The 57671-nt window shown below is 69.6% G+C and carries 50 protein-coding genes and 1 pseudogene (2 of these 51 only partly in view); 21 read left to right on the top strand and 30 right to left on the bottom strand.

Annotation, left to right across the window (positions count from 1 at the left end; genetic code table 11):
* Together ACSYGN_RS28920 and ACSYGN_RS28915 are read left to right on the top strand one after the other, a co-directional pair.
* Positions 1-1151: the 3' portion of a hypothetical protein gene (locus tag ACSYGN_RS28920; protein WP_460403803.1), read on the top strand. It extends 136 nt beyond the left edge of the window; 1151 of the gene's 1287 nt are visible here — the last part of the coding sequence; its start codon lies off the left edge, out of view; the stop codon is at positions 1149-1151.
* A 287-nt stretch (positions 1152-1438) separates the two neighbouring features.
* Entirely contained in the window at positions 1439-2041 is a 603-nt protein-coding gene (locus ACSYGN_RS28915) for a DUF4383 domain-containing protein (protein ID WP_460400674.1), read from the top strand.
* A gap of 15 nt (positions 2042-2056) precedes the next feature.
* On the opposite strand, the gene ACSYGN_RS28910 is transcribed toward ACSYGN_RS28915, so the two are convergent.
* Both ACSYGN_RS28910 and ACSYGN_RS28905 read right to left on the bottom strand, forming a co-directional pair.
* Positions 2057-3331 carry a polysaccharide deacetylase family protein gene (locus tag ACSYGN_RS28910; RefSeq protein WP_460400672.1) on the bottom strand — a complete coding sequence of 425 codons (1275 nt, stop codon included), beginning with the start codon at positions 3329-3331 and terminating at the stop codon, positions 2057-2059.
* A 66-nt stretch (positions 3332-3397) separates the two neighbouring features.
* Positions 3398-5659: a transglycosylase domain-containing protein gene (locus ACSYGN_RS28905; RefSeq protein WP_460403801.1), complete on the bottom strand. Its 2262-nt coding sequence runs from the start codon at positions 5657-5659 to the stop codon at positions 3398-3400.
* Positions 5660-6462: 803 nt separating this feature from the next.
* On the opposite strand from ACSYGN_RS28905, the gene ACSYGN_RS28900 reads away from it, so the two are divergent.
* Entirely contained in the window at positions 6463-6696 is a 234-nt protein-coding gene (locus ACSYGN_RS28900) for an FmdB family zinc ribbon protein (RefSeq protein ID WP_460400670.1), read from the top strand.
* 20 nt (positions 6697-6716) lie between these two features.
* On the opposite strand, the gene ACSYGN_RS28895 is transcribed toward ACSYGN_RS28900, so the two are convergent.
* The 3 genes from ACSYGN_RS28895 to ACSYGN_RS28885 are packed head-to-tail and all read right to left on the bottom strand — an operon-like array spanning position 6717 to position 11201.
* Positions 6717-7532 (bottom strand): HAD family hydrolase, encoded by an 816-nt coding sequence (locus ACSYGN_RS28895; RefSeq protein WP_460400668.1) that lies wholly within the window; start codon positions 7530-7532, stop codon positions 6717-6719.
* Positions 7532-10021 carry a phosphoribosyltransferase gene (locus ACSYGN_RS28890; RefSeq protein ID WP_460403799.1) on the bottom strand — a complete coding sequence of 830 codons (2490 nt, stop codon included), beginning with the start codon at positions 10019-10021 and terminating at the stop codon, positions 7532-7534. Before ACSYGN_RS28890 ends, ACSYGN_RS28895 begins: the two co-directional genes overlap by 1 nt.
* A 13-nt stretch (positions 10022-10034) precedes the next feature.
* Positions 10035-11201, bottom strand: a complete 1167-nt coding sequence (locus ACSYGN_RS28885) for an HpcH/HpaI aldolase/citrate lyase family protein (RefSeq protein ID WP_460400666.1) — start codon at positions 11199-11201, stop codon at positions 10035-10037.
* 196 nt (positions 11202-11397) lie between these two features.
* Here ACSYGN_RS28885 and ACSYGN_RS28880 point away from each other — a divergent pair, with 196 nt between their 5' ends.
* Positions 11398-12252: a TerD family protein gene (locus ACSYGN_RS28880; RefSeq protein ID WP_460400664.1), complete on the top strand. Its 855-nt coding sequence runs from the start codon at positions 11398-11400 to the stop codon at positions 12250-12252.
* Between the two features lie 116 nt (positions 12253-12368).
* Here ACSYGN_RS28880 and ACSYGN_RS28875 read toward each other — a convergent pair whose 3' ends face one another.
* The 6 genes from ACSYGN_RS28875 to ACSYGN_RS28850 form a co-directional block, all read right to left on the bottom strand.
* Positions 12369-13112 carry a TerD family protein gene (locus tag ACSYGN_RS28875; RefSeq protein ID WP_460400662.1) on the bottom strand — a complete coding sequence of 248 codons (744 nt, stop codon included), beginning with the start codon at positions 13110-13112 and terminating at the stop codon, positions 12369-12371.
* 103 nt (positions 13113-13215) lie between these two features.
* Positions 13216-14364: a DUF475 domain-containing protein gene (locus tag ACSYGN_RS28870; RefSeq protein WP_460400660.1), complete on the bottom strand. Its 1149-nt coding sequence runs from the start codon at positions 14362-14364 to the stop codon at positions 13216-13218.
* Between the two features lie 86 nt (positions 14365-14450).
* A complete protein-coding gene (locus tag ACSYGN_RS28865) occupies positions 14451-15026 on the bottom strand; it encodes a TerD family protein (RefSeq protein ID WP_460400658.1) in 576 nt (191 codons plus the stop codon).
* Positions 15027-15171: 145 nt separating this feature from the next.
* Positions 15172-15747, bottom strand: a complete 576-nt coding sequence (locus tag ACSYGN_RS28860; RefSeq protein WP_460400656.1) for a TerD family protein — start codon at positions 15745-15747, stop codon at positions 15172-15174.
* 113 nt (positions 15748-15860) lie between these two features.
* Positions 15861-16319 carry a peroxiredoxin gene (locus tag ACSYGN_RS28855; protein WP_460400654.1) on the bottom strand — a complete coding sequence of 153 codons (459 nt, stop codon included), beginning with the start codon at positions 16317-16319 and terminating at the stop codon, positions 15861-15863.
* Positions 16320-16791: 472 nt separating this feature from the next.
* The gene (locus ACSYGN_RS28850) at positions 16792-17229 is read right to left on the bottom strand and encodes a DUF3052 domain-containing protein (protein ID WP_460400652.1); all 438 of its coding nucleotides are present in this window, start codon (positions 17227-17229) and stop codon (positions 16792-16794) included.
* A 456-nt stretch (positions 17230-17685) separates the two neighbouring features.
* Here ACSYGN_RS28850 and aceE point away from each other — a divergent pair, with 456 nt between their 5' ends.
* Positions 17686-20433 (top strand): pyruvate dehydrogenase (acetyl-transferring), homodimeric type, encoded by a 2748-nt coding sequence (gene aceE, locus ACSYGN_RS28845; RefSeq protein WP_460400650.1) that lies wholly within the window; start codon positions 17686-17688, stop codon positions 20431-20433.
* A 103-nt stretch (positions 20434-20536) separates the two neighbouring features.
* Positions 20537-21313, top strand: coding sequence for a potassium channel family protein (locus ACSYGN_RS28840; protein ID WP_460400648.1), 777 nt, complete (start codon positions 20537-20539; stop codon positions 21311-21313).
* A 678-nt stretch (positions 21314-21991) separates the two neighbouring features.
* Here ACSYGN_RS28840 and ACSYGN_RS28835 read toward each other — a convergent pair.
* Positions 21992-23479 (bottom strand): MFS transporter, encoded by a 1488-nt coding sequence (locus ACSYGN_RS28835; protein ID WP_460403797.1) that lies wholly within the window; start codon positions 23477-23479, stop codon positions 21992-21994.
* Positions 23480-23737: 258 nt separating this feature from the next.
* Here ACSYGN_RS28835 and ACSYGN_RS28830 point away from each other — a divergent pair, with 258 nt between their 5' ends.
* The 3 genes from ACSYGN_RS28830 (at position 23738) to ACSYGN_RS28820 (ending at position 26793) form a co-directional block, all read left to right on the top strand.
* Positions 23738-24460 carry a TetR family transcriptional regulator gene (locus ACSYGN_RS28830; RefSeq protein ID WP_460400646.1) on the top strand — a complete coding sequence of 241 codons (723 nt, stop codon included), beginning with the start codon at positions 23738-23740 and terminating at the stop codon, positions 24458-24460.
* Between the two features lie 167 nt (positions 24461-24627).
* Positions 24628-25848, top strand: coding sequence for an alpha/beta hydrolase (locus ACSYGN_RS28825; RefSeq protein WP_460400644.1), 1221 nt, complete (start codon positions 24628-24630; stop codon positions 25846-25848).
* A 66-nt stretch (positions 25849-25914) separates the two neighbouring features.
* A complete protein-coding gene (locus ACSYGN_RS28820) occupies positions 25915-26793 on the top strand; it encodes a DUF4429 domain-containing protein (protein WP_460400642.1) in 879 nt (292 codons plus the stop codon).
* Positions 26794-26858: 65 nt separating this feature from the next.
* Here the strand turns inward: ACSYGN_RS28820 and ACSYGN_RS28815 are convergent, their stop codons facing one another.
* On the bottom strand, positions 26859-27365 hold the full coding sequence (locus tag ACSYGN_RS28815; RefSeq protein ID WP_460400640.1) for a MerR family transcriptional regulator: 507 nt from the start codon (positions 27363-27365) through the stop codon (positions 26859-26861).
* A 150-nt stretch (positions 27366-27515) separates the two neighbouring features.
* On the opposite strand from ACSYGN_RS28815, the pseudogene ACSYGN_RS28810 reads away from it, so the two are divergent.
* From ACSYGN_RS28810 to ACSYGN_RS28790, 5 genes and pseudogenes are all read left to right on the top strand, one after another.
* Positions 27516-27812: pseudogene (locus ACSYGN_RS28810) on the top strand (GNAT family N-acetyltransferase); the annotation flags it as partial.
* A 178-nt stretch (positions 27813-27990) separates the two neighbouring features.
* A complete protein-coding gene (locus ACSYGN_RS28805; protein ID WP_460400638.1) occupies positions 27991-28683 on the top strand; it encodes an IS607 family transposase in 693 nt (230 codons plus the stop codon).
* A 448-nt stretch (positions 28684-29131) separates the two neighbouring features.
* On the top strand, positions 29132-30934 hold the full coding sequence (locus ACSYGN_RS28800; protein WP_460400636.1) for a zinc ribbon domain-containing protein: 1803 nt from the start codon (positions 29132-29134) through the stop codon (positions 30932-30934).
* Between the two features lie 70 nt (positions 30935-31004).
* The gene (locus tag ACSYGN_RS28795) at positions 31005-31850 is read left to right on the top strand and encodes a serine hydrolase domain-containing protein (protein ID WP_460400634.1); all 846 of its coding nucleotides are present in this window, start codon (positions 31005-31007) and stop codon (positions 31848-31850) included.
* Between the two features lie 62 nt (positions 31851-31912).
* Positions 31913-32044 carry a hypothetical protein gene (locus tag ACSYGN_RS28790; RefSeq protein WP_460400632.1) on the top strand — a complete coding sequence of 44 codons (132 nt, stop codon included), beginning with the start codon at positions 31913-31915 and terminating at the stop codon, positions 32042-32044.
* 194 nt (positions 32045-32238) lie between these two features.
* On the opposite strand, the gene ACSYGN_RS28785 is transcribed toward ACSYGN_RS28790, so the two are convergent.
* The 5 genes from ACSYGN_RS28785 to ACSYGN_RS28765 form a co-directional block, all read right to left on the bottom strand.
* Positions 32239-33147, bottom strand: coding sequence for a hypothetical protein (locus ACSYGN_RS28785; RefSeq protein WP_460400630.1), 909 nt, complete (start codon positions 33145-33147; stop codon positions 32239-32241).
* The gene (locus ACSYGN_RS28780; protein WP_460400628.1) at positions 33141-34391 is read right to left on the bottom strand and encodes a hypothetical protein; all 1251 of its coding nucleotides are present in this window, start codon (positions 34389-34391) and stop codon (positions 33141-33143) included. The genes ACSYGN_RS28785 and ACSYGN_RS28780 overlap by 7 nt, the downstream gene beginning before the upstream one ends.
* The gene (locus tag ACSYGN_RS28775; protein ID WP_460400626.1) at positions 34388-35074 is read right to left on the bottom strand and encodes an ABC transporter ATP-binding protein; all 687 of its coding nucleotides are present in this window, start codon (positions 35072-35074) and stop codon (positions 34388-34390) included. Before ACSYGN_RS28775 ends, ACSYGN_RS28780 begins: the two co-directional genes overlap by 4 nt.
* A gap of 579 nt (positions 35075-35653) precedes the next feature.
* On the bottom strand, positions 35654-36286 hold the full coding sequence (locus tag ACSYGN_RS28770) for an RloB family protein (RefSeq protein ID WP_460400624.1): 633 nt from the start codon (positions 36284-36286) through the stop codon (positions 35654-35656).
* The gene (locus ACSYGN_RS28765) at positions 36240-37577 is read right to left on the bottom strand and encodes an AAA family ATPase (protein ID WP_460400622.1); all 1338 of its coding nucleotides are present in this window, start codon (positions 37575-37577) and stop codon (positions 36240-36242) included. Before ACSYGN_RS28765 ends, ACSYGN_RS28770 begins: the two co-directional genes overlap by 47 nt.
* A gap of 346 nt (positions 37578-37923) precedes the next feature.
* On the opposite strand from ACSYGN_RS28765, the gene ACSYGN_RS28760 reads away from it, so the two are divergent.
* The 4 genes from ACSYGN_RS28760 (at position 37924) to ACSYGN_RS28745 (ending at position 42824) form a co-directional block, all read left to right on the top strand.
* Entirely contained in the window at positions 37924-39477 is a 1554-nt protein-coding gene (locus tag ACSYGN_RS28760) for an endo-1,4-beta-xylanase (RefSeq protein ID WP_460400620.1), read from the top strand.
* A 158-nt stretch (positions 39478-39635) separates the two neighbouring features.
* Positions 39636-40514, top strand: coding sequence for a class I SAM-dependent methyltransferase (locus ACSYGN_RS28755; protein WP_460400618.1), 879 nt, complete (start codon positions 39636-39638; stop codon positions 40512-40514).
* 72 nt (positions 40515-40586) lie between these two features.
* Positions 40587-41450 carry an LLM class flavin-dependent oxidoreductase gene (locus ACSYGN_RS28750; protein ID WP_460400616.1) on the top strand — a complete coding sequence of 288 codons (864 nt, stop codon included), beginning with the start codon at positions 40587-40589 and terminating at the stop codon, positions 41448-41450.
* 264 nt (positions 41451-41714) lie between these two features.
* The gene (locus tag ACSYGN_RS28745; protein WP_460400614.1) at positions 41715-42824 is read left to right on the top strand and encodes a hypothetical protein; all 1110 of its coding nucleotides are present in this window, start codon (positions 41715-41717) and stop codon (positions 42822-42824) included.
* Between the two features lie 200 nt (positions 42825-43024).
* Here the strand turns inward: ACSYGN_RS28745 and ACSYGN_RS28740 are convergent, their stop codons facing one another.
* From ACSYGN_RS28740 to ACSYGN_RS28730, 3 genes are all read right to left on the bottom strand, one after another.
* Positions 43025-43438 carry a hypothetical protein gene (locus ACSYGN_RS28740; protein ID WP_460400612.1) on the bottom strand — a complete coding sequence of 138 codons (414 nt, stop codon included), beginning with the start codon at positions 43436-43438 and terminating at the stop codon, positions 43025-43027.
* A 15-nt stretch (positions 43439-43453) separates the two neighbouring features.
* Positions 43454-43972, bottom strand: a complete 519-nt coding sequence (locus ACSYGN_RS28735) for a hypothetical protein (RefSeq protein WP_460400610.1) — start codon at positions 43970-43972, stop codon at positions 43454-43456.
* A 320-nt stretch (positions 43973-44292) separates the two neighbouring features.
* A complete protein-coding gene (locus ACSYGN_RS28730) occupies positions 44293-44958 on the bottom strand; it encodes a pirin family protein (RefSeq protein WP_460400608.1) in 666 nt (221 codons plus the stop codon).
* 52 nt (positions 44959-45010) lie between these two features.
* Here ACSYGN_RS28730 and ACSYGN_RS28725 point away from each other — a divergent pair, with 52 nt between their 5' ends.
* Entirely contained in the window at positions 45011-45832 is an 822-nt protein-coding gene (locus ACSYGN_RS28725) for an EI24 domain-containing protein (RefSeq protein WP_460400606.1), read from the top strand.
* Here ACSYGN_RS28725 and ACSYGN_RS28720 read toward each other — a convergent pair.
* On the bottom strand, positions 45822-46472 hold the full coding sequence (locus tag ACSYGN_RS28720) for a TetR/AcrR family transcriptional regulator (RefSeq protein WP_460400604.1): 651 nt from the start codon (positions 46470-46472) through the stop codon (positions 45822-45824). The genes ACSYGN_RS28725 and ACSYGN_RS28720 overlap by 11 nt on opposite strands.
* Positions 46473-46592: 120 nt before the next feature.
* Here ACSYGN_RS28720 and ACSYGN_RS28715 point away from each other — a divergent pair, with 120 nt between their 5' ends.
* Positions 46593-49076 (top strand): glycoside hydrolase family 3 protein, encoded by a 2484-nt coding sequence (locus ACSYGN_RS28715; RefSeq protein WP_460400602.1) that lies wholly within the window; start codon positions 46593-46595, stop codon positions 49074-49076.
* A 240-nt stretch (positions 49077-49316) separates the two neighbouring features.
* Here ACSYGN_RS28715 and ACSYGN_RS28710 read toward each other — a convergent pair whose 3' ends face one another.
* Both ACSYGN_RS28710 and ACSYGN_RS28705 read right to left on the bottom strand, forming a co-directional pair.
* Positions 49317-50294: an aldose epimerase family protein gene (locus ACSYGN_RS28710; protein ID WP_460400600.1), complete on the bottom strand. Its 978-nt coding sequence runs from the start codon at positions 50292-50294 to the stop codon at positions 49317-49319.
* 29 nt (positions 50295-50323) lie between these two features.
* Complete coding sequence (locus ACSYGN_RS28705; protein ID WP_460400598.1) at positions 50324-51223, bottom strand: SGNH/GDSL hydrolase family protein; 900 nt, start codon at positions 51221-51223, stop codon at positions 50324-50326.
* A 476-nt stretch (positions 51224-51699) separates the two neighbouring features.
* Here ACSYGN_RS28705 and ACSYGN_RS28700 point away from each other — a divergent pair, with 476 nt between their 5' ends.
* Positions 51700-52194, top strand: a complete 495-nt coding sequence (locus ACSYGN_RS28700; RefSeq protein WP_460400596.1) for a DUF3145 domain-containing protein — start codon at positions 51700-51702, stop codon at positions 52192-52194.
* 209 nt (positions 52195-52403) lie between these two features.
* On the opposite strand, the gene fabF is transcribed toward ACSYGN_RS28700, so the two are convergent.
* From fabF to ACSYGN_RS28670, 6 genes are all read right to left on the bottom strand, one after another.
* Complete coding sequence (fabF, locus tag ACSYGN_RS28695; protein WP_460400594.1) at positions 52404-53675, bottom strand: beta-ketoacyl-ACP synthase II; 1272 nt, start codon at positions 53673-53675, stop codon at positions 52404-52406.
* A 139-nt stretch (positions 53676-53814) separates the two neighbouring features.
* The gene (locus ACSYGN_RS28690; RefSeq protein ID WP_460400592.1) at positions 53815-54063 is read right to left on the bottom strand and encodes an acyl carrier protein; all 249 of its coding nucleotides are present in this window, start codon (positions 54061-54063) and stop codon (positions 53815-53817) included.
* A gap of 81 nt (positions 54064-54144) precedes the next feature.
* Positions 54145-55146 (bottom strand): beta-ketoacyl-ACP synthase 3, encoded by a 1002-nt coding sequence (locus ACSYGN_RS28685; RefSeq protein ID WP_460400590.1) that lies wholly within the window; start codon positions 55144-55146, stop codon positions 54145-54147.
* Between the two features lie 25 nt (positions 55147-55171).
* Positions 55172-56083 (bottom strand): ACP S-malonyltransferase, encoded by a 912-nt coding sequence (locus ACSYGN_RS28680; RefSeq protein WP_460400588.1) that lies wholly within the window; start codon positions 56081-56083, stop codon positions 55172-55174.
* A 100-nt stretch (positions 56084-56183) separates the two neighbouring features.
* Positions 56184-57389 carry a PucR family transcriptional regulator gene (locus ACSYGN_RS28675; protein WP_460400586.1) on the bottom strand — a complete coding sequence of 402 codons (1206 nt, stop codon included), beginning with the start codon at positions 57387-57389 and terminating at the stop codon, positions 56184-56186.
* 159 nt (positions 57390-57548) lie between these two features.
* On the bottom strand, positions 57549-57671 hold the 3' end of the coding sequence (locus ACSYGN_RS28670; RefSeq protein WP_460400584.1) for an NADP-dependent oxidoreductase. 876 nt of this gene lie beyond the right edge of the window; the window shows 123 of its 999 coding nt (coding positions 877-999); the start codon falls outside the window, past its right edge; it ends in the stop codon at positions 57549-57551.

Below are 57671 nucleotides of genomic sequence, written 5' to 3'. Positions count from 1 at the left end.
ACGAACTCGACACCGCCCAGCGCGATCTGCGGATCTCGATAGAGACGATCACCGCCGTCGACGACACCCCGGCCGCCCGCCGGGCGGTCTCCGACTTCGCCGCGCTGGGCCGCCGTATCGACGACGTGAGCAACCGCTACATCGAGGCCATCGACGCGCACGACCTCGACCGCGACGACCTGGAGGCCTCGGCCGCCTCCCGCGCACGCGGCGAACTGACCGCCGCCAAGGACGAACTGATCCGCGTCAAGGGGGAGCTGGACCGTTTCGGCAGCGGCCTCGGCCCGCTGCTCGGCAAGGCCGAGACCCAGCTCGCCCGGGTCGCCCCCGCCGTGGAGCGGGCCCGCCAAGCCCTGCTGGCCGCCACGACCGCCCTGGACACGGTACGGAAGACCGGGCTGACGGCCGGCGAGCTCGCCGCCCGGCTCGCCGCCCTCGGCCCCGAGCTGACCCGGCTGAACCAGGGCGCCGGACAGCACGGTGTGCAGGCCACCCTGGAGCGTGCCGAGCGGGTCGCCCGGGAGGCCGAGGCGATCCGCGCGGAGGCCGACCGGCTGCCGGAGAAGGCCGCCGAGATCGACCACCGCCTGGTCTCCCTGCGCACCCGCGCCGAGGCCCTCACGACCCGCGCCGGACAGGTGGACCCGGTGCTCAGCGAACTGCGCCGGCGCTTCACCGCCGCCTGCTGGCAGGACCTCCAGCGTGTCCCGGAGATGGCCGCGGAGAACGTACGGCAGGCCGAGCGGAAGCTCACCGAGGCGCAGACCGCGCGGGACGCCCAGCACTTGGCGGACGCCACCAGTCTGCTGTCCACGGTGCGGGCGCTGCTGAACACCACCGACGAGGCGGTGTCGGCCGCGGGCGACCGGCTGCGGCGGCTGAACGCGGTGCAGAAGGACCCCCAGCAGGAGACCGAGCGCACCCGGTTCGCGATCCGGGACGCCCAGCGGCTGGCGATGACCGGCCGCAGCACCCCGGAACCGCGCCACGCCCGCCCACTGGACGAATCCGTGGCCCGTCTGGACCGCGCCGTCGCCTCGCTGCAGGGCCGCCACCCCGACTACTGGCACTTCCTGATGGAGACGGAAGAGGTGCGGCACACGGTGGCCGGGGTGGTCGCGCAGATCCGCGAGGAGCGCGGGCACCGCTAGCGCGGCCACCGCCAGCGCTTGGCGCGGCCGCGATATGCCGTCTGTCGTCTGCGGCATCGTCGTGGCTGGTCGCGCCCCGCGGCGGAGCCGCATGGTGACACAGCCCCGCGCCCCTTGGGGTGCTGCAGAACCGTAGTCGACTTCGCCGGGGCAGCTCAGGGCCTGCCACGATCCGCCAATGGGGCCTGTCCGAGCGCCCGGCCCGTGGGTGTTGCCCGGCCGATCAGCGGGGCGGATATTTGGACATAACGGAGCCTCCACCACATCCCAGGCAGCGGGAGGCGGACATGGCCGCGCACGCAGCTCCCCGGCGGACGACGCACCGTACGACGCACCGGACGTCCCAGCGGCTCCTCGACGAGCATCTGCCCGTCGACCACCGGCTCAGCACGTTCTACCGGTTCGGCGCGGGTGTGATGGGCCTCGCGCTGCTCGTCTTCGGCATCTTCGGCGTCATCGACGACGTCGGCTTCTTCGACACCGGCGGGGACACCGTCGCAGGCCTCAACACCAACGGCGCGCTGAGCTGGCTGTCGATCGGCGTGGGGCTGCTGCTCCTGGTCGGCATGGTGATCGGCGGGAACTTCGCCTCCACGCTCAACATGGGCCTCGGTGTGCTGTTCATCCTCAGCGGCTTCCTGAATCTGTCGCTGCTGGACACCGACAACAATTTCCTCGCGTTCAAGATCCAGAACGTGTTGTTCAGCTTCGTGGTGGGCGTCCTGCTGATGTTCTTCGGGATGTACGGCAGAGTCAGCGCGACCTTGCCGCACGACAACCCCTACTACCGCCACCGGCACCCGGGCTACACGGACGATACGGACCACACCGGCGGCACGGGCGGCGCCCCCGAGGACGCGGCCGCGCCCCGCCGCCCCGAGATCACCTGACTGCCGCCGCGCGCGTCACTTGACGACCGTCGACCAGTCCGGCGACTGCGCCGGGTCGAGGCTTCGCAGATTCTGGAGCGTCTGCGGCTTCTGCACGTCCATCCAGTCGGCGAGCTCCTTGAAGGACACGCACTTGACGCCCTTCTTGGTGCACACGTTCTTGACGACCTGGTCGACGGCCTTCATGTAGATGCCGCCGTTCCAGTTCTCGAAGTGGTTGCCGATGAACAGCGGCGCGCGGCTGCCGTAGTAGACGCGGTTGAAGCCGTTCATGTACGAGTCGACGGTCTGCTGCTCCCACTCGGCGTACTTCGACGGGTCGCCGTCGGTCTCGCCGTTGTTCTGGTTGTAGAGGAAGTTGAAGTCCATCGACAGGGCCTGGTGCTTCGACGAGAAGGGGAGCATCTGGAGCGGGAAGTCCCAGATGCCGTTCTTCTTCGTCGGCCATATCTGGAAGTCGCCCGGGGAGCTGGCGTCATAGCGCCAGCCGTAGCTCTTGATGGCCTTCAGCAGGTTGGGCTGGCCCTCCAGGCAGGGCGCGCGGCCGCCGGTGACCTCCTTCTTGAAGTCGAAGGGCAGCGCCGGGATGTCCGTGAAGCCGGTGTTGGTCTTCCACTTCTCCACGAACTCGTAGAACTGGTCGATCTCGCTCTTCCACTGGTCGACGCTCCACTCGCCGCCGCCCTTGGCCTCGCAGAAGTGGCCGTTGAAGTGCGTGCCGATCTCGTTGCCGTCGTTGTACGCCTCGCGCAGCTGCTCCAGGGTGGTGCGGATGTGCTCGTCGGTGGCGTAGTCGATCGCGGCGTCGCCCGCCGAGTGCATCGGCCCCTGGTAGAGGGCCTTCTTGCTCTTGGGCAGCAGATAGATGCCCGTGAGGAAGAAGGTCATGTGGGCGTTGTACTCCTTGGCCAGCTCCCGGTAGTGCGAGAACAGATGGTCGCTGCCCTCCAGTCCGCCGTCCCAGGAGAACACCACGAACTGGGGCGGCTTCTCGCCGGCCTTGAGCGGGACAGCCTTGAGCTGCCCCTTCTGGGGCCCGGTGTACGAGGTCGACCCGTCCCCCAGCACCTTTGTCTTGCCGTCCCACGAGGGCTCCGCGCTCGCCTTCTGCGTCGCCTTGCTCTTGTCCCCGGCGGACGCGGTCGGCGTGGTGTCGTCCTGGCGGGTCAGGACCAGGTACCCCGTCGCCGTCGACGCGAGGACGAGGAGGAGCGCCAGGGTCAGGAAGCCCGGGCGCGCGGCACGGTTACGCGGTTTGGCCCTGCGGCGGCGGCCGGAGGTCGACTTCATGCGCGGCTCACTTCGATGGGGTGGGGGGTGCGGGTGCGGGGCGGGGGCGGATGGCTCGGTCTCCGGTCAGCCGGACCGTCTCAGCGCGTGGGACCAGATGCCGTAGGGCACGCTGTCCGCGGAGGTGCCCGCGATCCCCTTGAGTTGCAGCGGTTCGAGGCTCTTGGCCAGGTCGATGCGGTAGACGACGACGGCCGTCGACACGGACGCGGCGGTGCCCACGTACCAGGAAGCCTTGTCGTCGTCGGTGGTTCCCGCCTTGCCGGCCACCGTGCCCGAGACGGGGGCGCCGGTGGGGTGGGCGAGCTGGAAGGAGTCGGTGAGGGCGGCCTCGACGTCCTGCGCGGCCTTCGCGCTGACCGCGCGGGTCGGCTGGGGCGTGTCCAGCGGGACCGCGCCGCCGTTGCGGGTGATACGGCGCACCGAGTACGGCTCGGTGTGCAGGCCCTCGGCGACGAAGGTGGCGTAGCCGTCGGCCATGCGGATGGCGCTGGGCGTGGCGCTGCCCAGGGACAGGGCGGGCACCTGCGGGCCCATGCTGGATTCCAGCAGCCCCGAGTCGATGGCGGTCCGCTTCACCTTGTCCAGCCCGGTGTCCATGCCGAGCTGCATGAACGGCGTGTTCACGGACTGGGCGAGCGCGGTGCGCAGGCTGATCTGCCCCCAGTTCTTGCCGCCGTCGTTGTGGGCGGAGACCTTGTTGCCGCTGCGGTCCCAGTAGGGGCCTTCGGGGGTGGTGACGGGCACTCCGTCGTTCCCGTTGTAGATCGTCTCGGGGGTGATCTGCTGGCGGGTCTCGTCGCGCTCCTTGGTGACGCCGTACTGGAGCCCGGCCGCGTACACGAACGGTTGGAACGCCGAACCGGCGGGCACCGTGGTGGCGTTGGACTCGTTGTAACCCTGGGTGGCGTGGTTGGGCCCGCCGTAGACGGCGAGGACCCGGCCGTCGGCGGCGACCGAGGCGGCGCCGTAGTGCGCGGTCTTCGCCTTGGCCGGGTCGCTCTTGAGGGCCGCCTTGCGGGCCTTGGTGACGGCGGCGGTGAGCGCGGACTCCCGCTTGCGGTCGAAGGTCGTGTAGATCTGGTAGCCGCCGAGGTCGAAGTCCCGGTCGGAGATGTGCGCGGACTTCTTGGCGTACTGCGTCACCAGCTCGACCAGGTAGTCGCTCTGCTGGCCGGTCTCGTAGAGCGGGTTCGTCTTCAGCGGGTCGGGGAAGGTCTTGTACTTCGCCCGCTCGGCCGGGGACAGCTTGCCGATCTTCACCATGCGGTCGAGGATCCAGTTCCAGCGGTCGACGGCACGGGCGTGGTTGGCCGTGCTGAGGGTGGGGTCGTACAGGCCCGCGCCCTTGAGCAGGGAGGCGAGCATCGCGGCCTCGCTGGCGTTGAGCTTGCTGACGTCCTTGCCGTAGTACGCCTGGGAGGCGCGCTGGATGCCGTAGGTGCCGCGGCCGAACCAGCTCGTGTTGAGATAGCCCTCGAGGATCTGGTCCTTGCTCATCCGGTTGTCGAGCTTGAGGGAGATCATCGCCTCGGTGAACTTGCGGCTGACCGTCTGGTTCTGGGTCAGATAGACGTTCTTGACGTACTGCTGGGTGATGGTGGAGCCGCCCTCGGTGTCGCCCGAGCCGATCGTGCGGTACAGCGCGCGGGTGATGCCCTTGACGCTGATCCCGGGGTCGGAGTAGAAGCTCTCGTTCTCCGCGGCCAGCACCGCCCAGCGGACGTCCTTCGGGATGTCCTTCAGCGGCATCGCCTGCCGCTGCACCCAGCCGGTACGGGCCATGGGCGTGCCGTCGGACCAGAAGAAGACGTTGTCCTGCTGGGTGGCGTACGAGTTGAGGTTCGTCGGGATGTCGGTGGCGGCGTAGGCGACGACCAGGAACATGAAGAGCAGGCCGAACGCCGAGAACGCACCGCCGAGCGACTGCCGCCAGGAGGGTATCCAGCGCTGCCAGCCGGTGCGGCCGGGGCGCGGGTACTGCGGTTTCAACCGCTGGAGGTGGGGCGTGACGCGCTCGGTGTACGGCGCCAGGCGCGCGGTGAGCGGGGCGAGCCAGGTGCCGAGCCGGGCGGTGAGCGGGGCGAGGGCCGCGGTGACGGGGGCGATGACGGGCGCGAGGCGGCCACGGAAGGCGGCGGTGAAGCGGTTGGGGGTGGCGGGGAGTCGGACCGGTTCGCCCGCTTCGTCGGCCGTCTCCCGGGTCGCGCCGTCGGCTGCTTCCGGGGGGAGGATGCGGAGCTGCATGGTCTCGTCGGGGCGGGCGCCGGGGTTCGTCCGGCGCAGCTCGTCCACGGCCTTGCGGAGGTCGTCGACCTTCAGCTGCATCGTGGCGTCAGGGGCGTTGGACGGTTCCGGCGCCTGGCGCCCTTGCGCCCACTTCGGCCCGTTCCGACCGTCCGGACCGCCCGATTTCCCCTGCCCTGCGGGCCTTTGGGGCAACTTGGGCGTCTTGGGTGACTTGCGCACCTTAGGCGCCTTGGGCGCTTTGGCCGCCTTGGCCTCGCCGGGGGCGGCGTCCGGCCTTCCCGGCCCGTCCGGCATACCGGCCGGGGGTCGCGCCTCACGGGCGTTGCGTTCGGCGCGGGTGTCCGCGGCACCGGTGGCGCCCACCGAGCGGCGAAGGTCGTCGACCTTCAACTGCATGGTGGCGTCCGGCGCTTGAGGCGCCCCGGATATCCCGGCTGTTCCGGATGTCCCGGGTATGCCAGATATCTCGGGCGTCTCGGGCGTCTCGGATATCTCGAATGTCTCGGATATCTCCCCGTCCGCATTCGCCCCGGCCGCCGGTGTCTCCCCCTCGGCGGCCGCCTCCTGGCGGTCGAACCAGGACCAGGACTTCTTCGGCGCCGCACGGCGACCGCGGGGCCGACGGCGTTCCTCGCCCGCCCCCTGTCCCGTCTCGCTCACGACTGCGTTCTCCCTCCGCACTCCGTGGTGCTCGCGCGGGTAGACGCAGCTGCCGTGGTCAACGGCAGCGAGCCCCCTCGTTTTCAGCCGCCTCGCGGCCCTCGCGGCGCTACAAAATTATCAGCGATCTTTTCAATTTCTCCTCATGGGAACTGGACAGAAACGAACACATGAGAAACGCAGAGGGCCGTGAGGATCGTCACGCCCGTTAACCTGAGCGTATGCCTCGCTATGAGTACCGCTGCCGGACCTGCGACAACACGTTCGAACTGAGCCGCCCCATGGCCGAGTCCTCGGCTCCGGCGAGCTGCCCGGCCGGACATGAGAACACGGTGAGACTTCTGTCGACGGTATCGGTATCCGTTGGGGGCACGTCAACCGCCCCCGCCACCGGGCGGGCATCGGGCGGCGGAGGCGGGGGCGGCTGCTGCGGCGGAGGATGCTGCGGCGGCTGACCCGCAAGGGGCCGTAGGGCCTATGGCCTCGGCGCCCGGGCGGCCTTCAGGAACTCCCGCAGGATCCGCTCCCCCGCGAGCACACCCCGCTCCGGCAGGGCGGTGATCGCCGGGGCGGTCCACTCGCTGTCCGCCAGTTCCCCGTGCCCCGGCCGCCAGCCGCGGTCGGCGGCCAGCAGCAGGTCGGCGTCGAGAAGGGAGTCGCCCGCGGTGAGGGTGAGTTCGGCGCCGGTGCGGCGGGCGATCTCGCGGACGGCCGCGCTCTTGGTGAGCGGCTTGGGGACGGCGTAGAGCTTGCGGCCCTGGAGCGAGACCGTCCAGCCGCGGTACTCCGCCCAGGCGGCCAGCTCCTTCACCCACTCCTCGGGCAGCAGCTCGCGCTCCACGACGAGATAGACGAACAGGTCCTCGGCGACACGCTGCTTGCGCAGCCACAGCGGGTCGGCGGTGTTCTCGACGTGCTCGCACACCTCCGCGAGCGGCGCGCACTCGTCGGCGAGCCGCTCGGTGACCTGCCGGTGCCAGTCGGGGTCGGTCACACCGTCCACGAGCAGATGACCGCCGTTGGCGCAGATCGCGTACTTGGGTTCCGGGCCCGGCAGATTGATGCGCAGGTACTGCTTGCGGGTGCGAGTGGTCGTCGGCACGAACACCGCGGCGTCACCGAGGTCCGCCAGGAGCTGGGCCGCGGTCTCCGTCATGAAGGAGAGCGGCCTGCTCTCGTGGACCTCCACGCACAGCAGCCGGGGTGCCCGGGGATCGGGCATGGTCAGACCGAGGGCCGCCGAGGAGTAGATCAGCGTGCGGTCGAGATCGCTGGCCACCAGCACCGGCATCACAGGTTCACCGCCCGGCCGTCGGCGCCGGTCGCCCCGCGCGTGTACTTGGGGTGGATCAGTCCGACGCAGGTGTACGGCAGCCCGTCGACCTCCTCGACGGGTACCCCGCGCTGCTCGGCGAGCAGCCGGACATGGGCCAGGTCGGCGCCCGCCCCGGCCCGGGCGAGGATCTTCCACGGCACCCGGCGCAGCAGGACGCGCGTCGTCTCGCCGACGCCCGGCTTGACGAGATTCATGTCGTGGATGCCGTACTCCTCACTGATCCGCTCGACGGCCGCCCAGCCCTCCCAGGTGGGGGTGCGGTCGGCGGCGAGGAGTTCCTTGACCGCCGTGTCGACGGTGTCGTCGGCCTCGGGGAAGCGGGCGCAGACCGCGTCGAGGAAGACGGCGGAGACGTCCGTCCCGGCGAGTTCGCGGTAGAACTTCGCGCCGTGGAAGTCGTCGGGACCGACCAGGTCGGCGCGCAGCACCGTACGGGAGATCAGGCCGGAGACGGTGGAGTTGAGGCAGGCGGAGGGGATGAGGTAGTCCTCCCGGGTGCCGTAGGTCCGTACGCAGGAGCCGGGGTCGGCGAGCACGGCGATCTCGGGGTTGAACCCGCTGATCCCCTCGGTCTTCCCGAACTCCTCTATGGCCTGGGTGAGTTCGCGGGTGATGGCGCCCTTGCCGGTCCAGCCGTCGACGAACACGACGTCCCGGGGGTCGTGGTGGGCGGCCAGCCAGCGCAGCGCGTTGGCGTCGATGCCCCGGCCGCGGACGATCGACACGGCGTAGTGCGGCAGGTCGAGACCGTGCCGGTACTGCGCCCAGCGCCGCATCAGCACCCCGACGGGGGTACCGGCGCGGGCCAGGGAGACCAGCACCGGGCGGGGCGAGCCCTCGGCGAGCACGGTCTCCGTCACGACGCCGACGGCGTGGGCGATCCGCCCGGCGGACTCCTCCAGCGCCGCGTGGAACAGCGCCTGGTACTGCTCGCTGGGCTGGTACTCCACCGGCAGCGACTCGGCGTAGTGCGCGCCGCCGCTCTGGATGGCCTCCTCACGCTCCTCGGTCGGGGCCTCCAGGGTCACGTCCGAGAGGTCCTGGAGCAGCCAGCCGACCTCCTCGGGCGCGTACGAGGAGAAGGCCGGTCCGCGGAGGGGCTCGGGCAGCATGGCGGCTCTTTCTGCGGTGGGGGTGCCGGCGAGGGCGGCGGGGGCGTCGGCGGGGCGCGCCGGCTCGGGGACGTACGACGGTACGACCGCGAGGAGGACATGCGGGGTGTGCTCGGCGAGCCGGGCCAGCAGGCCGCCGGGCGCGTGCAGTGCGGGGGTGTCGGCGACCGAGTCGACCACGGCGACGACGGCGTCGAAACCGGCTCCGGCGACGTTGTAGGCGTAGCGCTCGCCGGGGCCGTCGGCGGGGTCGTCGTGGGCGGGGAACACGATGCGGCTGCGTATCGCGTACCCGGGATCGTCCACGGCGAGGACGGGCGAGCGGGTGGTGGTGGAGTACCGCACCTCGGCACCCACCACATGCTCCAGCTCCCGCGCCAGCCTGAGCGGCGCGTACATCAGCTCCTCGAACCCGAGCACCAGCACCCTCCGGGCATCCCCGGGAAGCGCCTCGGCCAACCGCGCGGCCATGGCGGGCAGCGCGTTCTCCAGCCGGTCCCGGTGCCGCGGCCAGAACCCGTGCCGGCCGCCGTCGGGCAGTCCGTGGGGCCAGGCGAGCCGGACCCTGCGGATCCGCCCGCGGGCGGGCTCGTCGGCGGCGTCCGCAAGGGGCTGCTGTTCGTGCTGCGCCACCAGCCGCCGGCCCTTCTCCAGGACCCCCTCCGGGAGGGTCACCGTGCCGGAGGCCGCGGCGACGAGGTCGACGCGGGCGCCGATCTCGTGGGCGAAGGCGTCCAGGCGGCTCGCGTCGGCCGGTGAGCGCATGTCGACCAGGGCCACGACCACGTACCGCCGTCTGGGGTAGCGCTCGTGCAGGTCGCGGATGGTGTTCAGGACCGTGTTGCCGGTGGAGAACTCGTCGTCGACCAGGACCAGCGGGCCGTCGCCCCTCAGCAGGGCCGGATCCTCCGGCAGCAGCAGATGCGAGGTCGCGTGCGAGTGGGACTCCTCGAAGCCGCCCGCCCGCGCCACCCCCTCGACCGGGCGCCGGGTGGAGTGCAGACAGGGGGCGTCACCGAGGCCGTCGGCGACCGAGTGGCCGAGCCCGGTGGCGGTCTCCGCGTAGCCGAGGACGACGGCCCGCTCGTGCTCCGGGCCGAGCAGGTCGCGCACCCGGCGGCCGAGAGCGACCCCGTAGCCGTAGACGACGGACGGCGACTGGGGCACATGCTTGCCCAGCACGTTCGACACCAGCAGATGGGCCCGCTTGGGGTTGCGGCGCAGCGCGAGCCCGAGCAGGTCGGTCAGCTCGGCGTCGCCCCGGAGTTCGACACCGAGCCGCTCGGCGACCCAGGCTCCGGACCAGACCGAGTGGTTCCCGGCGTTGTTCATGAGTCCCATCGCTTCAGCCGGGTATCCCGGCGGCGAGCAGCTCGACGAAGTTGACGTCCTCGTTGGCCACGCCGAAGACCTCCGCGCGCAGCATGGTGCGCTCGGCCCAGGCGCGGTGCGGTTTCACTTCATTCATCTTGTTCGTGTATTGCGAGCGAAGCACTCCCCCGCCGCCCCGCTCGGGCCGCAGGATGTCCGCGGCGTCGCTGAACTCCTCGTGGCTGACCACGGACAGCGCGTGCACCGGGATGACATGCGAGGGGTGGATACAGGTCTTGCCGCTGAGGCCGTTGGCCTGGTCCAGGCAGATCTCCCGCAGCAGTCCGTCCATGGCGTGCTCGATCAGCCGCTCGCGCAGTTCGACGGCCTGGCCCTCCAGGAAGGGGCTGGAGCGCAGCATCGGCTTGAACACCCGCTCCGGGACCCGGAAGTACTCCCACACCGGCCCGGTCACGGTGAACCCGGTGCCGTCGGCGCGGCCCAGCATGTTGACCACGTCCGCGATCACCGAGGCGACGATGTGGACGTCGTACGCCGTCATGTCGGGCGCCCGGCGCAGCCCGTACGAGGAGCAGAAGTCGGTGACACCGAGGCGCAGCGCGAGAACCCGGTCGCGGTACTTGTCGACGGCGCGGAAGACGCCCTCCAGCGCCTCCACCCGCGACTCGCGGTACAGCAGCTCGGGCGACTCCAGCACCGGCATCGCGAACAGCCGGCGCCCACTGGCCGCCTCCGCCGCGGCCAGCGCCTCCAGGAACGGCATCCCGCGCTCCTCGGTGAACTTCGGGATCACAAAGCCGGACAGCAGCCGGACCGACGTGCCGAGCCGTTCCACCAGGTCGGGGATCTGCTCGGGGACGCGGACCCGGATGAACAGCAGCGGCAGCTCGACGCCGGGGCGGTCGGCGAGGTCGGCGAACTGGCGGACCAGGTTCTCCTCTCCCGCCGGTACGTCCTCGTCGCCGATCGAGTCCTCCAGGCACAGCACCATCGACACCACGCCCAGCGCGGCCCGCTTGACGATGTCGTCGGCGAGGTGCGGTCTGGTGGCCGGACTGTAGAGCGTGGCGCCCAGCGCGACGGCGAGCAGCCGGGCCGAGGAGTCGGCGGTGAACTCGCACGGTTCCTGATGGAAGAGGCGCCGCCGCTGATCTGCGGCGATGTGCCCGAAATGACGCATACGACTCCCCAAATGGTACTGGTAAGCCTGTGGATTAGGTAAAGGGTGGCCGGTAATAGTACGTAGAAACCCAAGTATGAGGTTCCCGCCAGGCATGAACTTCTGGTAACCCGGCCATGTCGGCAACGATTCGACGGCAACCGGGCCCGGGAACTCCGTTTTGTCGTGACCAGGACCGAGAGGGCAGGATGGCCGCATGACGCACGCGATGCTGAAGGGGTCGAACGTCCCGCTGGAAGCCACTACGGTGCGCGCCGTGCTGCGCTGGACACCGGGTCAGGGGGTTCCGGACGTCGACGCCTCGGCGCTGCTGCTCGGACCCGACGGCCGTGTGCGGTCCGACGAGGACTTCGTCTTCTACAACCAGCCACGGCACCCCTCCGGGAAGGTCTTGCGACTCGGCAAGAAGCGGGTCGCCGAGGCGCTGACCGACACGATCCAGACGGATCTGGCCGGGGTCGAACCGGCGGTCGGACGGGTCCTGCTGGTCGCCTCCGCTGACGGCTACCCCTTCGAGCAGGTCCGTGCGCTGCGCATCATGCTCTACGACACCGCGGTCGGCGAGGGGGAGCCGCTGGCGTACTTCGACATCACGCCGGAGACGGGGCGGGAGACCGCGCTGATCTGCGGTGAGCTGTACCGGCGGGGCGAAGGGTGGAAGTTCCGCGCGGTCGGGGAGGGGTACTCGGACGGGCTGCGGGGGCTGGCGACGGACTACGGGATCTCGGTGGACGAGTCGGAGGCTCCGGCCGAGCCTGTGGCTCCGGTTCCTTCGGTGCCGGTTCCTTCGGTGCCGGTTCCTTCGGTGTCCGGGCAGCCGTTGCCTCCGGAGCAGCCGCCCACTTACGGGTATCCGCAAGCTGCGCCTCCGACCACGTCGGCGTACGGGTATCCGCAGGCGGGGAGTCCGTCGGGGTACGGGTACCCTCCGGCTGCCGCCGCGGCTCCGTCGGGGTACGGGTATCCGCCGCCGGCGCCGGTTCCGGTGGCTGTGGCCCCCGACCCCGACTTTCGGATGCCGCCGCAGGGGCCTCAGTTCATAGGGCGGTGAGCGGTCGTTTTTCGGGTGCGGGTGCGTAGTGGCTGGTCGCGCCCACGCGGCGGAGCCGCATATAGACACAGCCCCGCGCCCCTGGGGAGTTGCCGTACCCCTGCTGACAAGCTGCCCTAGGGAAGCTGCTCCTGCTTCGTCTTGTAGCCCCTGCCCCACTGCAATCCCCACCCGTAGAGGCGATCAAGCTCCGCTTGGAAGCCGTAGACGAACTTGACCTCTCGGCGGACCACCAGTTCGCCCTTGACGTTCTCTATCAAGACAACGGCGCAGGAGCGGGCCTGGGGGTGGCGTTCGTCCAGGGCGATTTCTACGCGGGGGCCGTTGCTGGGGTAGAGGGTGACCATGGCCTGGGTGCGGTCGAAGGCGGGTGTCTGGTCGTAGATGTACACGAAGACCAGGAGCCGCTTGATGTTGTCGCGGTGGTCGAGATTGATGTACATCGTCTCGCCGGACGCCGAGCCGAACCGGTCGTCGCCGCTGAGCTTGACGTACGGCGGAGCGTTGACGTCGCCTAGGTAGCCGCCGAGCGGCTGGACGACGCCCTTGGTGCCGTCGGCGAGTTCGTAGAGGCAGCCCAGGTCGAGGTCGACGTTGACCATGCTCTGGCTGTGTCCCATGACCTCCGGCGGCTTCAGCGCCCTGAAGGGGTGCCGCAGCAGGCTCTCCCGCTGGATGCCGCCGATGTCGGAGGTCCGCATCCGCCAGGTCAGGTTGATGCGCAGATGGCCGGTCGCCGCGCCCTGCTTGGTCAGCGACACCTGCCCGTGCCGTTTGGTCAACTCGATCGCGTTGCTGCCCGCGCTGCCCGAGTCGAAGTCGGCGGCCCTGCTGCCCAGGAGCCCGTCGAAGAATCCCATTCCCGCCCCCACGTCCCACTGAAACGTACCGGCGGGGCGGCCGGAGGAGGACGCGTCCTCTGGTGGCCGCCCCGCACAGAGCGTTCCCTCGCCCGGAGGGTCGTCACACTCCGGAGGACACCTCAGTCTTCGAGTCCGATCCCTCGGCTTTTCCCTCTTCGGCCGCCAGTGCCCGGTTGCGCTGCACGGACGACCAGAAGGACCAGGCGATCAGGACGACGCCGACGAGACCGGTGATGACCTCGTTGATCTCGTACTGGATGGTGATCATGAGGATCACGGCCAGCGCGCCGATCGCGTAGTGGGCGCCGTGCTCCAGATAGACGTAGTCGTCGAGGGTGCCCTGGCGGACCAGGTAGACCGTGAGCGACCGGACGTACAAGGCACCGATGCCGAGGCCGAGGGCCATCAGGACGATGTCGTTGGTGATGGCGAACGCGCCGATCACACCGTCGAAGGAGAACGACGCGTCGAGGACCTCCAGGTAGAGGAACATGAAGAAGGCGGCCTGACCGGCCAGGACGACCGCCGCGCGCTTCTTGCCGGTGCGCGCGGCCTCTTCCTCCTCCTCGTGCTCCCGTTCCTCGTCTTCTTCCAGACGGTCCTCGAAGTAGCCGGAGAGTCCGCCCACGACCATGTAGGTGATCAGACCGGCGATGCCCGCGATCAGCACGGTCTCTGCCTTGTCGGCGTGCACGCCGCCGTGCTGGTGGGCCTGGGTGGCGAAGGTGAAGGACGTGATCAGCAGGACGATCAGAGCGATGCAGACCGACAGCATGTCGACCTTGCCGAGCTTGGCGAGCGGACGCTCTATCCACTGGAGCCACTGGATGTCCCGGTCCTCGAAAATGAAGTCGAGGAAGATCATCAGAAGGAACATGCCGCCGAAGGCGGCGATCGCCGGGTGGGCGTCCGTGACGAGTTGCTGGTAGCGGTCCTTGTTGTTCAGCGCGAGATTGACCGCCTCGATCGGACCCATCTTGGCGGTGACCGCGACGATCACCACCGGGAAGATCAGCCGCATGCCGAAGACGGCGATGAGAACACCGACCGTGAGGAAGATCTTCTGCCAGAAGGCGGTCATCTTCTTCAGGATTCCGGCGTTGACCACCGCGTTGTCGAACGACAGCGAGATCTCGAGGACCGAGAGGATCGCCACGATGCCGAATGCCTCCCACCCCCCGTAGAGGAGCGCAGCGGCCAGGCCGATCACGGTAATCGCGAACGACCAGCCGAAGGTTTTAAGAAGCACTGGCTACCCCAAAGTGTGTTGCGGGCACCTCCCAGACAGTCTTCCGACTGGACCTGGGGGAGTTCTCCCCCGCGCCGTACCCGGCTTTACGAAACGTTGACTCCGAAGTCTAGAGCGATTCCCCGAAGTCCCGACGCATACCCTTGTCCGACGGCCCGGAACTTCCACTCGTTCTGATACCGGTACACCTCGCCGAAGATCATCGCCGTCTCGGTGGAGGCGTCTTCGCTGAGGTCGTAGCGTGCGAGCTCCTGGCCGTCGGCCTGGTTGACGACCCGGATGAACGCGTTGCTCACCTGGCCGAAAGTCTGGCCCCGCTCGTCGGCGAGGTGGATGGAGACCGGAAAGACGATCTTGTCGCACTGGGGCGGCACCTTGGCCAGGTCCACCAGGATCGACTCGTCGTCACCCTCGCCCTCACCCGTGAGGTTGTCACCCGTGTGCTCCACGGAACCGTCGGGGCTCTTGAGCTGGTTGTAGAACACGAACCACTCGTCGCCCAGCACCCGTCCACCGCCGCACAGCAGTGCGCTGGCGTCCAGGTCGAAGTCGGCGCCGGTGGTGGAGCGCGCGTCCCAGCCGAGCCCGATCAGGACGTTCGTCAGATTGGGTGCGGCCTTGGACAGGGAGACATTTCCTCCCTTGGCGAGCGTGACGCCCATGATTGCTGGTCCTCCCCTAGGTGGTGCTTCTTCGGTTGTCCTGCACCTCCGGCGCCGCACACAAACCGTGCGGCGCCGGAGGACGGAGTTGCCGAGCCGACGGCGATTCAAGCCGACGGCTCGCTCCGCCGGCCAGGGCCGTACGTCACACGTTGACGCCGAAGTCCTGCGCGATACCGCGCAGGCCCGAGGCGTAACCCTGGCCGATGGCGCGGAACTTCCACTCCGCACCGTGCCGGTACAGCTCGCCGAAGACCATGGCCGTCTCGGTGGAGGCGTCCTCGCTCAGGTCGTAGCGGGCGATCTCCGCCTGGTTGGCCTGGTTGAGGACGCGGATGAACGCGTTGCGCACCTGGCCGAAGGACTGCTGGCGGTTCTCGGCGTCGTAGATGGAGACCGGGAAGACGATCTTGTCGACGTCGGCCGGGACGCCGGCGAGGTTGACCTTGATGACCTCGTCGTCGCCCTCGCCCTCACCCGTCAGGTTGTCACCCGTGTGCTCCACGGAACCGTCGGGGCTCTTGAGATTGTTGAAGAAGACGAAGTTGCTGTCGCTGCCGACCTTGCCCGTCGCGTTCAGCAGCAGAGCGCTGGCGTCGAGGTCGAAGTCGGTTCCGGTGGTGGTACGGACGTCCCAGCCCAGACCGACGAGGACGGCGGTCAGGCCAGGAGCCTCCTTGGTCAGTGAAACGTTGCCGCCCTTGCTGAGGCTGACTCCCACGAGTCCTCCATGTGTGTCCAGGGGCGGGGAGCCCCGTCGTGCGTCGGATACCGGATCAACGATTCGATCCTAGTAACGGGTTCCCGCCTGCCGCAGACCCTGAACGCCACAAATCACAGGGTGTCGAGCGCCCTGACGTACTGGTTCAGGTCACGGGCGTCGGGCAGGGCATTGACGACGGTCCAGCGCACGATGCCCTCCTTGTCGATCACGAAGGTGCCGCGCACCGCGCAGCCCTTGTCCTCGGCGAACACGCCGTACGCGCGCGAGACCTCGCCGTGCGGCCAGAAGTCGCTCAGCAGCGGGTACTCCAGGCCCTCCTGCTCGGCGAAGACGCGCAGGGTGTGGATGGAGTCGTTGGAGACGGCGAGCACCTCGGTCTCACGGTCGGAGAACTTCGGGAGGTTGTCGCGCACCTCGCACAGTTCGCCGGTGCAGACGCCGGTGAAGGCGAAGGGATAGAAGAGCAGCACCACATTCCGCCGACCGTGGAAATCGGCCAGCCGGACGGTGGCACCGTGGTTGTCCCTGAGCTCGAATCCGGGCGCCTTGTCTCCGACCTGGATCGCCATCGTCGTGCATCCCTTCGGTGGGGTTGAGGTCCCCCCACCCTACGGATCGACACCCCCTGCGGGCCGGTGGGGGCCGATCGCGCAGTTCCCCGCGCCGCTAGGTAAGTTGCCGAGCCCGGAGTCCGGAGCCACTGTCCCCACCCAGCCTGCGGGCAGGCGGGCCACGCCCCAGCCTGCGGGCAGTCGTGCCGCTGGGGCGGCACGGGTGGGCGCAGGCGGCCGCCCGTAAGCGCCGGGCTGCGCGACTCCCCCCACCGACGTACGCCGCCGTACAGGCTGGGGGGCAGGGCAGCGCCCGGCGGGTCCGGCAGCCCGGGGACTGCGAGGCTCCGAGTGCCAAGCCGACGGCCGGGGCCGGGTGCCGAGCCGGCGGGCCAGGGCCGGGTGACGGTGACGGTGACGTGCACGCGGCACGCGGCACGCTGTGGTGGCTGTCGCCCCCGGGCCCGGCCCGCCGGGGGCGGACAAACAGCTACTTCTTGGACTTCGCGGCCTTCGGCGTAGCCAGCCGGCTCCCGCTCCAGTCCTTGCCCACGCTGACGCCCTTGGCCGCCGACAGACCCGCCGTCGTCGCGGCTTCAGAGATGTCGCTCGGCTCCACATAGCCCGTACGCCCGGTCTTGGGCGTGAGCAGCAGGATCGCGCCGCCCTCCTCGATGTACGTGGTGGCGTCCACCAGCACATCGGTCAGGTCGCCGTCCTCATCGCGGAACCACAGCACCACGGCGTCGGCTACGTCGTCGTAGTCCTCGTCCATCAGGTCGGTGCCGATGGTCTCCTCGATGGCCTCGCGGAGCTCTTGGTCGACGTCGTCGTCGTAGCCGATCTCCTGGACCACCTGCCCGGGCTGGAACCCCAGCCTGGCGGCAGGGTTAGTCCGCTCCTCCGCGTGGTCCGCGGTCGCGCTCACGGGTTGCCTCCTGATCATGTTTTTGGGGAATGACTCAGCCACGCGCGTGCGCGAAGCATTGGCCGTAGTCCACACGGGCGGGACGGATCGCGCAAGTACCCGGCCGTTCGGACCGCCGAAACGGTGACGATCCTGGCCGTGTCGCCGCAACTTACGGCACCGGATCACGGCCACAGGTGACACACACCACACCGTTCTGCCCGGTTTGCACCTTAGGGAATCATCCCTGGATCCGGAAGTCGAACCCTTTTCCGATCATGTCGGAGGCCGCGCGTATCGTTGCGTTTTGATCCGCCCCGCCCCGAGAGTGCCTTGAGCGCGACCTGACGGACGCCTCGGTTACTCCGCGGTAGAGATGACGCGGCGCGTTGCGAGGTACACGATGGGGAACGGTGCAGACACTGCTGCAAGCAGCGGAGACAGGACATAGCAGCCCTCTGACAGGTAAGGAACAGCGTGGCTTCCGCATCCGATCGCAACCCGATCATCATTGGCGGCCTCCCGAGTCAGGTTCCTGACTTCGACCCCGAGGAGACCCAGGAGTGGCTGGACTCCCTCGACGCCGCGGTCGACGAACGCGGCCGGGAGCGGGCCCGCTACCTCATGCTCCGGCTGATCGAACGGGCGCGCGCCCGGCGCGTCGCCGTCCCGGAGATGCGCAGCTCCGACTACGTCAACACGATCGCCACCAAGGACGAGCCGTTCTTCCCCGGCAACGAGGAGATCGAGCGCAGGATCCTCAACGCGACGCGGTGGAACGCGGCCGTGATGGTCTCCCGCGCGCAGCGCCCCGGCATCGGCGTCGGCGGTCACATCGCCACCTTCGCGTCCTCCGCCTCCCTCTACGACGTCGGCTTCAACCACTTCTTCCGCGGCAAGGACGAGGGCGACGGCGGCGACCAGGTCTTCTTCCAGGGCCACGCCTCCCCCGGCATCTACGCGCGCGCGTATCTGCTCGACCGTCTCTCCGAGGCCCAGCTCGACGGTTTCCGCCAGGAGAAGTCCAAGGCCCCGTACGCACTGTCCAGCTACCCGCACCCGCGCTCCATGCCGGGCTTCTGGGAGTTCCCGACGGTCTCCATGGGCCTCGGCCCGCTCGGCGCGATCTACCAGGCCCGGATGAACCGCTACATGGAGGCGCGCGGCATCGCCGACACCTCCCGCTCGCATGTGTGGGCGTTCCTCGGCGACGGCGAGATGGACGAGGTCGAGTCGCTCGGCCAGCTGACCATCGCCGCCCGTGAGAACCTGGACAATCTGACCTTCGTGGTCAACTGCAACCTCCAGCGCCTCGACGGCCCGGTGCGCGGCAACGGCAAGATCATCCAGGAGCTGGAGTCGGTCTTCCGCGGCGCCGGCTGGAACGTGATCAAGCTCATCTGGGACCGCTCCTGGGACCCGCTGCTCGCCCAGGACCGCGACGGCATCCTCGTCAACAAGATGAACACGACGCCGGACGGCCAGTTCCAGACGTACGCCACCGAGTCCGGCGCGTACATCCGCGACCACTTCTTCGGCGACGACCACCGGCTGCGCTCGATGGTCGAGCACATGACCGACGACCAGATCCTGCACCTGGGGCGCGGCGGCCACGACCACAAAAAGATCTTCGCGGCGTTCTCGGCGGCCAAGGCGCACAAGGGCCAGCCCACGGTGATCCTCGCCAAGACGATCAAGGGCTGGACCCTGGGCCCCAACTTCGAGGGCCGCAACGCCACGCACCAGATGAAGAAGCTGACGGTCGCCGACCTCAAGGGCTTCCGCGACCGGCTGCACCTGCCGATCTCCGACGGGGAACTGGAGTCCGGCCTGCCGCCGTACTACCACCCGGGCCGCGACTCGGACGAGCTGCAGTACATGCACGACCGCCGCAAGAGCCTCGGCGGCTACGTCCCGACCCGCGTCGTACGCTCCAAGCCGCTCCCCCTGCCGGACGACAAGGCGTACGCGACGGTGAAGAAGGGCACCGGCCAGCAGTCCATCGCCACCACCATGGCCTTTGTCCGGCTGCTCAAGGACCTCATGCGGGACAAGGAGCTGGGCAAGCGGTTCGTGCTGATCGCACCGGACGAGTACCGCACGTTCGGCATGGACTCCTTCTTCCCGAGCGCGAAGATCTACAACCCGCTGGGCCAGCAGTACGAGTCGGTCGACCGTGAGCTGCTGCTCGCGTACAAGGAGTCCCCGACCGGCCAGATGCTGCACGACGGCATCTCCGAGGCGGGCTGCACGGCGTCGCTGATCGCGGCGGGCTCGGCCTACGCCACGCACGGCGAGCCGATGATCCCGGTGTACGTCTTCTACTCGATGTTCGGTTTCCAGCGCACGGGTGACCAGTTCTGGCAGATGGCCGACCAGATGGCGCGCGGTTTCGTACTGGGTGCGACCGCCGGCCGTACGACGCTGACCGGCGAGGGTCTCCAGCACGCGGACGGCCACTCGCAGCTGCTGGCCTCCACCAATCCGGCGTGCGTGGCGTACGACCCGGCGTACGGGTACGAGATCGCGCACATCGTGCAGGACGGCCTGCGTCGGATGTACGGCACCTCGGCCGAGCACCCGCACGGCGAGGACGTCTTCTACTACCTCACCGTCTACAACGAGCCGATCCAGCACCCGGCCGAGCCGGAGGGCGTGGACGTCGAGGGCATCCTCAAGGGCGTCCACCGCATCAGCGCGGGCACGGCGGGCTCCGTCCCGGCGCAGATCATGGCGTCCGGTGTCGCGGTGCCGTGGGCGATGGAGGCGCAGCGCATCCTCGCCGAGGACTGGGGTGTCCGGGCCGACGTCTGGTCGGCGACGTCCTGGAACGAGATGCGGCGCGAGGCGGTGGCGTGCGAGGAGCACAATCTGCTGCACCCCGAGGAGGAGCAGCGGGTGCCGTGGGTGACGCGCAAGCTCAGCGGGGCCGAGGGGCCGTTCGTGGCAGTGTCCGACTGGATGCGGTCGGTGCCGGACCAGATCGCACGCTGGGTGCCGGGCACCTACCAGTCCCTGGGCGCGGACGGCTTCGGCTTCGCCGACACGCGGGGCGCGGCGCGGCGGTTCTTCCACATCGACGCGCAGTCGATCGTGGTGACCGTGCTGACCGAGCTGGCGCGCGAGGGGAAGGTCGACCGGTCGGTGCTGAAGCAGGCGATCGACCGCTACCGGCTGCTGGAGGTGGCCGCGGCGGACCCGGGCGCGGCGGGCGGCGACGCGTGACTACGCACTGCGCTTGCTCTGAAGAGTGACTGAAGGGCGGCTGGGCATACGGCTCAGCCGCCCTTCAGCCGTTGCGCGGCACGGTCTCCCTACGATGCGGGGCATGAGGGAAGGCTCGGCGGATTCGGCGGATTTGGCATCTTCGGCGCAGCGGGACTGGGAACGGCTCACGGAGCGGCCTCTGCTGGCCCTCGCGGTGGCGTTCACCGTCGCCTACGCCGTGCCGATCGTCGACAGTTCGGCGAGCCGGCGGCTGATAGCGCTGTGCACGGTGGTGGAGTGGGGGGTATGGGGAGCCTTCGCGGCGGACTACGTGGTGCGTCTGGTCCTGTCCCCGGACCGCCGGAGGTTCGTCCGCACCCACTGGCCGGACCTCTGCGCGGTGATCCTGCCGATCCTTCAACCGCTGCGGCTGCTGCGGATGGTGTCGACGCTGCTGCTGGTGGGGCGGCGGGCCCGGATGGCGGCGCGGATCCGTCTGACGACGTACGTCGTGGGATCGGTCGTCGGACTGCTGATGTTCGGCTCGTTGGCGGTGCTGTCCGTCGAACGGGACTCGCCGGAGGGGAACATCCGCACGCTGGGTGACGCGGTGTGGTGGTCCTTCACGACGATGACGACGGTGGGGTACGGGGACCACGCCCCCACCACCGGTCTGGGCCGGATGATCGCGGTGGGCCTGATGCTGGCCGGCATCGCGCTGCTGGGTGTGGTGACGGCGAACATCGCGGCGTGGTTCATCGCGCGGTTCGAGTTGGACGACGTGGAGGAACGCCGCCAGACGCTGGCGATCGAACTCCTGACGGAGGAAATCCGAGCCCTACGCCAGGAGGTGTCCCTCCTGACCACCAGGGGGGAAGAGGACTTACGCCGCCGGTGACGAGCACCCGGGGTCACGGTTGCGGGGGCAGGCTGAAGACGACCCTGCGCCACGGGCACCCGGGGGCAAGTTCCCCGCCCCGGCACCGATGGGGCACCGCGGGGGCAGGTCGCGCACCCCGGCGCTAACGGGGCACCGCCCGCGCCCACCCGTGCCGCCCCAGCGGCACGACCGCCCGCAACTGGACGGGACCGACCGCCCACGGCCGGGGCTGGGCCAACTGCCCGCGGCCGGACGCGGCCGACCGCCTGCGGCCGGGCGGGGCCGACTGCCTGCGGCTGCGGCGGGGGCTGGGGCTGGGCCGACTGCCTGCGGCCGGGCGGGGCCGACTGCCTGCGGCTGCGGCGGGGGCGACTGCCCGCGGCCGGGCGGGGCCGACTGCCTGCGGCTGCGGTTGCCGCTGGGCTGGGGCCGGGCCGACGGCTGCGGTTGCGGTTGCGGCTGGGCCGGGCCGACGGCTGGGGTTGCGGCTGGGGCAGGGGGCTGGGGCTGAGGCTGGGCAAGCCACCCAGCCGACGCCGACGGCAACCCCCTCAGGGGCGCGGGGAACTGCGAGACCAGCCCCCGCGCGCGCGGACGAAGAAACAACCGGCACCCCCAAGGGGCGCGGGGAACTGCGCAAAAGGGCGGCCCGGTGGCCCGTGGCCCCCACCGTCGACGGCCCGCCCAGCGGTGGCGCTAGATGTGGCCGACCCCCGCCGACCCCCCCGCGTGAACCCCCCGCTTCGTCAGCAGCGCCACAAACACCGCCACCCCCGCAACCCCCGCCGCAACCAGCGAAGCAAGACTCATCCCAGAGATGAACGTGTCGTGAGCGACAGAAGAGATCTTCGCAGCGATCACCGCAGGCGTACCCGGGGGCACGGGGGCCGCCCCCGTCTGAACCGCTTGCGACGCGAGAGCAGACTGCGCAGACGTCAGCGGAGGCAACCCCTCCCTGGCCCAGTTACCGGCGAGGTCATGGTCGACCTTGGACGCCATCACCGCCCCCAGCACGGCAGTGCCGAGGCTGCCGCCGATCTGCATGGCCGCCTGCTGGAGACCACCGGCGACACCGGACAGCTCCATGGGCGCGTTGCCGACGATGACCTCCGTCGCCCCGACCATCACCGGCGCGAGCCCGAAGCCCAGCAGCGCGAACCACACGGACATCACCGCACCGCCCGTGTCCGCCTTCAACGTGGACATGCCGTACATGGCGACCGCCGTGGCGACCATGCCGCCCGCGAGCGGGATGCGCGGACCGAGCTTGGTGATCGCCGTACCCGCGACCGGCGAGCCGACGATCATCATGCCGGTGAGCGGAAGGAGATGGAGACCCGCGTCGACCGGGCTCATGCCGTGCACGTTCTGGAGGTAGAAGGTGACGAAGAACAGGCCGCCCATGAAGGCGATCGCCATCAGCACCATCAGCACGACGCCGGCGGACAGCGGCACCGAACGGAACAGCGTGAGCGGGATCAGCGGTTCCTTGACCTTGGTCTCCCAGAAGGAGAACAGGGCGAAGCCGACCGCGGAGGCGCCTATGAACAGCCACGTCTTGCCATCGCCCCAGCCCCAGCTCGGCGCCTTGATCAGCGCCCAGACCAGGCAGAACATCGCACCGGAGAGCAGCGCGATACCGAGCAGGTCGAAGGAGCGCGGCGCGTTCTCCGCGCGGTGGTCGAGCAGGATCAGCAGGCCCAGCAGCAGCGCCAGCGCGCCGACTGGCACGTTGATGAAGAACACGGACTGCCAGCTGACGTGCTGGACGAGCAGTCCGCCGAGGATCGGGCCGCCCGCGGTGGACGCGCCGATGACCATGCCCCAGATGCCGATGGCCATGTTGAGCCGCTCGGCGGGGAAGGTGGCCCGCAGCAGGCCGAGCGCGGCCGGCATCAGCAGTGCGCCGAACAGGCCTTGGAACACCCGGAAGGTGACCACGAAGGCGATGCTGTTCGACAGCCCGATGGCCCCGGAGGCGGCGGCGAAGCCGGTGACGCCGATGAGGAAGGTCTGGCGGTGCCCGAAGCGGTCGCCGAGTTTGCCCGCGGTGATCAGCGACACGGCGAGCGCGAGGAAGTAGGCGTTGGTTATCCACTGGACGTCGGCGAACGTCGCGTGGAGGTCCTTGGCGATGGCAGGGTTGGCGATGGCCACGATGGTGCCGTCGAGGGCGACCATCATGACCCCGACCGCGACAGTGACGAGCGTGGTCCAGGAGTGCCCGCGCAGCCCCTGGGGCGCCGACCGGTCCGAGAATGCCGACGGCGTCTTGTCCCCCGACCCCGTCGTGTCGATGGTGGTCTGACTAGTCATGCGTCGAGGCTAGTGACAGCCGCTGACACTTGACAAATGGGTTCACAAGTCGGTAACTGACACGTCACTCCCACCTCACCTGAACTGGGAAAACAGCACGGCGGACGAAAGAAAGAGCCAGCCCCGATGAACACGGCCCCTATGGCCCCGACGGCCCCCTCAGCCACTTCGAGCTCCACGGACTCAACGGACTCCCCCGTCTCCCCGGTCTCCACGGCCCCCACGGAATCGCTGCGCGAGCGGAAGAAGCGCCGCACCCGGGACGCCCTGCTGCGGGCCGCGCTCGAACTGTTCACCACCCAGGGCTACGAGCACACCACCGTCGACGAGATCGCCGAGGCCGTCGAGGTCTCGCAGCGCACCTTCTTCCGTTACTTCGCCGGCAAGGAGGACGCCGCCTTCGCCGCCCAGAGCATCGCCGAGGCGCACTTCGTCGAGGCGGTGCGCGCCCGCCCGCCGCACGAGGCCCCGATGGAGGCGCTGCGCCGGGCCGTGTCGGAGGGCTGGGACACGATGAGCGAGTCGCTGGCGGCCGTCGTCCCCGTGGAGCTGTACGTACGGATGTACCGGGAGATCGAGTCGACGCCGGTGCTGCTCGCCGCCCATCTGCGCCGTTCCGCCGACACCGAGGAGACCCTGGCGCGGCTCCTCGCCGACCGGGAGGGCGTCGATGTGGACCGCGACCCCCGGCCCCGGCTCGCGGTCGCCGTGTTCGGCGGGGTGATCAGGGTGACGGAACGGCAGTGGAGCACGGGAGCGGACTTCAGCCTGGAGGCGATCCGCGAGCTGACGGCGTCGTACCTCGACCTGGTGGGCTCCGCCCTGACGGGCCACTGGCGTACCAAGTGACGCCCAAGAGGTCGCCAAGAACCCTGAGGTCAATGGGGCCAATGAGCCCCCTGGGCACGCTTAGGGGCGATAAAAGTCACCTTGAGGCCAACGTCACGCCGTCCCAAACGTGATCCGTGCCACACGGTTAACGCGCAGCTCTCCCGTTCTCCTACTGTGTCCTTTCAGTGACTTCCTTCGACACCTCCCCGCAACTCAGCGTCTGGCGCGCAGTGCTCGCGCTGGGCGTGGTGTTCGTCATGCTGGCGACCACCGGATGGACGGCGCTCCACAGCCGCAGGGAGACAACCCCGATCGCCGCCTCCCGCGCCGCATGGGAGCACGGCAGGCTGCACGGGCTGCCGCTGCCCGACCCGACGGCCACCTCCCCCGCCCGGCTGGCCCGCTTCTTCGCCTCGCTCACCGCGCAGGAGCGCGCCCGCCTCGCCCACCGCTATCCGCTCGCCGTGGGCAATATGAACGGCGCCCCCGTCACGCTGCGCTACACCGCGAACCGCATCGCGGTGGGCCAGGCCCGCACGGTGGAACTCGGCCGTATGCACGACAGCAGGCTCTCGCCCGACGGACAGTACGAGGCGGGCCGCCGTATGCACCGCTTCACCGACCTCATGGCGAAGGACCGCCACATCCTGGCGTTCGACCCGGAGGGCTCGGGACGCGTGGCCGAGGTCTTCGGCGACCTCGACCGGGCGCGACGGATCTCGGTGGTGGTCCCCGGCGTCGACACCGATCTGCTCACCTTCCAGAAGACCAACCGCCGTTACACGGCCCCGGTCGGCATGGCACAGGCGCTGTACGCGGCCGAGCACGCCGCGGACCCGGCGTCCCGTACCGCCGTGATCGCCTGGGCCGACTACACCTCACCCAGCGGCCTCGGCATGGACGCGGCGACCGGAGTGCGCGCCGCGGAGGGCGCCGTACGGCTGAACGCGCTGCTGCGGGCGCTGCCCGGCACCGCGGGCGTCGGCCTGTTCTGCCACAGCTACGGCTCCGTGGTCTGCGGGGTCGCCGCCCACGACGTACCGGCCAGGGTGACGGACATAGCGGTGGCCGGCAGCCCCGGTATGCGCACGTCGAAGGCGTCCCACCTCGGCACCCGTGCCCAGGTGTGGGCGATGCGGGACAGCAGCGACTGGATCCAGGACGTGCCGTACCTGGAGGTCGGCGGTCTCGGCCACGGCGCCGACCCGGTGTCGCGCGCGTTCGGCGCGCGGGTGCTGTCGGCACTGGACGCCAAGGGCCACACCGGCTACTTCGAACCGGGCACCGACAGTCTGCGCAACCTCGCCGAGATCGGGGTCGGCGCATACGGCGCGGTGCGCTGCGCCGGAGACGAGAACACCTGCCGGACGGGACTGCCCACCGCCACGACAGCCGGACGCGCGTAGAGCCGCAAGAAGTGCGGTGTGCGCGGGAAGGGGACGAAAGAGCGCGTGCCGCATACGATGAGCCGCATGGGTGACGTACTGGCCGGATTTCATGCTGCCTGGGAGTTCCAGTCCGATTCCGTGCTCATCCGTTACGAGCGGGGGATCCGCACACCCAAGCTCTTCCAGGCGCTCGGCGAACGCCGGATACCGCTGAAAGCCCTCCAGGGCGTCACCCTCACCCCCGGCAAACGCGGGACCGTGGTGCTGCACGCCGAGCCCCGCCCCGGCGCCGATCCGCTGATGGACGCGGCCGACGGCCAGCTCAAGGAGGGCTCCGACCCCTACCGTCTGGTCCTGCCGGCCGAGCACGAGACCCTCGCCGGGCGCTGTGCCGACGAGTTGCGCGCCCTGCTGACCGAGAGCGGCCCGGCGGAGCGTCATCTGGTGGCGCCCCCGGACTCGCCGCGCCAGTTCAAGGCGTACGACGCGAAGGTGTCCTTCGACGGCAAGGCGGTGTCGTTCCGCTGGTTCTGGACGGGGGCGTCCTCGGCGAAGTGGAAGGCGGGCGACCAGACCTTCCGGGTCGCCGACCTCACGGGCGTGGAGTGGCGCTCGCCGGAGCTCTTCGAGGGCCATCTGCGGCTCATCCGCCGCGACGGCGGCCACGGCAACGGGAACGGCAGCGCCGAAGGGAACGGAACACGGCAGCCGGACCAGGATCCGGCCGCCGTGGTGTTCGGGCTCGGCTACGGCCCGGTGCACGAGTCGCTGCCGTTCGCGGCGGCCGTCTTGGCGGCCGTACGGTCGTCGGGCGCCCCGGCGACCGCCATGATCCCCGCGGCCCGCCGCGACCCGGCCGACATCGCGGAACGGATCCGTCACCTCGACGAACTACACCGGGCCGGTCTGGTCACGGACGAGGAGTTCTCAGTGAAGAAGGCGGAACTGCTGGCCGAACTCTAGGACGACACGCCCTAGGGACGTCACCGGCCGGGACCACCCGTGCCCGGGGTCACCCGTGACCGCGGTCACCCGGTCCTGGCGTGCTCCGCCTCGTAGGCCGTGGCCCGCCCGGCGTCGGCGTAGAAGCTGATCTTCCGGTCGAGTACGGCGAGGGTGTCGTGGAGTTCGTCGATCCGGGCCAGCACGTCCCGGCGGGTCGACTCCAGCAGCTCGTACCGCTCGCCGTAGGTGCTCTCCCCCTCGCGCACCAGCTCCGCGTACCGCACCATGTCGGCGACCGGCATCCCGGTCAGCCGCAGCTTGCCGACGAGGGCGAGCCAGTCGAGGTCGCGGTTGGTGTAGCGGCGCTGCCCGGTGTGCGAGCGGTCCACGTGGGCCATCAGACCGATCCGCTCGTACCAGCGCAGGGTGTGCGCGCTGAGGCCGGTCAAGGCGACGACTTCGCTGATCGTGTAGCTGTCCTGGCCCTCCGGGCGCGGGTGGCGCGGTGGCGGGCTGGCGCAGGTGTCGGCCGGTCCGGCTTCCTCGGTGGTCACTGCCGTGGTAACTGCCGTGGTCTGCATCACCGTCATGGCCCAACGCTATGACGTTGGAGTGCGCTCGAAGCAAGCGGAACCCATGACCCCGGTCGGAAATGCGCAAGACGTCGACGGACCCCTGTCGCTAGCGTGCGGCACATGAGCCCTACGAGCCCTGTGAGCCCCGTGAGCCCGATGAGCCCTTTGCCACCCGCCCGCCGCGCCACGACCGAGGATGCGGCCGAGGTGCTCCGCCTCCGCCAGGTCATGATCGATTCGATGTTCGACGCAGACACGTCCACCGACTGGCACATGGCATCCCTGCCCACTCTGCGCACCCAACTGTCGGCGGAGAACAACAACTTCGCGGCGTTCGTGGTGGACCACCCGGAACGGCCGGGCGCGCTGGCCGCCCTGGTGGCGGGCACCGTGGAGTACCGCATCGGCCGCTCCACGAACCCGCAGGGCATGGTCGGCTACGTCTTCTCGGTGGCCACCGACCGGAGGCCCGCCGCACAGGGTCTTCAACTGTTGGGTGTTTCGCTTATGGATCCTTGTTGATGCTGCGTAGCAGAGTTGGTGTGGGTGTGTAGGTGATCCGGCGGTCTGTCAAGCGATTGTGTGGGGTTCACGCCGGTTTGGACTGTTCGGTGATGATGCGGCCGTAAGGTCCGTGGTCATGGAGCTTCTTCGTCTGGCGGTGGCCGCGCGCAGGGTGGGTGTGCACCCGGGGACGCTGCGGCTGTGGGCGAACGAGGGCAGGGTCGCGGTGGTGTGGGTGGGCCGGGAACGGCGTTTCTCCGTCGGGGCGTTGGACACGTTGACGGGGAGTACGGCGTCGGCTGAGCGGCGTGAGGCGTTGTATGTGCGGGTCTCGGGAACCGGCGGGCAGGAGTCGTCGCTGGCCGCGCAGGAGGCGGAGTTGCGGGCCTCGGCTTCGGGTGCGGTGGTCGCGGTGTTCCGGGACCGGGCCTCGGGGCTGCGGGAGTCGCGTCCGGGTCTGGACCGGTTGCTGAAGCGGGCCATGGCGGGGGAGTTCACCCATGTGCGGGTCACGCATCGTGACCGCCTGGCCCGGTTCGGTGCGGCCTGGCTGATCGAGGTGCTCGCTCATCGCCAGGTGGCGGTTGAGGTCCTGCATGCCAGGGGCACGGCCGGGGGGATGGAAGAGCTGCTGGACGATTTCATGTCCCTGGTGGCCACCTTCGCGGGGCGGATGTACGGGCTGCACTCGCGTGAGGCGCGGCGGCGGCTGCTGGCCGAGGCCGGTGAGCGGATCGGTGATCCCGGCACCGGCAGCAAAGACCCGAGGTGCGTCACTGCTGCTGAAGCTGAAGCCGAAGCTGTGCGGGTGGGGGGTGGCTGTGGCTAGGTTGATGGCGACGGCGACGTGTACCGCTTTTGGTGCCGTCCTCGAGGACGGCGGGCACAGGGTCGGGCAGCGGGTGCTGTGCGAACGGGTGGGTTTCCTGGCCGCCTTGTGCCGGGAGCTGGCCGCCCGGCTGGTCGCGGCCCGGTGGGACGAGACGTCGCTGGACGCGCTGGCCACCGGAGTCGATGAGCGGGGCGGGGCGCTGCCGTCCAAGGGCTGGATGGCCCTGCGCCGCCTGGGCTGGAACACCCCCGGCCCGGCCTCTGCCTCTGCCTCTGCCTCTGCCTCTGCCTCTGCCTCTGCCTCTGCCTCTGCCTCTGCCTCTGCCTCTGCCTCTGCCTCTGCCTCTGCCTCTGCCTCTGCCTCTGCCTCTGCCTCTGCCTCTGCCTCTGCCTCTGCCTCTGCCTCTGCCTCTGCCTCTGTGGAGTGTGGCGGTGCGGACGGGACGGTGGTGTATCTGCCGGACCGGGTGCGGCGTGCTGGACAGGAGCAGGCCGCCCGCACGCTGCGGCTGGCCTTGCACCGCCGGGCCGTGGTCGGGGCGCTGCTGGCGGCGTGGCCCGCCGATCCCTCCCGGCGCACCCAGGCGGAGTGGGCCGCACTGCGGGAGGTGTTGCCGGTGGGGACGGGTGCGGCTGAGATCCATAACCGGACCCGGCAGATCCGCGACTGGGCCCGCACCCGTGCCGGGCGGCTCCCGTCGGGGCTGTGCGAGCTGGAACAACCCCCGACGCTGGCCTCGTTGGTGCTGCTGGCGGCGATGGACCGCCGGCAGACCACCCTTCAGCGCGTGGACGCGGTGACGGCCCGGCTGCGGGTGAAACTCCCCCTCACGGCCGCGCCCGTCTCCCGCCCCGACTTCGCCTGGCATGTCATCGACCTGCGCCTGCCGCCCGCCGTCGAGCCGGACGCCGTCCTGCACGCCCCGACGCTGCGCCCGACCCCGGCCGGGCGGATCGCGGTGGATCTGCCGCACTCAAGGCCGCTGTCCACCGCCCCGGCCACCGGACACCAGGTGGCGGCCGGTTTCGACTGGGGTGTGAACACCCTGCTCACCGGCACGGTGGGCCGCCTGACCGGGCGGGGCGAGAGCAGGCGGGTGGTCACCGACGGCCGCCCCCTGATCTTCGACGCCACCGCGGTCAGTGCGAAACTGCACCGGCTGCGCGGACAGCGCGAACGCCTGGCCGCCAAACGCGACCACTACCGCGCGCTCACCGACTCCCCCGGTGCCCCGCACCGCGCCGCGGGCCGACTCCTCGACCGAGCGGCGGTCCTCCAGCGCGAGCACGAACGGGTGTGCGCCCGCATCCGGCACCTCAACGACGCACTGGCATGGTCGGCGGCCCGCTGGGCGGTCGACCAGGCAGCCGCGCTCGGCGCCACCGTGATCTACCTCGAGGACCTGGCCACCCTCCAGGCCCGCGGCAGGCGCCGGGGCAATGCCCGGCTGTCCGGACAGGTCCGCGGCACCGTCGTCGAGGCCATGCGGCACCTGGCAGCCAAAGCGGGCATCGCGGTGGTCACCGTCCCCGCGCGCGGCACCTCCGCCCGCTGCCCGCGATGCCTGGCACCGCTCGGCCACCGTCCCGCCCCCGACCGGCCGGGCGAACGCGGCTGGAAATGGGCGCACTGCACCGGCTGCGGCCTGTCCATGGACCGCGACCAGGCGGCCGCCCGCCGCATCGTCTCGCGCGGCCTGCTCGCCCAGTCCCACACCCGAACCGAACGTGCCACCGCCACCCGCACCATCCGCACCACCGTCGAGGGCACCGTCACCCGCGTGCGACGGCCGAAGAAGACCACCCGCCGCCTGCGCCGCGCCCGCCACGCGGCCACCCGGCCCACCCGCGCACGCGGGCCGAAGACCACTCCCGGCAAGACGCGCCCCACACCGGCCCGGCCCACTCCGGCCCGCCGGCCGAAGACTTCCCGCCGTATGCCCGAAGTGCGTACGGTCCCCGCCACCACCCCCACCAGGGTGGTCCAGCGTCCGGCGGGGCATGACACCCAGACCCCCACCCCCCTGCCGGGGCGGCGGGGGCCAGGTCATGGAGTACCCGCCCCCCGAAGGCCGGAGGAACTCCTTCCGACCGGCGGGAGACGGCTCTCACGCGAAACCTGTCGGCGACGCACCCGCGCCGCCGAGCGGACCGGCTTCCACCAACTGCACGCCACCGAAGTCCACACCCTCACCCCGAGGTTCGGACCCCACGGCAGCAACACGGCCACGCCCGCCCGAAAAGCCTGAACCCTCAGGCACTCACAGAGTTTCCGAGACGCTTCCACCCCAAGCCCTCTAGCGGCATAAGCTCAAGGCCATGTCCTCGCAGAGCCTCGCCCAGAACCTCGCCCGGAGCCTCGCCCTGATCGAGAACTGGCCGGTCCCCACCGCCGCGGCGGGCGTCGTACGGGCCGACGGCACGGTCCTGGGCACCCACGGCCCCGCCGACCGCCGCTTCCCGCTCGCGTCGGTCACCAAGCCGCTGGCCGCGTACGCCGCCCTTGTCGCGTACGAGGAAGGGGCGATCGAACTCGACGAACCGGCGGGCCCGCCCGGCGCCACCGTCCGCCATCTCCTGGCCCACACCTCCGGCCTGGCCTTCGACGAGCACCGGGTGACCTTCGCCCCCGGCGAACGCCGCCTCTACTCCAACGCCGGTTTCGAACAACTCGGGGACCACATCGCAAAGGCGACGGACATCCCGTTCCCGGAATACCTCCGCCAGGCGGTCCTGGCCCCCCTGGGCATGACGGCGACGACCCTGGACGGCTCCCCCGCAAAGGACGCCGTCTCAACCGTGACGGACCTGCTCCGCTTCGCCGCGGAGGTACAGTCCCCCCGCCTCCTGGACCCCCGCACGGTCGCCGAGGCGATGACGGTCCAGTACCCCGGCACCAAGGGCGTCCTGCCGGGCTACGGCCACCAGAACCCCAACGACTGGGGCCTGGGCTTCGAGATCCGCGACGCCAAATCCCCCCACTGGACGGGCGCCACCTCCTCCCCCCACACCTTCGGCCACTTCGGCCAGTCCGGCACGTTCCTGTGGATCGACCCGGCGGCGGGCCTGGCCTGCACAGCCCTGACGGACCGGGACTTCGGCCCGTGGGCGATCGAGGCGTGGCCGACGTTCACGGACGCGGTACTGACGGAATTGCGTATTTGAGCATGAACCGACCGCTGCACGTTGGGAAGTGATGCGCGAGGCTAGCCGCGAGCGAGGTGGACGTGAAGGTTCTGGCGCGTATCTCCCCGGCCCGCAGCTCGGTGGTGAATTACTACGTCTCCATCACCGTCGAGTACGAGCGTGAGCTCGCCTCCACGAGAAGGGCCACCCGCCGCTACGGCCGTGGCCACTGACGATTCGGCCGCCGGGCTGTAGCAGCAGCTGGCCCCGGCGCGCTGGTGGAAGGGCAACACCGGGGCCCACAATGCGAGCATTCCACGGTGGCTCTGCAAGGTCGTCGCCACACCCCTGCAGAGCCCCGACAATGAGTGTGTGCGCCCCGACCTCTCGGTAACGGACGGGCATACATCGACTGCTGTCGGCCTCGTCAGTCCGCTGTCGGCCGCCATGTTCCGGCAGACCGTGCAGCCGACCGTCCCGCTACCGCCCCGATGGTGGCCGACAAGGCAGCGCAGGCGGTTGCACCTGCGGTTATGACCTTCCAGGACACGTGCCCTTCCTGGACGATCGTGATGAGGAACAGGGAATGCCAGGACGTGACGGCCACGGACACGGCGGTGCACATGATCATGGGGATGGTGAGGTGCCAGCGGGTCACGGACCGGAAGATGTGTGGCGTTCCAGTCAGAACACTGATTGCGGGGAGGGTCCGCCGGATGCGAGTGAACTCTGATGCCGCGCTCACTGCCCCGGCTCCGGCAAGGACGATCAGTCCGGGAATGCCGAACAGTGAGATCCAGTTGTTCACGTTCTCCCTCATTTCCTTGCCCGTGACCCATTCCAGGCCGGGCGGTTCGGCACTTGCCATCCGGGCGAACGCCGCCTTCTTCACGTCTGGCAGCAGGCCTCGGTGAGGTGTGACCACGATGAGGGACTCCTCAGGCTTGGTGATGCTCAGCGACGTGACTGCTTGGACACGCGCGTTGGGATGCCACCGCACCATCTCCCAGACCTTCGCGTTCCCATTGTCACGGACGGGTGTGGGAGTGCGGCTGCACGTCAGGCCGAGAGTGGTCAGGGCTGGGCAGGGCGCCTGGAGAAGAATGTGCTGCACCGCCTGGGATCCCACGTACGTGGTCGTCGCCTTCAGTACGTGCGAGCCGGCAGGAAGGGACTGGGAGAAGTCGTCGACGTCGCGGCCAGTCATGCCGCGCGCGTGAACGTCGATCACAGTGTCCCCGACGTGTGCATAGCTGGCCCGTGCCGCGCTGGCCCCATCGCTCGACCTGCTCTGCCACACCTGCATCTGAGCAACGAGGCCCAGCCCGATCACCATGGAACTGTCAGACGGACGATGACACCGGGATGAGCGGCCGTCCACCGTCCGCCGATGATGCGCCCGGCCTGTCCGCGCCGGTAGCCGTTCTGGGCGATCACTGTTCCCGCCCGCCGGACCAGGGCGCCGGCAACTGAGGGCAGGAAGGCCCACATCAGGACGGTGCCGGTCATGAACACGGGAGTGTCGTAGCGCCGGTCGAGGTACTGGCTGGTCAGCACGATCACCACACCGACTCCGCACATGGCCATCCGCCACCACGGGATGTTCGAGCCGTTCGGCGTGGGCCGAGTCGATGTCCTGGTGCGCTGGAGGCGGTTGGTGCCGACGACGACGGCCACCACCGTCACCAGGGACAGGGCGAGTGCTGCGGCCGCCTGTGGAACATACTGCTGGAGATCGGTGTGGTTGAGGATGTATCCGGTGGGCGGAAGGCGCAGGTCCCACAGCGAGGCGAGCGCGTACGGCACGGCCCCGGCACATGTTCCCAGCGCTGTCGGTACGGCCGCCTCCGCGACAGACACCAGACTGCGGTGCATCCATCCGGCGCCCAGGGCATGCAGGAGGGCGGTGCGCCGGTCACGCGTGGACGATCCGACGCGGGCGGCCACCACCACCAGAACAAGGGCAGGTAGACCGACCGCGGCCCACAGGGTCCCGGCGGACGACGACACCGGCTTCTGGTCGAGCATTTCGACGCTGGACGTGGCGCCACTGCCGTACCCATGGACGTACAGCACAGTGGCCTTGCCGGGGTCAGGCCTGTGGGTCAGGCCCACATAGGCGAGACGTTCGGACGGCGAAACCAGGCCTTGTTCGCCAATGGTTCCGGAGAACGTGCCGTACCGGTGCAGCACGCCCTCCGTCTTGCCCTGGCGCAGGAGTTCAGGGGAGAGGTAGACGTGTCCGGGCTCGGGCCACGCCGAAAGCCCCGCAGGGGGCGGGAAGTCCTTCTGGAGCGGGTACACGTAGAACACCGAGTGCTGGAACGCTCCGACTGTGTCTAACCGTTCCACGACCATCGCGTCCGCACCCTCGGAAACCGTCGTCAAGAGGAAGCCGCGTGTGTCCGCACGCTCCTCTCGCCCGGCGTAGGTGGCGAACACAGCAGCAGTGGCCGTCGCGACGACGGCGAGGGCGGCGGCTGCGGCGAACAGGGCCCACCACCGGGTGCGTTCACCAGGCGTGGACCGTCCCGCCGCCAGGCCGATACGCACCATCTGCCTGCCCACGCGCCTGCTCATGAGCCCACCCCTGCCTCGGTCAGAAGGCCGTTGCGCAGCTCATATCTGTGATCCGCCTGCTCGGCCACCGAACGGTCGTGCGTGACAAGGAGGAGGGCGCACTCGTGGCGACCGGCCGTGGTGAACAGCAGCCGCGCAACGTCACCTTTCGCCTCCGGATCGAGGGCGCCGGTCGGCTCGTCGGCCAGGAGCACGGCCGGACGGGCGATCAAAGCTCGTGCTACGGCGGCTCGCTGTCGCTCCCCTCCGGACAGCATGCCGGTCGGCGTGGAGCCGGACGGAACGCCCAACTCCTCAAGGAGTACCCGGGCCCGCCGGTAGGCGTCCTCATGATCCCCTCCGCCCAGCAGAACGGGCAGAGCCACGTTTTCCACCGGCGTGAGTTCGGGCAGCAGTTCCCCGAATTGGAACACTATCCCGAGAAGTTCGCGCCGCGCCTTCGTCAACTGGCCCGTGGAAAGGGAGGTGAGATCGAGGCCGTTGACGCAGACAGTGCCGGAGCGGGGCTTGATCAACCCCAGGACGCACATCAGGAGAGTTGACTTCCCCGACCCGCTCGGACCGGTTACGGCGACCGACTCGCCTGGGCGAACAGTGAGGTTGACCCGGTCAAGGAGGCGGCGGTCGTCGATCTGATAGCTGAGCTCTGAGATGCTCAGTCCTTGTGAATGACTCTGTTTCACCGCTGGCGGCGCCGTTCTGTGGGGGGAAATGGGTGCGCCGCCCCGGCCGGTGACCGGCCGGGGCGGCAGGGGCGGTCAAGGTGCGGCCGCTAGGGGATAACCCAGCCGGAGCAGTCGTCCGGGGCCCAGTCGTTCTCGTCGCACGCCTTGAACTTGTAGATGCGCGACCGGTGCCCTGGTCCACGCCGGTTGACGTGGCTCACAAGGGGGCGGCGGGATCGTAGGCTCACCACAAGATGATCACGCAAACACCTCGAGGCTCATTCCCGCCGTTCCGCAAGCAAAGGGGAGCTAGTCGAACGGCTTGATAAAAGCTGCGGGACGAGGAAGATTTCTAGATTGCCTCTGCGAACCGGAGCGAGTGTCCCGGACTGGAAAGCGGATGGTAATGGCTTGAATAGAGCCATGCTCCGCCCCTCGCACGACGTCTTCCTCACGCCTTGACCCGGCACTCGAACCACACCGTCTTGCCGCTTCCGGCGGGGTGAGGCGTCACACCCCACCGATCCTTGTCGGCCATCCCACGGCACCAGCAGGGTACGAAGACACTGCGAAGTCTTTGGCCTACTCCCTGCCTTGTCAGAACTGCCGGTGCGCGGGGACGATCTGGCGGACCAGGCGCCACATCCCGGTGGACGGATTGCGCTTGTGCTCTTCGCCCGGCTTCGCCAGGTCCTCGGCACGGTCCACTGCCGTGGGCCAGGTGTCCCGGTACGGATCGAAGGTGAACTTGTCCGCCGACTTGCTGTAGTCGGGCTGATGGGGAAGGAGTTGTCCTACCGTCTGCCTGAAGTCGTTGAGCGGGCCGCGCTGGTCGTGGAAGTGGAGCAGGAGCCACAGTTCGAAGCACGGATTGGACAGGGCGATGTCGATGCCTTCGGTATCGGCCAGCCGTAACGCCTTGTCGAGGTGCGCGAATTCGTCCACATCCAGTACGCACCAGGTACCCGCGCAGTGATCGCCCGCTCGGGTGCGTTCGCCGACCGCGTGCCTGACCACGGACACCGGATCCTGTGGGCAGACCTTGACCCGTACGTCGACGGCATGATTGTCGACCGCTCTCAACAGTCCCTTCACATAGGCGGGTTCGGTGGTCCTGCCGCCACAGACCACCAGGATGGCCGGTAACGCGTCCCGGTACGCGGGCCTGCGGCGCAGCGTGGACTCACGCCTCGGGGCCCTCCGGCCGTCCCGGTTCGGATTCCTCGCCACCCGTCTCCCCCCACCTGGCGAACGCCAGTGTGAACGTGTCGTCGATCATGGGTACCGCGCCGTAGCTCCCGCTCAGATAGCGCCGCTCCCGGTTCTCGTTCTGGCGCGGCCTGAAGTCGGACAGGGGGTACAGCGAGCTCTCCCCGAATTCGTTCTTCGTCACGAACCAGATCTGGTCGCGCTTCAGGATGTCCTCTCCTGCCCTGCGGCCGAGCAGGCTCACGTCATGGCTGGTGAACAGCAGCTGGGCGCTGTGAGGATTGCGGACCTTGTCCTGGAAGAGGGCGACGAGGAACGAACTGAGCCGTGGATGCAGGCTGCTGCCGAGTTCGTCCACCACCAGGGTGCCGCCCCGCCGGGCCACTCTCTCCAGCGTGAACGCGTACTCCACCAGTGCCTGAGTACCGGCGGACTCCGCCGTCAGCGGCACCTCGAACGGACCGTTCCTGCCGGTGTGTCTCAGCAGCAGTTCGTGACGGGTCCGCCGATTCGACCTCGGCAGGTCGAAAAGCGTGTCCTTGCGAGCGACGGCGGGCCCGGGGCGCCCCGGATACAGCTCCTCCTCGCTCTGCACCCGGAAGTCCTCGATACCGAGATCCGCAACACGCAGCAGTTCGCGCAGATGAGTCGGTTCGCCCAGGCTGTCCAGCTGACGGGCGAGATCCCTGAGCATCAGTGCACGAGTGCGGGGAGCCAGGGTCAGGGGACCGCCGAACACCAGGTCGCTGTGGAACCACCGGTACACCGGGTGCACTACCGCCGCTGCCGACTTGGACCGGGCCGCCGTGGACAGGAACAGTGCGTTGGGAGCCGTGATCTCCGCGACCGTGCGGAGTTCCTTCTGCCGTTCCTGCAAACTGCCGACGCGGAAATCGTCGCCGTCCCGCTCGAACACCACCCGCTTGCGGCCCTCCGGGTAGGCGTACAGCCACTCGGCGGCCACGTGATCGTCGTCCACTTCGAAGCCGTAGACGTGGCGCACGCCCTGCACCACCAGGTCGGTGACGTACCAGGACGATTCCGCCTCGCGGACGTCCGACAGGAAGGGCTGTCTGCTCACGCCCTCGCCGTCCTCGGCGAGGAGGTGCGAGTGGTTCACCATCTCCGCCATGTAGCGCAGCGCGTCCACCACGTTGGACTTGCCTGCCGCGTTCGAACCGAAGACGCCGGCGACCGGCACCGCTTCCCACGCTGTGCCCGGGGGCCGATCACCGTCGTACACCGGCTGGAGCTGCCACTCGGTCTCCGCCCGGATCGACCGATGGTTGCCCACTCTGAAATTCAGAAGCATGAGCACCCCCTTCCCAAGCTAGTTTCACCGACTTTCGGGCAAGTGAATTGCCAGTAAAGAGGCTTGGTAACCAAAACTGGGGATTCAGGGGGGTAGAACAAGCCTTGCGGGTGACGCAACCGACGGCACGGCACCGTCCTCATACCTAAAGGACACCGGGTCGCGGAAGGGAGTGCCGGTGGTCATGCGGCGGAGGAGCCTTGTCACCGCTGTTGGCTGCGCCCTGCTCGCAGGGGCCTCGGCGTCCTGCACCGGTGGCTCCGCGCCCGCACGGAGGCCGGCGACGGACCTGCTCGACGGCCGGGACTGGGCTCACTTCGCCGGGGCGAAGCCGACGCGGTCAGGAGTGCGCATCACACGCCTCGACCGGCGCATCACACGACAGGACGGCAGCGGTGGGCAGCCGAATCCGCCGGTGAATCTGCGCGGTCCCCACCTCGTGTTCCGGGGCGACATCCGGATCGAGGCGCGGCTGAGAGGCCTGGACGGCACGGATGCCTACCTGCATCTCTACGGTGAGACTCCCGTCGTGTACGACGAGTGGCGGCGAGAGCGACGCGGGGTGCGGGTCGGTGTGGCGGGCGGTCGGGTTCGGTTCGACCGGTGGGACGGGGATTCGGACCGGCCTGCTCTGACCCGTACCTTCGGTGACGGCTTCGTGGAGGACGTCCGCCTCGCCGTCGAGGTACGGGGGGACAGGCTGGTGCTGGAGGCCGACGGGAATGCCGTGGGGACCGTTCCGGGGCGGGATGTCTTCGGGCGCGGCCGAATCTGGTTCGGCGCGGATGCGCAGGGTGGTGGGGAAGGGTGGACACTCGGCGAGCTCCGCGCGATGCCGCTGGACCGGGGGCAGTTGTCCGTCCGGGACGCCCCCGGACTGGAAGTCCCCCGCTCCACCGATGGGTTGCGTGACCTGGCCGCGGATCTCCAGCGGCCGATCCGGGTGGGGACAGCTCTGGCCGTGGGTCCTTTGCTGACCGACAGCGCCTACCGCAGGACGGCGGGTGAGGAGTTCTCCATGCTCACGCCGGAGAACGACTTCAAGGCACAGTTCGTCCAGCCGCGACGCGGCGTGTTCGCGTTCGAGGAAGGTGACACCCTGGTGGACTTCGCCGATGCCAACGGGATGCAGGTGCACGCGCACACCCTCGTCTGGTTCGAGGCGCTGCCCTCCTGGATGTGCGCCGAGATGACACACCAGGACCGCAAGCGCGTCATGACGGAGCACATCCGGGCGGTCGCGGGCCACTTCCGGGGGAGGGTGGCGGAATGGGACGTGGTGAACGAGCCCATGTCCGACGAGGACGAGGACTACACCAACGGCAACCGCGGCGTGCGGCCGCACCTCTGGTTCGAGGCGATGGGCGAGCAATACATCGACATCGCCTTCCGTACGGCCCGCGCGGCCGACCCGCACGCGGTGCTTTACCTCAACGAGTACGGGGTGGAGGAGGACGGACAGCGCTGGGACGCCCTCCACGCGCTGCTGATCCGGCTCAAGAAGCGCGGCGTTCCGATCGACGGTGTCGGTTTCCAGAACCACGAGTACGCCGCCGACGACCGTACCGACCCCGAAGTCTTCCGGCGCAAGGTCCGGGCGCTGGCCCGGCTCGGCCTGAAAGCCCGGGTCTCGGAGATGGACGTCCTCGTCGGCGAGGGCGAGGGCGACGTCCAGGCCCGCGAGTTCGCGGGGAAACTCGCCGTCTGCGCGGAGGAACCCAACTGCACCTCGTTCTCCACCTGGGGCTTCACCGACCGATACGGTTCCACGGCCGACATCCGGAACTATCCCCCGAGTCCCGGAAACGCCCTTCCCTGGGATGCCGCGTACGAGGCCAGGCCCGCGTACTGGGCCCTGCGTGACGTCCTCGGCCGCTCCCGCCGCCGGACCACGGAATAGCAGACGCCGCCTCCGCCTCGACGCGAAGTGGGCCAGACAGGCCCTGACGACCAGCACGAGTACGACATTTACCCACCCATGCCACCCGCGTGACCGTTTATATACTGTGTTACTTAGTAGATTCGGCCTGCCGAGGTCACTCTTACGGGAGGTCGATGGTGGGAGTTCGCAAGGAGTACTGGGGTGTCGTCACCGGTCCCGCAGAGATGAGTTCGACGGTCGCGGATCAAGAGACGTCCGATCGTCGTGACGTCCGTGTCCAGTTCGATGATCCATCTTTAGCGGCCTCCTATGCCTCTTCGTATCAGGGCTCGGGGCCCGCTGAGCGGTACTTCTCCTCCAGGCTCCATGCCGTATTCGAGATCCTGGACCGATGTCCCGGTGGGGATCTTCTCGACGTCGGCTGCGGGCCAGGGATGTTCGTCCGGCGTGTGCTCGACACTCGCCCCGGCGATTTCCGGATCACCGCCGTCGACCAGGCGCCCGCCATGATCGCCGAGGCCGCAGGCCGCACGGCGGGTGCCGAGGTCGAACTGGCCGTCGGGGATGCGGAGGCGCTGCCGTTCCCGGATGCGAGTTTCGACGTCGTGGTTGCGATGGGGGTGCTGGAGTACTGCGACCTTTCCGTGGTCTTGCGCGAACTTGACCGCGTTGTGCGCCCGGACGGGCTCGTTCTCGTCAGCATGTTGAACCCGCTGAGCCCGTACCGCCTGTTCGAGTGGGGGGTGTATTGGCCGCTGCTTCGGCTGCTCGGCCAGATCGAGGGTTTGCTCGGCCTACCCCCTAAGCGAAGGCACGGTGTGCCGAAGTCCGGTATCCGGGCGCTCTCGGCTCGGCGGTTGCGGCGGCGGATGCGGGAAGCCCGGCTTTGTCCCGTCGACGTCGTCCACTACGACTTGACGCCCTCCGTCCCGCCATTCGACCGGTTCGTGTGGCGGTGGACGCGTCGGCACGAACGACCGGCGGACACCGTCAGTCGGGGTCTCTGCCGTTGGCCGGGGACGGCTTACCTGGTTGCCGCCACCCGCTCTCGATGATGCTCGCGTAGTCGGCCGAGGTCGCGCGAGGGTCCTATTGCTCCTTCCCCGCCCGTTGCACATCCTGCTGGGATGCGCTTCTCCATCAACATCCCCAACTTCGGTGACTTCGCCGACCCCCGTAACGTCGCGACTGTGGCGGCCGCCGCCGAACAGGCCGGCTGGGACGGGCTCTTCGTCTGGGACCACGTACTGCACCGACGACACCAGGGACGCCCCTTCGGAGACCCCTGGATGCTGCTGACCGCGGCCGCGCTGGCGACCTCGCGGATCCGGCTCGGCACCTTACTGACACCGGTCCCCCGTTACCGTCCGCAGCAACTTGCCCGCCAAGTGGCCACCCTGGACCATCTCAGCGACGGCCGGGTGATCTTCGCAGCAGGCCTGGGCGGCCCGGTCGAGGACGAGTACCGCAGCTTCGGCGACACTGCTGAGCCACACCTCCTCGCCGAGCGGCTGGACGAGGGACTGGAACTGCTGGGGCGCTGGTGGTCCGGCGAGCCGGTGAACCACCACGGCAGGCACTACGAGGCCCGGGACGTGACGCTGCTGCCCGCAACCGTGCAGCGGCCTGGTCCGCCGGTGTGGATCGGCGGGTTCTGGCCGCGTCGCCCGCCGATGCGGCGGGCAGCGCGGTGGGACGGCGCGGTGCCTCTCTTCGAGACGGCCCGGCACGGACATGTGCCCGATGCGGCGGAGGTGCGGGATCTTGTCGGTTATGTGCGCAAGCACCGTACGGCCGGGGCCGAGCAGCCCTTCGAGTTCGTGCTCGGCGGTGCCACGCACTCGGATTCCGCGAAGGCCAGGAACGTGATCGGTCCGCTGCGCGACGCCGGCGCCACCTGGTGGGACGAGCGGCAGGTCCAGACCGGCCCCGATCTGGACCGCCTGACTCCAGTACTGCGCCGGATCGAGGCGGGACCGCCGGTGGTCTGATCAGCCCATCGACCCGCACTCCGCGCCATTCATTCCATAACGACATTTCCTGATGCGCCGCACGGATTGATATTGTCCCGGGAGCAATCAAGAGCCTCGTGGCTAAACGTACGGGTTCAGCTCGATCCGCGCGATGGCCGTCTTTTGCTGCTCACTTTGGGCGGCGGACTGCCCACACGATCGCGATCGCAGCCCGCTGGTCCCGGAATTCTCATTTATGAGCCTCTGTATCGCCCTGACGGTCGAAGAAACCTGAGGAAATACATGAATGATGAGAGCAAGGGCGGACGCACTCATGACGCGCCGCACCGTAAACCGAGGAAATGGTTCGCAGCAGTACTGTTGACGCTGGCGGTGATCGCGACTGCGGCGGCCCCGGCCGCGAGTTCCGCTGCGCAGGAAAAGGCTGGGTCGGAGGCCGTCACGCACGCGGCTACTTCGGTCGCCGACTCGTCGACGATCGACTGTTCCAGAAGCTGTATGACGCATATGGTCGACAAGCTTCTGAAGTCCATGGTGGCGCATGATCCGGAAAGCCTGCCGCTGGCGACCGTCTACAAGGCGACCGAGAACTCGCACGCGGCGGCGCTCGGCATGATGACGCTGTGGCGCACCGTCACCAAGGCGGGCAAGCCGAGCCTGCTGGCCATCGACACCACCGCTGGTCAGGCGTACCTTGCCTTGACCATCAAGGAGAGCGGAAGCCTGTCCGTCCTCTATGGCCGGATCAAGGTGGTCGACAAGAAGATCACGGAGTTGGAGCTGAACGTCAACCGCTCCCGCGGAGACCATGGCTTCACCTACTCGCCCGAACAACTGGCGGCGAACTACAAGCAGCTGATGTCGCCGCCCGCCGACCGCGAAAAGGCCACCCGTGCGGAACTGCTTGCCCTGAGTCAGGCAAGCTTCGACCCCAGCAGCACATTCAAGGCGGAAATCTCCTCGACGTGCCAGTTCACCGAAGTGGGTGCGCTGGTGATCGACACCGGGCTGGACGGGACCGGCTCCACCGACCCGCTCGGCTGTGTCTGGATGTCAGAACGCCCTGCCGATTCGAAGGCGCGCGACCTGGTAATCGACGAGGAACTCGGAATCGTCGTGACCGGTGGCATGGTCCCAGGCAAGGTGTACCCTTACCCGCAAGACGGGAAGATGATTTCCGCCTTCATTCCGGACGACATGAAGGCCGCCCAGCAAGCGCAGCAGGAATGGTACGAGAAAAAGGTAGCAGAGGGCGGTTCGGCACTCGTGGCCCCGACCACCGCCACCGGAGTGACCCTGAACCTATTCCAGTACTACGACAGCAAAATCCAGGCGCACCAGATTAATGTCAACTTGAGTGGCGCGGGTGTGGAATCCGCCTGGGTGGAGTGACGTGATCTCAGCGAGGGCCGGGCTTCGGCCTAGTCGCGTGACGTCCGGTTTGCGATGCGCCGTCTGCTCGTCCGGCGGCTGAGATGCAAGCAGGCACGGCTTCCACGGTCGGTTCATGGAGTTCCGACCCACGAACCGACCGGGAGACCGTGCCTGCCGCCTCGGGCTTCCTCAGGGGGCGCCCCCGCCCGCCCCGTCCGTCAGCCGACGTTGCCGGACTCCACGGGGAAGTCCGGGGGCCAGGGCAGGCGGGCGTCGTACAGGGCCTCCCGGTCGCCCATCAGCTCGTACTCAGCCTCACGCCAGCTCGGATTGCCACCGATGACGAAGCTGTCACCGTCAGGTTCCAGCATCCAGGTGAAGTTCGCGTCGCTCGGTTCCAGCTCGTGCCGCTCCCGCAGGACAGCGAATTGGTCGGGAGTGGCCCGCCGAATGTGCAAGCCGTCCCGGTAGTACGGCTTGAGCAGCATGAGGCGCACATGACCAATGTAAATCTCGATGTGCGTTGTGGTGCGATCCACGGCGAGCGCCTCGCTGGTGAGGAACAGCTGCCGATGAGAGGGGTTGTATCCGACAACCCTGAACAGCCGGCCCCTACGGACAAAATCTGTCATCTGCACATTCTCTTCTCAGTCCGGCACCGGCTCGCTCTGGCCGTCCAGTTCGCTCTGCCACTCCGTGGCCGCGACGCCGAGTTCCTCGCCGAGGACCGAGTGCGGGTCCTCCGGGTTGCTCGAGGTGCAGGACGCGAACCGGGACTTGAGGTTCTCCACATCGATCCGGAACTCGATCGAGTCCGGGTCGGGCGCGTCGGTCGGGAAGCCGCCGTACTGCAGGAACATACGCGCGTCGTCGGCATACATCCCATGCATGAACTGCAGGGACTCCCATGCCTTGCGGTCGTAGTAGTCGGCTGAACTGTCAGGGGAGTAGCGGTTCTTGTAGACCTCGGTGGCTGCGTCGACGGAGTCCTTGCCAGCGAGAGGCTGTACGTCGCTGTAGAAATCGCCCTCTTCCCGCCAGAACTGGTCTTGGATCCAGTCGTTGAGGCCGATCGTGTCGAACGGGGTGGGCGGCTCGACCCACTGGAAACCGGCGACCGTGTGGGGGGGGGCGGTGGGGTGGTGACCGCTAGGGACTTCTCCCACACGTGGTGCCGGTCGTGCAACTCGGTCGACTTGGCGCTCGAGACTCGGTCGGCCGGGGATGCGCATGACAGCACAGCACAAAAGCCTCGCACCGGACGTGCCGGTGCCGGTCCGATGTGTTTCCCCCCCACCGCGGCCGGTCATGACCACGGCAAGGGCATGCTATGAAAATCGAGTGAAATCTGTAAAGAGCTGTAAATGCTTGTGCCTTGACCCGCAGCAATGGACGGGCCGGGCCGCGGTTGTACGCCGATGGCGGTGACGCCCGGCTGCGCCCGCAGCGGCTCCGGCCGCAGCCGAACGCCCAAAGCACGCCTGCTTCAGCGGGCGGCCATCTCCCACATCAGGAGTTCCGCCGTGCCGGTCGTCGTCCCCACCGCCTCCACGTCCTTCGTGTCCGTCAGGCGGGCCGCGTCGCCGGGGCCCAGGTGTTCGGACTCCAACTGCACCTCGCCGCGGACCACGTGGACGTACACGTACGCGCCGTCCGGGACCGCCGTGCGTTCGCCCTCCGCCAGGCGGCGGACGTGGAGCATCGCGGCTGCCTCCGGGACGGCGTACGGGGTGGAGTCGGCGATGCCGCGGACGATCTCGTACGACGGGTCGCCGCCCGGGCGCAGCGGGGCCAGCCACATCTGTACGAAGGTCAGCGGGCTCACGCCGTCGTTGCGCTCCACGTGGCGTACGCCCGCCGCCGCGCTGAGGCGCTGGACGTCGCCGGGGCGGACCGTGGTCTCCCGGCCCGTGGAGTCGCGGTGTGTCAGCTCGCCCTCGACCACCCAGGTCACGATCTCGGTGTGGCTGTGCGGATGCTCGTCGAACCCGGCGCCGGGCGCCACCCGTTCCTCGTTGCAGGCGATCAGGGCGCCGAAGCGGAGGTTGGCGGGGTCGTAGTGGGGGCCGAAGGAGAAGGCGTGGCGGGAGTCGATCCCCGCTGACCGGTCTCCGCCCTGAAAGCGGTCGCTTGCTCGCCATACCTCCGTCACATGCCAACCGTAGCCCCCGGGAGCCTCCAGGTCGTCCCACTACAGTGGGGCCATGGGCGATCTCGGGGTGGGTTTCGGTTACCTGGTGAAGGGCCAGCGGTGGGTGGGCCGGCACGGCAGGCAGTACGGGTTCGGGCTGCTGCCGGGGCTGATCACGCTGGTGCTGTATGTCGGGGTACTGGTCTCGCTGGCCGTATGGGGACCGGACTTCGTCGGCTGGGCCACGCCGTTCGCCGATGACTGGTCGAGCCCCTGGCAGGGGCTGTTCCGCGGGTTTCTGATCGTCGTCGTGTTCGCGCTCGGGCTGCTGCTCGCCGTCCTCACCTTCACCGCGGTCACCCTGCTGATCGGCCAGCCCTTCTACGAGAGCCTCTCCGAGACCGTCGACCGCGATGTCTCCCCCGACGGCACCGCCCCGCAGTCCGGGCTGCCGCTCTGGCGTGAGCTGTGGGTGTCGGCCCGTGACAGCCTGCGGATCCTGGTGCGGGCGCTGGTGTGGGGGGTGCTGCTCTTCGCCCTCGGGTTCCTGCCGTTCGTCGGGCAGACCGTCATCCCGGTGATCGGCTTCTTCGTCACCGGGTTCTTTCTCACCGAGGAGCTCACCGCCGTCGCACTTCAGCGCCGTGACGTCGAACTCCGCGCCCGCCTCACCCTGTTGCGCTCCCGCAAGACGCTGGTGTGGGGATTCGGCGCACCGCTGGGGCTGGCCTTTCTGGTCCCCGTCGTCGCCGTCTTCCTCATGCCCGGCGCCGTCGCCGGAGCGACCCTCATGGCCCGCGACCTCCTCGGCGAGGAGATCGACGACGGGGACGAGGACCAGGACCATCAGCAGGACGGGGACGACCGACCCGAGGGTGCCCGGGTCACCTGGTGACCGTTCCGCCCTCACGGTTGCCGTCCGGCCCGTCCGGTCCGTCCGGTCCCTCTGGCCCGTTCTCCCCGCTCTCCCCCAGCAGCCGCAAGAAGTCCCTGAACGCCCCCGGCATGTCCACCCCCTGCGGATCCAGCAGCCACTGGTACTGGAGTCCGTCCATCACCGCGACCAGCAGCGGAGCCGTACGTTCCGGGGTCAGCCCGTTCGGGAGGCGGTCGCCGTACTCGGTACGCAGGGCCTCCGTCATGGTCGCCCGCACCCGGTCGTAGCGCTCGGTGAAGAACTCGCGCGCAGGGTGTCCCTCCGTGACGCTCTCGCCGAGCAGTGCCGAGAAGGTCTGCACGATGCCGGGGCGCATCGCGTTGTACTCCACCAGTGCGGCCAGCAGGTCCAGCCGCCACTGTGAATCGGGGACGGCGTCCCATCTGTCGCGCTCGTCCAGGACTGCGACCAGCAGGGTGTCCTTCGTCGGGAAGTAGTGCAGCAGGCCCTGCTGCGTCAGGCCCACCCGCTCGGCGACGGCGGCCAGGCTCGCCCCGCGGTAACCGCGTTCCGCGATCACCTCCAGCGCCGCCCGCACGATCTCGGCGCGCCGTTCCTCGCTCCTCACCCTGGCGTTCACGCCCTCACCGTACGACACGCCCGGCGCAGCGACCCGCCAGTAAGGTCACGGCGATATAACAAAACCTACCGCTCTACAGGTAACCGTTGCACGATGGAGGCCAGCAGCCCCGCACGGACTCGATGAGGAGGTCCCGCGATGCCGGGAACCCGGGAAAACACAGCAGCCACCACGGACACCAGGGACACCAGGGACACGGCCAGCGCAGATCAGGCACGTGAAGCCGCGGTCGAGGCGGCGCTCGGCAAGCTCGGACTCGACGACAAAGCCCGTCTGCTGGCCGGGCAGGACATGTGGTCGCTGCCCGCACTCCCCGAGATCGGACTCGCGTCCCTCGTCATGTCCGACGGGCCCATCGGGGTGCGCGGAGTGCGCTGGACCTCCGACGACCCGTCCGTCGCCCTGCCCTCCCCGACCGCCCTCGCCGCCACCTGGGACCCGGACCTCGCGCACCGCGCCGGTGTGCTGCTCGCCCAAGAGGCCCGCCGCAAGGGCGTCCATGTGCTGCTCGCGCCCACCGTCAACCTCCACCGGTCCCCGCTCGGCGGACGGCACTTCGAGGCGTACAGCGAGGACCCGTACCTCACCGGGCGGATCGGCACCGGCTATGTGGCCGGGGTGCAGTCCGGGGGCGTCGGCACCACCGTCAAGCACTTCGTCGCCAACGACGCCGAGACCGACCGTTTCACCGTCGACAATCTGGTCGGCGAACGCGCCCTGCGTGAGCTGTATCTGGCGCCCTTCGAGGCCATCGTCGAGAACGCCCACCCGTGGGGCATCATGACGGCCTACAACTCCGTCAACGGCACGACGATGACCGAGCACCGCCGTCTGGTGCAGGAAGTCCTGCGCGGGGAGTGGGGGTTCGACGGGTTCAACGTCTCCGACTGGTCGGCCGCCCGTGCCACCGCGGCAGCCGTCGAGGGCGGTCTCGATGTCGCCATGCCCGGGCCGGACACCGTCTACGGCGCGGCCCTCGCCCAAGCCGTGCGGGACGGCGAGGTGGAGGAGGCGCAGGTCGACGAGGCTGTGCGCCGCGTGCTGCGTCTCGCCGCCCGGGTCGGGGCCCTGGCCGGTGCCGAACCGGTGGTCACCACGCCGCCCGAGGCCGTGGACGGCGCCGCCCTCGGCCGTGAGATCGCCCGCCGCTCGTTCGTCCTCGTCCGCAACGAGCGTGCGGCGCTCCCGCTGAAGCCCGGCGGCACGGTCGCCCTCATCGGCGCCGCAGCCCGTGACGCCCGTGTCCTCGGCGGCGGCTCAGCCACCGTCTTCCCCGCCCGCACCGTCTCCCCGCTCGACGGCCTCACCGCCGCCCTCCCCGAGGGCACCCTGACGTACACGCTCGGCGCCGACCCCAGTACCGAACTCAACCTGGGCGAAAAGGAGTTCGCGCTGCGCGCGGTGTGCCGGGACGCCTCCGGGGCGGTCATCGGCACCGGCACCGCGCCCGGCGGGCAGATCCAGTGGATGGGCTCCGACCTGCCCGACGGCGTCACCCACGAGACACTGCACACCGTCGAACTCACCGGCACCTACACCCCGCGCGAGAGCGGCACCCACACCTTCGGGGTCCGCGGCGTCGGCGTCTTCGCCCTCGCCATCGACGGCACCACCCACTGGGCCGACCTGCAGAGCGCCGAGGGCGACGACCCCTTCTCGGCCTTCTTCGGGGCCCCCGTCGCCCGCGCCGAGGCCGCCCTCACCGCCGGTGAGCCGGTGGACATCTCGCTCACCTACAGGGTGGCCTACGACCCTGAACTCCCCTTCAGGAACGTCATCTTCGCCATCGCCCACCAGTCGCCGCAGCGCCCGGCGGAGGAGCTGATCGCCGAGGCGGTTCAGGCCGCGCGCGCCGCCGACACCGCCGTGGTCGTCGTCGCCACCACCGACCGTGTCGAGTCCGAGGGCTTCGACCGCACCGATCTGCGGCTGCCCGGCCGCCAGGACGACCTGGTGCGCGCCGTCGCCGCCGCCAACCCGAACACGGTCGTGGTCGTCAACTCCGGCTCCCCGGTGGAGCTTCCGTGGCGGGACGAGGTCGCGGCCGTGCTGCTGACCTGGTTCCCCGGCCAGGAGGGCGGCGCCGCCCTCGCCGATGTGCTCACCGGGGCGCAGGAGCCGGGCGGGCGGCTCACGACCACCTGGGGCTCGCTGGCCGACGCCCCGGTCACCGAGGTCGTCCCGATCGACGGCGAACTGCCGTACACCGAGGGCGTGTTCATCGGCTACCGGGCCTGGCAGAAGGAAGGCCGCACCCCCGCCTACGCCTTCGGGCACGGGCTCGGCTACACCGACTGGACGTACGAGTCGGTGACCGTCGAGGGCACCAGGGCGACCGTGCGCGTCACCAACTCCGGTGACCGGGCCGGGCGCGAGGTCGTCCAGGTCTATCTGGCGCCGGGCGAGGCGGACGCCGGCCGTCCCGCCAAGTGGCTCGCCGGGTTCGCCGGGGTCGAGGCGGGGCCGGGGGAGAGCGTCGACGTCACCGTCGAACTGCCGCGGCGGGCCTTCGAGATCTGGGACGAGGGCAGCAGCTCATGGACGTGCGGGAAGGGTTCGTACGCCGTACACGTCGGCCGGTCGATCACCGACCTCCGGATCACAGCCACGGTCAACATCTGACGCGGTACCGGCGTGTCGGTGGCGGACGTCGCGGTGACAGACGTCGTGGTGACGGACGTCTGACGGCGGCCGGCGCTCGCCCGGGCGACCGGCGCGCGGCGCCCGGAGCCGGGCGCGAAGCCCCGCAGGACCGCCCCGGTCCGGGACCGGACACCCGGACCGGGGCTCACCGCACAGCGACCGGCGGCAGGCGGACGACGACGGACGACCGACGGCCGGACGACCGACAGCCGGACGGCCTCAGCGCGCCGAGAACGCGTACACCGTCTCCGACCGGTACACCCCGCCCGGCCGCAGCACCGTGCTCGGGAACTCCGGGTGGTTCGGCGAGTCCGGGAAGTGCTGGGTCTCCAGGGCGACGGCGTCACCGGGCGCGAACGGCTTGCCGAGGTGGTCGGCGGTGTAGAGCTGGATGCCGGGCTCGGTCGTCGACACCGTCATGACCCGCCCGGACCCCGGGTCGTGCAGCTCGGCGATCTCCTCCGCGGTGGGCGTGACGCCCTTGTCCAGCACGAAGTTGTGGTCGTAGCCGGAGCCGACCTCACGTCCTGCCCGGAAGTCGAACCGGGTGTCCGCGACGTCCTCCAGGACACCCGTCGGGATCAGATGCTCGTCCACCGCGGTGAACCGCGAGGCGGCGAGCCGCAGTTCGTGCCCGGCCGCGCTGCCGGAAGCGGCGCCGGCCAGGTTGAAGTAACCGTGATGGGTGAGGTTGATCACCGTGGGGGCGTCGGTGATCGCCTCGTACGAGATGCGCAGCGCGCCCGTGTCGTCCAGGGTGTACGTCGCCGACACCTCCAGACGGCCCGGGAAGCCCTCCTCGCCGTACTCGCTGACCCGGCTCAGCCGCACCCCCCGCTCGACCCGGGCCACCTCCCACACCCGCTTGTCGAAGCCGCGGGAGCCGCCGTGCAGGGAATTGGCGCCGTCGTTGGGCTCAAGGGCGTAGACCGCGTCGTCGAGCGGGAAGTGCGCGCCGCCGATCCGGTTCGCGTACCGGCCGACCAGCGCGCCGAGGTACGGCTCCGGGTGGGTCAGATAGCCGTCCAGGTCCGCGAAGCCCAGCGTCACGTGCGCCGGGCGCCCCTCCCGGTCCGGGGCCTCGACCGACTGCACGATCCCGCCGTACGACAGGACGCGCACCCGCACGCCGCCGCCCTCCAGCGTCCAGCGGTGCACCGGGGTCCCGTCGGAAAGTGTGCCGAAAAGTTCGCTCATGATGGAAACCCTAGGCCCTGTTCAGAGGCCTAGGCCACCGGCGCCACCGCTGTGACCGTGCGATATGCGATCTCGGCGAGCCGCGCCTGGCCGTCCTTGCTCGGATGGAACCAGTCCCAGTGGCTGAGCTGCTTCGTCCCGAAGCGGAAGTCGAAGACCGCGCCGCCGTCGAAGCGGCACCGCTCCGCCTCGGCGCACACGTCCTCCAGCACCTTGTTGTACTCCTCCACCCGCTCCTGAACCCGGTCCCGCCGCAGCGCCGCGCCCGAGGTCAGATCGTCCGCGTCGGACAGCATGGAGGGGCAGATGCCGAGCTTCCAGATCTGCTTGCCCAGCGGATTGCCGCGGCCCTGCGACCACAGCCGCTTCAGATTCGGCACGCTCGCCACATACACCTGCGTCTTCGGCAGCGCCCGGTGCAGTGCCGTCAGCGACCGCTCGAAGTCCGCGCGGAACGCGGCCACCGATGTCATCGCCGAAGCCCTGGCGCGGCAGGCGTCGTTCGCCCCCATCATCACCGTCACCAGCTGCGGACGCCGTGCCGCCGCCTGCCTGATCTGCCCCGGCAGATCGGCCATCCGGGCCCCGGTCACCGCGTAGTTCCAGCTGTGGTCCGCCGCTCGGTCCGCGCCCAGCAGCCGCACCGCGAGGCTGTCGACGTCCGGTGAACTGCCGGTGGCCCAGGACACCTCCGGGCAGTCCGACAGGACCGTACAGGCGTCGAAACCACGGGTGACGGAGTCGCCGACCGCCGCCACCGACGAGGGGCTGCGGTCCCAGGCGGGGGTGGGAGAGGGCTTGGCCTTCGCCGTCGTACGCCCCGGGTCCGGGGCGCCGTCGCCGGACGCGGAGCAGCCCGCCGTACCGAGGAGTAAAGCGAGCAGGACGGAACCGACGGCCCGCCCGCAGCGGCGGCGACCATTCCCCATGCCCTCGTCCGTCCCCTCGTAGCGGCCCCATGCTTCCAACCCATGACAACCCGTAAGGGTTCCCGCCGCAGGACGTGCGACGGCTCACACTCGGACAAGAACCTGTCCGGCGGATCGGGTCGGAGGAAACCGACGGGACCCGTCAACTCGGGTGAGCGGGGGCCGGCGCGTGCAGCTGCAAGGCGGAGGAGGGAGTCGACGCGATGGGGGTCCCCCCTGTTCGAGCGCAGCCGAGAACTCGGGGGAGTCGGCGACCGACGACAACGCCGCAGATGTGCGTGCCGGCCCCCGCGTCTCCGGCACGGTCCGCCGGACAGGTTCTAGCTCCCCACGGGTGAATGGGGGGCGTTTCCGGGCGGTGGGACGGACGGTACGTCACACTCCTTGCGCCGTCGCACGGTAGCCTCGCCATCAGCGGGGCAACCCTGCCGCCGCCCACCAGCCCGTATCACGTCCTGCTCAGCCCGGAGGTCCCGGTGACGACACGTGGAGTCCTGTATGTGCACTCCGCGCCCCGCGCGATGTGCCCGCACGTCGAGTGGGCGGTCGCCGGGGTGCTGGGCACACGCGTCAGCCTGGACTGGATCCGTCAGCCCGCCGCACCCGGCACCTGGCGCGCCGAGTTCTCCTGGCAGGGCCAGCCGGGCACCGCGTCCAAGCTGGCCTCCGCGCTGCGCGGCTGGCACATGCTGCGCTTCGAGGTGACCGCGGAGCCGTGCGCCAACGCCGAGGGCGAGCGCTACAGCTGCACCCCCGACCTCGGCATCTTCCACGCCGTCACCGGCATCCACGGCGACATCCTCATCCCCGAGGACCGGCTGCGCGCCGCCCTCACCCGCTCCCAGCGCGGCGAGACCGATCTGGAGGCGGAGATCGCCAAGCTGCTGGGCAAGCCGTGGGACGACGAGTTGGAGCCGTTCCGCTACGCGGGCGAGGGCGCCCCGGTCCGCTGGCTGCACCAGGTGGTGTGAGCCGCCTCATACACGGCTCGAGCACGGCTCACGCACGGCTCAAAAGCACGAATCACGCACGAATCACGCACGGCTCACGCACAACTCATACGCGGTTCATACGCGGTTCATACACAAGGAGCGGGCCCCCACCGATCGTCCGATCGGTGGGGGCCCGCTCCTTGTGACCGAGGCGCTGCGCGGGCGCCCGCGGGCGCCTGGCGGCGTTCTCAGACCGTGCGGAAGGCGAGTACGACGTTGTGGCCGCCGAAGCCGAACGAGTCGTTCAGCGCGGCGATACGGCCCTCGACGGGCAGCTTCCTGGCCTCGCCGCGGACGATGTCGGCGGTCGCCTCGGCCTCGGGGTCGAGGTTGTCGATGTTGATGGTCGGCGGGGCGATGCGGTGGTACAGCGCGAGGACGGTGGCGACCGACTCCACGCCGCCCGCGCCACCGAGCAGATGACCGGTCATCGACTTGGTCGCGGAGACCGCGATGTGGTCCGCGTCGTCGCCGAACACCTTGCGCAGCGCCTTCAGCTCCGCGACGTCACCGGCCGGGGTGGAGGTGGCGTGCGCGTTGACGTGCACGATCTCCTTCGGGTCCAGGTCGGTGCCTTCCAGCAGATGCTGGAGGGCGTGGGCGATGCCGCGGCCCTCCGGCTCCGGTTGCACTATGTCGTGGGCGTCCGCGGAGATGCCCTGGCCGACCGCCTCCGCGTAGACGCGGGCACCGCGCTTGGCGGCGTGCTCGGCGGACTCCAGGACCAGCACGCCGGAGCCCTCGCCGAGGACGAAGCCGTCCCGGGCGGTGTCGTAGGGGCGGGAGGCGCCCTGCGGGTCCTCGTTGTTCTTGGACATCGCCATCATGTTGCCGAAGGCGGCGATGGGCAGCGGGTGGATCGCCGCCTCGGTGCCGCCGGCGACGACCACGTCGGCCCGGCCGGTGCGGATCATCTCGATGGCGTAGCCGATCGCCTCGGCGCCCGACGCGCAGGCGGAGACGGGGGTGTGGACGCCCGCGCGGGCACCGACGAGGAGACCCACGTTGGCGGACGGGCCGTTCGGCATGAGCATGGGGACGGTGTGCGGGGAGACGCGGCGCACGCCCTTCTCCCGCAGTACGTCGTACTGGTCCAGCAGGGTCGTCACTCCGCCGATGCCGGAGGCGATGACGGCACCGACCCGGTCGGGGTCGGCCTCGCCGTCCTCACCGGCCTTGCCGGTGAAACCGGCGTCGGCCCACGCCTCCTGGGCCGCGATCAGCGCGAACTGCGCCGAGCGGTCCAGCTTGCGGGCCTGCGGCCGGGGGATGACCACGGTGGGCTCCACGGCGACGGGCGCCGCGATGCGGACCGCCTGCTCGGCGGCCCAGTCCTGCTCCAGGGGCTTGACGCCGGACTTGCCGGCCACCAGGCCCTCCCAGGTAGAGGCTGCGTCGCCACCCAGCGGTGTGGTTGCGCCGATACCGGTGACGACCACGGTGCGATTGGTCGGGCTCACGGGAATTCTTTCTCCAACGGATACGGGGATCAGCGGCGCCACCGCCGGGTGGCGGGGCCGGGCGGGCCGACCCGAGCGGGCTCGGGCGGACAGGCCGTCCGAGCGGGGCCCGGGCCGGCCGAACCGGCCCGGGCGGGGCTCAGGCCTGGTGCTTGAGGATGTAGTCGGTCGCGTCGCCGACGGTCTTGAGGTTCTTGACGTCCTCGTCCGGGATCTTGACGTCGAAGCGCTCCTCGGCGGCGACGACGACCTCGACCATGGACAGCGAGTCGACGTCCAGGTCGTCGGTGAAGGACTTGTCCAGCTGGACGTCCTCGACCGGGATGCCGGCGATCTCGTTCACGATCTCCGCGAGACCTTCGACGATCTCTTTCTGAGTGGCGGCCATCTTGGCGCTCCTTCTTGGGTATCCAGAGGGTGTGGCGGTGGTGCTCGGCCCGTACCGGACGCATGATCCGGTACGAAGTGCCTAGGGGAGGGTAACGACAGTGGCGGCGTAGACGAGACCCGCCCCGAATCCGATGACGAGCGCGGTGTCGCCGCTCTTCGCCTCGCCGGTCGCCAGGAGCCGCTCCATCGCGAGCGGGATCGAGGCGGCCGAGGTATTGCCGGTGGTGCGTACGTCACGGGCGACGGTCACATGCTCCGGCAGCTTCAGCGTCTTCACCATCGAGTCGATGATCCGCTCGTTGGCCTGGTGCGGAATGAAGACGTCCAGTTCGTCCGGCGTCAGCCCGGCGGCGTCCAGCGCCTCCTTGGCGACCTTCGCCATCTCGAACACGGCCCAGCGGAACACCGCCTGGCCCTCCTGCGTGATCGCAGGGAACTTGGCGACCTCGCCGTCGCGGTAGTCCGTCCACGGCACGGTCTGCTTGATGGTGTCGGCCTTGTCGCCCTCGGAGCCCCAGACCGTCGGGCCGATGCCCGGCTCGGTCGCCGGACCGACCACGACCGCACCGGCGCCGTCACCGAAGAGGAAGGCGGTGGCCCGGTCCTCCAGGTCGGTGAGCTCGGACAGCCGCTCCACGCCGATGACGAGGACGTACTCGGCGGAGCCTTCCACGATCATGCCCTTGGCGAGCGTGAGCCCGTACCCGAACCCGGCGCAGCCCGCCGAGATGTCGAAGGCGGCGGCCTTGTCCGTGCCCAGCTTGTCGGCGATCTCCGTCGCGACGGCCGGGGTCTGCTTGAAGTGGGAGACGGTGGAGACGACCACAGCGCCGATCTGCTCGGCGGTGATCCCGGCGTCGGCGATGGCCTTGCCGGACGCCTCGATCGACATCGCGGCGACGGTCTCCTCGTCGGACGCCCAGTGCCGGGTCTCGATGCCGGAGCGGGAGCGGATCCACTCGTCGGACGAGTCGATCGTCTCGAGGATCACCTCGTTCGGCACGACCCTCGTCGGACGGTAACCGCCCACGCCGAGGATGCGCGCGTACGGGGCGCCCTTGCTGGGCTTGATCTTCGACATGATCGGTCGGCTCCTTTAGGGGACGTCAGGAGTGCTCGGAGATGAGCTCGCGGGCGGCGTCGAGGTCGTCGGGGGTCTTCAGGGCCAGCGTCCGGACGCCGGGCAGCGCACGCTTGGCCAGACCGGTGAGCGTACCGCCGGGGCACACCTCCAGCAGCGCGGTGACACCGAGTGCCTTGAAGGTCTCCATGCACAGGTCCCAGCGGACCGGGTTGGCGACCTGGCCCACCAGCCGCTCCAGCACCTCCGTGCCGGTCGCGACGGCCTGCCCGTCCTTGTTCGAGACGTACGTCACCTTCGGGTCGGCCGGGGCCAGTTCCTGCGCGGCCTTGGCGAGCGCGTCCACGGCGGACGCCATGTGATGCGTGTGGAAGGCGCCGGCCACCTTCAGCGGGACGACCTTGCGCACGCCCTCCGGCTTGTCCTCGGCGAGTGCGGCGAGCTGCTCCAGCGTACCGGCGGCCACGATCTGACCGGCGCCGTTGACGTTCGCCGGGGTCAGGCCAAGCTTCTCCAGGTGCGCGACCGAGGTCTCGGGGTCGCCGCCGAGCAGCGCCGACATACCGGTCTCGGTGACCGCGGCGGCCTCCGCCATGGCGAGCCCGCGCGCGCGGACCAGGCCGAGCGCGGCACTGTCGTCGATGACACCGGCGAGCGTGGCCGCGGTGATCTCGCCCACACTGTGACCGGCCACCGCGCCGGGCGTGATGTCACCCAGTGCCGCGGCGGACAGCAGACCGGCCGCGACCAGCAGCGGCTGCGCCACCGCGGTGTCGCGGATGGCGTCCGCGTCGGCCTGGGTGCCGTAGTGGACGAGGTCGAGCCCGATGGCCTCCGACCAGGCCGCGACACGGTCGGCGGCACCGGGGAGGTCGAGCCATGGAGTCAGGAAGCCGGGCGTCTGTGCGCCCTGGCCCGGAGCGACGAGTACGAGCACTCTCACACTCTCTCTTGAGGACGGCCGAGGCCGCCCGTGGGGACAAAGACGAAGAACACTCTGGGGTTTTGTGGACCTCCGACAAAGCGCTACGACTGCGCTACGACTGGAGATCGCCCTCGGCCAGCCGACCCAGGATCAGCGCGATCCGCAGGGTGAAAGCAGAGCGTACATCCGAGGGTGACCAGCCGGTGACGTCAGTCACACGTCGGAGCCGGTAGCGCACGGTGTTGGGGTGGACGAACAGCATCCGGGCGGCCCCTTCGAGGCTGCTCGCCTGTTCCAGATAGACGCTCAGCGTCTCCAGCAGAGCGGACCCGGCTTCTTCGAGCGGTCTGTAGATCTCCTCCACCAACAGCTCACGCGCGGTGGGGTCCCCGGCGATCGCGCGCTCCGGGAGCAGATCGTCGGCCAGCACCGGCCGCGGTGCGTCCTGCCAGGCGGAACACGCCTTCAGGCCCGCGGCGGCGGCCTGTGCGGACCGGGTGGCGGCGAGCAGATCGGGCACCACGGAACCGGCCACCACGGGCCCGGCCGCGAAGGGTCCGATGAGCGATTTCGCGACGGCGAGCGGATTGTCGCTGCCGCCCGCGATGACGACGAGCCGGTCCCCGAGCACGCCCGTCAGCACCTGGAGCTTGGCGTGCCGCGCCGCCCGCCGGATCGCCTCGACCGTCAACTCCGAGTCACCGTCCGGCGCGGTACCGAGCACCACGCAGACATGCTCGGGAGAGTTCCACCCGAGGGCCGCGGCCCGGCTGACGGCACCCTCGTCGGCCTCACCGCTCAGTACGGCGTTCACGACGAGCGACTCCAGCCGCGCGTCCCAGGCACCGCGTGCCTCGGCGGCCTGGGCGTAGACCTGCGCGGTGGCGAAGGCGATCTCGCGCGCGTAGACGAGCAGCGCCTCCCGCAGCACGTTCTCGTCGCCGGGGGCCGCCACCTCGTCGATGGCGCTCTCCATCACCTCGATGGTGGTGCGCACCATCTCGACGGTCTGCCGCAGCGTGATCGCCCGGGTCAGTTCACGGGGCGCGGTGCCGAACACATCGGTCGAGATGGCCTGGGGCGCTTCCGGGTGCCGGAACCACTCCGTGAACGCCGCGATACCGGCCTGCGCCACCAGCCCGATCCAGGAACGGTTCTCCGGGGGCATCGCCCTGTACCACGACAGGGTCTCGTCCATCCGCGCGATGGCCTGGGCGGCGAGACGTCCGGAGGACTTCTCCAGCCGCTTGAGGGTGGCGGGGTGGGAGTGGGCGGGTCGTGCGTCGGGGTTGACGGCGCTGGTCTCGGGTTCGGGCACGGGACAAGCCTGCCTCATCCGGCGGGGGTGAGTGTCCACGGGGAGCCCGCGGACACCGTGACCCCGATCTCCTCACGTCCTGTGACCCGGCGGCCCCGGCCGCCCCGGGGGTACCGCACGCTCCCGCCGAGGGCCCGTCACAGCGTCGTCCTCCCGGAGTTACAGCTTCACGATCATCTTCCCGGTGTTGTCGCCGCGCAGGACGCCCAGGAAGGCTTCGAGGGTGTTGTCGATGCCCTCCGCCACCGTCTCCCGGTACTTCAGGGCGCCGGAGGCCACCCA

It is taken from the genome of Streptomyces sp. YIM S03343 (assembly GCF_054729195.1).
This window is presented reverse-complemented; position numbering and strand designations above follow the sequence as displayed.

Excerpts from the sequence above, each read along its gene's own strand:
- ACSYGN_RS28910 (WP_460400672.1), bottom strand. The coding sequence starts at position 3,331 with ATGAAGTCGACCTCCGGCCGCCGCCGCAGGGCCAAACCGCGTAACCGT.
- ACSYGN_RS28685 (WP_460400590.1), bottom strand. The coding sequence starts at position 55,146 with ATGTCGAAGATCAAGCCCAGCAAGGGCGCCCCGTACGCGCGCATCCTC.
- ACSYGN_RS28815 (WP_460400640.1), bottom strand. The coding sequence starts at position 27,365 with ATGACGGTGATGCAGACCACGGCAGTTACCACGGCAGTGACCACCGAG.
- ACSYGN_RS28880 (WP_460400664.1), top strand. The coding sequence starts at position 11,398 with ATGACGCACGCGATGCTGAAGGGGTCGAACGTCCCGCTGGAAGCCACT.
- ACSYGN_RS28750 (WP_460400616.1), top strand. The coding sequence starts at position 40,587 with ATGCGCTTCTCCATCAACATCCCCAACTTCGGTGACTTCGCCGACCCC.
- ACSYGN_RS28820 (WP_460400642.1), top strand. The coding sequence starts at position 25,915 with ATGGGTGACGTACTGGCCGGATTTCATGCTGCCTGGGAGTTCCAGTCC.
- ACSYGN_RS28740 (WP_460400612.1), bottom strand. The coding sequence starts at position 43,438 with ATGACAGATTTTGTCCGTAGGGGCCGGCTGTTCAGGGTTGTCGGATAC.
- ACSYGN_RS28725 (WP_460400606.1), top strand. The coding sequence starts at position 45,011 with ATGGGCGATCTCGGGGTGGGTTTCGGTTACCTGGTGAAGGGCCAGCGG.
- ACSYGN_RS28745 (WP_460400614.1), top strand. The coding sequence starts at position 41,715 with ATGAATGATGAGAGCAAGGGCGGACGCACTCATGACGCGCCGCACCGT.
- ACSYGN_RS28840 (WP_460400648.1), top strand. The coding sequence starts at position 20,537 with ATGAGGGAAGGCTCGGCGGATTCGGCGGATTTGGCATCTTCGGCGCAG.
- ACSYGN_RS28835 (WP_460403797.1), bottom strand. The coding sequence starts at position 23,479 with ATGATGGTCGCCCTCGACGGCACCATCGTGGCCATCGCCAACCCTGCC.
- ACSYGN_RS28900 (WP_460400670.1), top strand. The coding sequence starts at position 6,463 with ATGCCTCGCTATGAGTACCGCTGCCGGACCTGCGACAACACGTTCGAA.
- ACSYGN_RS28895 (WP_460400668.1), bottom strand. The coding sequence starts at position 7,532 with ATGCCGGTGCTGGTGGCCAGCGATCTCGACCGCACGCTGATCTACTCC.
- ACSYGN_RS28690 (WP_460400592.1), bottom strand. The coding sequence starts at position 54,063 with ATGGCCGCCACTCAGAAAGAGATCGTCGAAGGTCTCGCGGAGATCGTG.
- ACSYGN_RS28865 (WP_460400658.1), bottom strand. The coding sequence starts at position 15,026 with ATGGGCGTCACGCTCGCCAAGGGAGGAAATGTCTCCCTGTCCAAGGCC.
- ACSYGN_RS28785 (WP_460400630.1), bottom strand. The coding sequence starts at position 33,147 with ATGGTGATCGGGCTGGGCCTCGTTGCTCAGATGCAGGTGTGGCAGAGC.
- ACSYGN_RS28805 (WP_460400638.1), top strand. The coding sequence starts at position 27,991 with ATGGAGCTTCTTCGTCTGGCGGTGGCCGCGCGCAGGGTGGGTGTGCAC.
- ACSYGN_RS28830 (WP_460400646.1), top strand. The coding sequence starts at position 23,738 with ATGAACACGGCCCCTATGGCCCCGACGGCCCCCTCAGCCACTTCGAGC.
- ACSYGN_RS28905 (WP_460403801.1), bottom strand. The coding sequence starts at position 5,659 with ATGCAGCTGAAGGTCGACGACCTCCGCAAGGCCGTGGACGAGCTGCGC.
- ACSYGN_RS28885 (WP_460400666.1), bottom strand. The coding sequence starts at position 11,201 with ATGCGTCATTTCGGGCACATCGCCGCAGATCAGCGGCGGCGCCTCTTC.
- ACSYGN_RS28915 (WP_460400674.1), top strand. The coding sequence starts at position 1,439 with ATGGCCGCGCACGCAGCTCCCCGGCGGACGACGCACCGTACGACGCAC.
- ACSYGN_RS28875 (WP_460400662.1), bottom strand. The coding sequence starts at position 13,112 with ATGGGATTCTTCGACGGGCTCCTGGGCAGCAGGGCCGCCGACTTCGAC.
- ACSYGN_RS28710 (WP_460400600.1), bottom strand. The coding sequence starts at position 50,294 with ATGAGCGAACTTTTCGGCACACTTTCCGACGGGACCCCGGTGCACCGC.
- ACSYGN_RS28890 (WP_460403799.1), bottom strand. The coding sequence starts at position 10,021 with ATGAACAACGCCGGGAACCACTCGGTCTGGTCCGGAGCCTGGGTCGCC.
- ACSYGN_RS28855 (WP_460400654.1), bottom strand. The coding sequence starts at position 16,319 with ATGGCGATCCAGGTCGGAGACAAGGCGCCCGGATTCGAGCTCAGGGAC.
- ACSYGN_RS28765 (WP_460400622.1), bottom strand. The coding sequence starts at position 37,577 with ATGCTTCTGAATTTCAGAGTGGGCAACCATCGGTCGATCCGGGCGGAG.
- ACSYGN_RS28780 (WP_460400628.1), bottom strand. The coding sequence starts at position 34,391 with ATGAGCAGGCGCGTGGGCAGGCAGATGGTGCGTATCGGCCTGGCGGCG.
- ACSYGN_RS28715 (WP_460400602.1), top strand. The coding sequence starts at position 46,593 with ATGCCGGGAACCCGGGAAAACACAGCAGCCACCACGGACACCAGGGAC.
- ACSYGN_RS28705 (WP_460400598.1), bottom strand. The coding sequence starts at position 51,223 with ATGGGGAATGGTCGCCGCCGCTGCGGGCGGGCCGTCGGTTCCGTCCTG.
- ACSYGN_RS28795 (WP_460400634.1), top strand. The coding sequence starts at position 31,005 with ATGTCCTCGCAGAGCCTCGCCCAGAACCTCGCCCGGAGCCTCGCCCTG.